The sequence below is a fragment of the Variovorax paradoxus B4 genome (assembly GCF_000463015.1).
Classification (GTDB): domain Bacteria; phylum Pseudomonadota; class Gammaproteobacteria; order Burkholderiales; family Burkholderiaceae_C; genus Variovorax; species Variovorax paradoxus_E.
This window is the reverse complement of record NC_022247.1, coordinates 3,805,508-3,861,446: the sequence shown is the minus strand read 5'-3', so window position 1 is coordinate 3,861,446 and position 55,939 is coordinate 3,805,508. Positions and strand designations below refer to the sequence as shown.

Sequence of the window (55,939 nt, the reverse complement as noted above, 5' to 3'; positions counted from 1 at the left end):
CGATCTTTCCCAGCTTGCACGGCTGCCAGCACGTGACGCTGCCCGCATCGCACTCCGCCAGCAGCATGTCGATGATCTGCTGCGAGGAGCCGTCGCAGAACAGCTGCCCCTTGTGCTTCTCGTGGAAGGCGATGCCGTGCTTGCGCACCAGCTCGACGAACTGCTGCGGCGCGTAGCGCGACAGCGCCGAGCGGCAGAAATTCGGGTTGTCGCCGATGAAGTGGCGCTGCGGGGCGCGCACGTCGAGGTCGCGGTTGGTGAAGTTGGCACGTCCGCCGCCCGAGATGCGGATTTTTTCCGCGATCTTTTCGCTGTGGTCCACCAGCAGCACCTTGAGCCCGCGCTGGCCGGCCAGCGCCGCGCAGAACAGGCCCGCGGCACCCGCGCCGACCACGACGACGTCGAAAAATTGAACCGAGGAAGAATTGCTCAAGGCGGTCAGGGGCCGTCCGCGGCAAGCAGCGGCGGCGGGTTGTATTTGAGGTGGCCCACGTAGCGCAGCGGCTGCGTGGCGGCAATCGAGGGCACGTCGCCCTCGCGCATGTGCAGCAGGTCGGCCGGGCTGACCCAGCGCGGGTCGGCGTCGGTGATCGGCAGGCCGGCCCGCCGGTAGGCCTCGAGCACGAACTGCGAGCAGAAGAACTGGTCGTCGCGGCTCGCGCCCAGCTGCACCATGGCCATGCCGCTGATGCAGTAGTGGCTGACGGCGGAGGGAACGAGCGGCAGCTCGCACAGGCGCCGGTTCAGCACGAAAGGGGCATTCAGCAGCACGCCGGTGGTGTTGTAGCGGATGCCCACCTGCGAGTTGGCCCAGGCGCGCAGTTTCTGGGCACCCGAGGCATCGAGCCCGGGCACGCGAAAGGCCACGACCATCTGTTCCTCGTCCACCACGTCGGCCAGCGGCCGCGCGCGCACGCCGCTGCCAACCGCCTCGGCGATCAGCCCGTCGCCCAGGTAGAGCACGGCGTGGCTCACGGGCGAGAAGGTGCCCAGCCGGATGCCGAAGGAATTGATCGTGGCAATGGAGGTCAGCAGGATGTCCCCGGGCTGCAGGGCATCGGCCGCGATGAGTTCGCCGCCGTTGCCGGGGGCGATGACCGAGCTTTGCACGCGCAGGCGCAGGCCCGCGTCTTTGGACGGCAGGTCGACGCGGGTGGCGCAGGCCGACAGCAGCAGCAATGCGGCAGCCGCAAGCGCCGCCGCACGGAGATGGCGCCGCATCATCCTTTCCAGACGAAGGGGAACTTCAATTGCTTGAAGAAGCCGTTGGGCACGTAGTCGCCGAGCACGCCGTACTTCTCGGGCCAGAGCCTGGTGCTCTTCACCGCGGTGCCGAAGAGATAGTCGAGAAAGGCGTAGTGCGCCGAATAGTTCTTGTCGAGCGCCTCCACGTCCTGGCTGTGGTGCCAGTGATGGAAGTTGGGCGTGACGATGATGTAGCGCAGCGGCCCGAGCCGCACGCTCACGTTGCAGTGGTTGAACACCGCCTGGAAACCCACCACCACGATGTACGCGTCGATCACTTCCTTGGAGAAGCCCAGCACGTAGATGGGCGCCAGCACCAGCGTGCGCGTGATCAGCAGTTCGAGGATGTGCTGGCGCGAGCCGGCCATCCAGTCCATGCTCTTCACGCTGTGGTGCACGGCGTGCAGGCGCCACAGCACCGGCACCTCGTGGTAGGCGCGGTGGGTCCAGTACTGCACCAGGTCGGCCACCAGGATGATCAGCAGTAACCCGGCCCAGAACGGCAGGTTGCCCACCCAGCCGCGGATGCCGTCGTTGGCGGCCCAGCCGAAGAACTTGTGCACCATCAGGTTGGTGGCCAGCAGCACGAAGCCCACGATCATGTGGTTGACCACGAAGTGGTGGAAGTCGGTCTGCCATTCCTCGCGGAACACCGGCTGGTCCTTGCGCAGCGCGAACAGCTTCTCGATGAAGATGAAGATCAGCGAGGAGCCCAGCAGGTCCAGGATGAACCAGTCCAGGCCGATGTAGGGCGTGTTGTCGGCAAAGTCGTTCACCGGCACCTTGTGCCCGCCCAGCAGCGCGGCCGCGGCCACCAGCAGGAAGGCGGCCGAGGAGAGCCAGCGCGAGCGGTTGAAGATGATGTTCACCAGCGCCAGGCCGCCCGAGACGACCATGGCCGCCAGCAGGATGAAGCGCATCACGTCGACGTTGTAGCTCTTGCGCAGCTCGGGCGTCGTGAGGTACTGCGGAAAGTGGAAGGCCAGCACGCCAAGGAAGCACAGGATGCCCAGGCTCAGGGCGATGGTTCCGGTGACGAGGCCGCGGCCGCGCTGCAGCTGGCCGTGGCTCCCCGTGAAGTCGTTCAGTTTGTCGAGCATGTCCGCCTCTCTCTCGCTTGCGCTTTTGTTGGAGCGCGATTTTAGGCGGCTGTAGGAAAACGCTCACGTCGACCAAAAGGTCTAGACGCGGCCGCCGGTCTCCGGTGTCAGCGCGGCCGCACGGCGCGCCGGCGCAGCAGCGCGGCCGTGCCCAGCGCCACGGCCATCACCAGCAGCGAAACGACGGTGGTCACCGTCCCCAGCGCATAGATGGAAGGCGTCGTGACGGTCGAGGTCAGGCCCTGCAGTTCGAGCGGCAGCGTGTTGACGTCGCCGATGGCCTGCGAGGTGCGGGCGATCTCGTCCCACGACAGGGTGAAGCCGAACATGCCGATGCCGACGATCGACGGGCCGATCAGCGGCAGCACCACGAAGCGGAAGGTCTGCCACGGCGTGGCGCCGAGGTCGCGCGCGGCTTCCTCGTAGGCCGGGTTGAAGCGGTTGAACACCGCGAACATGATGAGCAGGCCGAAGGGCAGGGTCCAGGTGAGGTGCGCGCCGAGCGCGGAACTGAACAGGCCGAGCGCGGTGCCGTAGCCTTCGAGCAGCGTGGCGGCGTCCACCGCCGCGAGCACGCTCTTGATGCCGGTGTCGAGCAGCCGGAACTGCAGGCCGATGCCGAGCGAGATGATGATCGACGGCATGATGAGGCTCGCCACGGTCACGAAGAACAGGGCGTTGCTGCCCTTGAGCTTCTTGCGGAACGCGAGCCCGGCCAGCACCGACAGCACCACGGTGAAGCCCATGACCACCGCGCCCAGCGCCAGCGAACGCCGGAAGGCCGCGCCGATGTCGACGGTGCCCAGGCCCTCGGCCAGCTTGTGGAACCAGTGCAGCGAGACGCCGCGCAAGGGGAAGGTCAGGCCGCCTTCGGGGCCCTGGAAGCTCAGGATGAAGATCGTGATCATCGGGCCGTAGAGGAACAGCACGAAGAGGGCGAACACGATCGCCAGGGGCCAGAAGCCGGGGGCGCGTTGTTCTCCGATGCGTTGGCTCATTTGTCTTCTTTCTTCAGGGCGAGTGCCGAGAACATCGGGTACTCCCCTGCGCGAATGTCCCCCGCCTTCGGCTCCTCCTGTATTTCGCTGCGGGGAGCACCCGATGCCCGGTGCACCTGAGCGCGCCCCGAACGACCAAGCACGATTCGAACGCGGAAGCTCAGATTCATTCAGAGCTCCTTGCGAATATCGACCAGCCGGGTGAGCCCCCAGATGATCATCAGCACCACCGCCAGCAGGATCACCGCGTTGGCCGCGGCCAGCGGAAACTGCAGGTACGAGGTCTGCACCTGGATGATCTTGCCGATCGATGCGATCTGCTGCCCGCCCATCACGCCGATGGTGACGAAGTCGCCCATCACGATGGTGATGACGAAGATCGAGCCGATCAAGATGCCGGTGCGCGACAGCGGCACCACCACGTTCCAGAGCGTCTGCCAGCCCGAGGCGCCCGCGTCGCTGGCGGCTTCGAGCAGCGAGCGGTCGATGCGCATCATGCTGTTGAAGATCGGTACGATCATGAACATCGTGTAGAGGTGCACGAAGGCAAGCACCACCGAGAAATTGGAGAACAGCAGCCACTCGACCGGCTGGTCGACGAGGTCGAGCCCCGTCAGCATCTGGTTGACCAGTCCGTTGCGGCCCAGCAGTGGCACCCACGAGATCATGCGGATCACGTTGGAGGTCCAGAAGGGCACGGTGCACAGCACGAACAGCGCCGTCTGCATGCCCGGCGATCGCACGTGGAACGCGAGAAAGTAGGCCACCGAAAAACCGACCAGCAGCGTGATGCCCCACACCAGCAGGCAGAACTTGAAGGTGCTCAGGTAGGTGTTGAGCGTGACGCACAGGTCGCCGTTGTCGGTGAGCTGCGAACAACCCTCGAACAGGCTCAGGTAGTTGCGCAGCGTCACCGCCGGGATCAGCTCGTACTCATTGAAGTTCCACAGGCTGACCATGGCGACCAGCGCCAGCGGAATCAAAAAGAACAACAGGAACACCAGCGCGAACGGCGCGGCCTGCCACCAGGCCTTGACGGCGTGGACGGATGGACTGGGCGCGTGCGCGCTGGCGGTGGGGGCGCTCACGGGATCAGGCTGCGACGAACTCGTTCCACTTTCTGACCATGTATTCGTTCTCGTCCATCACCGCGTTCCAGCAGGCGATGCCGCCCATGCGCTGCTCGTAGCTGCCGCCGTCGCGCACCGCGCCGGCCTTCGCCAGCAGGTCGCCGTTCGGGCTCTTGATGTCCTGCGAGGCGGGCTTGCCTTCCATCCAGTAGGCCCATTCGTAGGCTTCCATCTTGGCCTTGGCGGTGTCGAGCACGGCGCTGTAGTAGCCCTGGCGGTTCAGGTAGGCGCCGGCCCAGCCGTCGAGGAACCAGTTGATGAATTCATAGGCGCCGTCGAGCTTCTTGCCCGACAGCGTGGCCGGCAGGCCGAAGCCGGCGGCCCAGGCGCGGTAGCCTTCCTTGAGCGGCTGGAAGTTGCAGGCGATGCCCTTGGTGCGCACGGCGGTGACGGCCGGCGACCACATCGACTGGATCACCACCTCGCCCGAGGCCATCAGGTTGACCGACTCGTTGAAGTCCTTCCACAGCGCGCGGAACTGGCCGGCCTTCTTGGCTTCGATCAGAGTCTTGATCGTCAGGTCGATCTCGGCCTTGGTCATGTTGCCCTTGTCGGCGTACTTGTGGATGCCCTTGGCCTCCACCACCATCGCGGCGTCCATGATGCCGATCGACGGAATGTTCAGGATCGCGGCCTTGCCCTTGAACTCGGGGTTCAGAAGCTCGGCCCAGGAACCGATGGGACGCTTGATCAGGTCGGGACGGATGCCCAGCGTGTCGGCGTTGTAGACCGTCGGGATGAGCGACATGAACTGCGTCGGCGCGGTCGCGAACTTCTTGGACTTCTCGCCTTCGAGGTAAATCACCTTCTTGGGCGCGGTGCCCTGGTCGCCCACCGCCTTGCCGGCGACTTCGCCCTTGGTGAAGAGCGTGGTGATCTTGTCGGCGTTCTTGATCTTCCTGGTGTCGATGCCCTTCAGGTTGCCGGTGGGCACGATCTTCTTGAGCGAGAAGAACTCGGTGTCGATCAGGTCGAAGCTGTTGGGCGCGGTGACGGCGCGCTTGGTCACGTCGTCGGTGGTCACGGCCACGTACTGGATCTCGATGCCGGTGTCGGCCTTGAACTTCTCGGCAATGGCCTTGTCCTGGTTCACCGCCGTGCCCAGGTAGCGCAGCACGATCTTTTCCTGCGCGTGCACGAAGGGCGCGATGCCCGTGGCCAGGATGCCGGCGGTGCCTTGCAGCAGGGTGCGACGCTGGAGGCCGGCAGACGAGTCGATGGGGTCGGTCATGGAAGAGTCTCCGTGGAAAAAAACAAGGGAAGGGACGGGGAAAAAGACAAACGGAAATGCAGGCAATGCATGAGCGGCCGCGCGCTCACAGCGGCATGCTCGCGAGCGCGGCCAGGTCGTCGCGCGCGAGGCTGCTGCCGTTGCCGACCGGCGCCGGTGCCCGCTCGGCGGGCGGCTTGGCGCCGGGGCCGAGTACGCGCGCATCGGCCTCGGCCCAGGACAGGCGCACCGCATCGCCCGGCGCATGGGGGCTCGCAAGAAAGGCGGATTCGCCCAGCAGCACCGAGACGCTGCCACGGCCGGGTGCGGCGTCCTGCAGCGCGAGGCCGAGCAGCACGTAAGTGCCCTGGTACTCGACGTCGGTGACCGTGGCGGCAATGCCGTCGCTCGCATCGCCAAGGGCGATCTTCATGTGGTCATTGCGCACGGCGACCGGGCCGGCGGGCGTGTCGAACACGTTGTGGCCGCCCATGAAGCGCGCCACGAACTCGCTCGCCGGATGGTTGTAGACCTGGTGCGGCGAACCGACCTGCTCGATCACGCCGTGGTTCATGACCACCATGGTGTTGGCCAGCGCCATCGCTTCTTCCTGCGAGTGCGTGACGTGGACGAAGGTCAACCCCAGTTCCTTCTGCCAGCGCCGCAGTTCGGCGCGCATCTGGATGCGCAGGAACGGATCGAGCGCCGACAGCGGCTCGTCGAGCAGCAGCACGCGCGGCTCGGTGATGAGTGCCCGCGCGAGCGCCACGCGCTGCTGCTGGCCGCCGGAGAGCTCGCCGGGCTTGCGCTCGGCCAGGTGGCCCATCGCCACGCGCTCGAGCAGCTCGCGTGCGCGCTTCTGTCGCTCGGCCTTGCCGACGCCTTTCATCTTGAGGCTGAAGGCCACGTTATCGAGCGCCGAAAGGTGCGGGAACAGCGCGAAGCTCTGGAACATCATCGCGGTGCCGCGCGCGGCCGCGGGCAGGTTGGTGATGTTGCGGTTGTCCAGCAGGATGTCGCCGCTGGTGACCGACTCGTGGCCCGCGATCATGCGCAGCGTGGTGCTCTTGCCGCAGCCCGAGGGGCCCAGCAGGCAGCAGTAGCTGCCGCTCGCGATGCGCAGGTCGATCTGGTCGACGGCGGCGGGCATGCCCGCGGCGTAGCGCTTGCTGAGCGCGACGACTTCGACGGCGGCGGGCGGGGGCGCGGCGGCGGTCATCGAAGGGCCCCGGGCGCAGGAAATGATCGGAAGGCGAGCATGCTGGCGTTAAGCACGCTCCATGCCACCCTGGGTGCTAAAGCGCGGCGTTCTGGCGCGCAATCATCTTCGGCGTGATGAACACCAGCATCTCGACCTTGTTCACCACCCGCTCGCGCGAGCGGAACAGCGCGCCCAGGTAAGGCACCTCGCCGAGCACCGGCACGCGCGATTCGTCGTTGGTCTCGGTCAGTTCGAAGATGCCCCCGATCACCACCGTGCCGCCGTTCTCGACCAGCACCTCCGTCTGCACATGCTTGGTGTTGATGGCCGGGCCGGCCGAGGTGCTGACGCCGCGTGTGTCCTTGCTCACGTCGAGCGTGAGGATGATGTTGCCCTCGGGCGTGATCTGCGGCGTGACCTCGAGCTTGAGCACTGCCTTGCGGAACGAGATGGAGGTCGCCCCGCTCGACGTTGCCTGCTGGTAGGGAATTTCTTCGCCCTGTTCGATCAGCGCCTTGGTCTGGTCCGCCGTCACCACCCGCGGGCTCGACACCAGCCGGCCCTTGCCTTCGGCCTCGAGCGCGGAGATCTCCAGGTTCAGCATGCGCGTGAAGCTCGAGTTGAACAGCGACAGCGAAAACGCTCCCGCGCTGCTGCCGGTGCCGCCCGCGTCGCCGGCCGGCAGGTTCACGAAGTTGCTGCTGGTGTACGAGGTAAAGCTGTTGTCGCTGCCCGTGGGGCTGGTGCCGAAGGAGCTGTTCTTGCCGATGGCCCCGCCGCCCAGCTTGACGCCCAGCGACTTCCCGAAGGTGTCCGAAGCCTCGACGATCCGCGCCTCGATCAGCACCTGCCGCACCGGCACGTCCAGCTTGCGGATGAGTTCGCTCACCTCGGCCAGGCGTTGCGGCGTGTCCGTCACGAAAAGCTGGTTCGTGCGGACTTCCGCAATCGCGCTGCCGCGCGTGCTCAGGAGGCGCGTTGCCGAAGCGCCGCCGCTGCCGCCCGCGCTGCCGGTGCCCGTCAGGCTTTGCACCACCGTGGCGGCCTTGGCGTAGTTGAGCTGGAACGACTGGGTGCGAAGCGCCGCCAGGTTCTCCAGCGCGGCCAGCGCTTCGAGCTCGATCTTTTCCTTGGCGTTGATTTCGTCCCGCGGCGCGATCCAGAGGATGCTGCCGTTCTTTCGCAGCCCCAGGTTCTTCGCCTGCAGGATGACCTCCAGTGCCTGGTCCCAGGGCACGTCCTTGAGCCGCAGCGTCAGCACGCCGGAGACCGTGTCGGAGGTCACCACGTTGAAGCCGGTGAAGTCGGCGATCACCTGCAGCAGCGCGCGGACGTCGACGCTCTGGAAGTTGAGCGTGAGCTTCTCGCCGGTGTAGCCGGTGCCCTGGGTCAGCTTGCCCGGATCGGTTTTGCGCGAGCGCACCTCGATGACGAACTGCTCGTCCGTCTGGTAGGCGCTCTGTTCCCAGTCGCCGCGCGAATTGATCGTGAGCCGGACCCGGTCCCCGACCTGCTGCGCAACCACCGATTCGACCGCCGTGCCGAAGTCCGACACATCGAGCCGGCGGCGCAGCGCCTCGGGCAGCGAGGCCCGCATGAACTCTGCCACCAGCGTCGAGCCCTGCCGCCGCACGTCCACGCCGAGCTGGCTGCTGCCCATCGCGATGAGCACGCGGCCGGCGCCGTCGCCGCCGCGCCGGAAATCGATGTCCTGCAGCGGCGTCACCTGGCGCTCCCTGCCTTCGGCGAATCCGGCGGTGGACGATGTCCGGGGCGGCTGGCCCGTTCCGGACTGCAACGAGACCAGCAGCGAGCGGCCCTGGATCTCCGCCTGGTAGGTCGTCGCATGCTTGAGGTTCAGCACCACACGCGAGCGTTCACCGGCCTGCACGACGTTGGCGCTGCGAAGGTTGCCCAGGTTGAACTCGATGGCCGAACGCCCCACGGCATTGGCCACGCCCGGAAAGTCCAGCGCAATGCGTGCCGGCTCCTGCACGACGAAGCCGGTGGGCAGCGCGGCCAGCGGGTGGGTGAAGTCGATGCGAACCAGCTCCACGTCGGCCCTCGCCGTGCTCGTGACGGCCTCGATGGCGTTCTGCGCCTGCACCGCCATCGACAGCAGCGAGGCGAGTGCAATGCCGATCCATCGCCGCAGTCGCAAAGCGCTCGGGGAGCGCGGGCATATCTTCATGGGTTCTCTCCGTGTACGGCAGGCGCGAACGACACGCGCGCTCTTCCGATGACGGAGTGAATGGTTTCGCCCAAACTGGGAGGAATCTTGCCGAACCGCGACCGATCGCAACTTGTGTTGCACGGATGCAATGGATCGCAGGCGGCCGCGCCTCTCCGATTTCTCCGAATTTGCGAGGAACCATCGCGGTTTTCCGATTCCCGTGGAGCGTGCGAATGATGGCGAGTCGATCGATGGTTGCGATGCTTGTGGGCGCGCTGGGCATCGCCTGCGCCGGGTCCGGCATGGGCGCGAGCCATGCCGTCGCGCACGCCGCCCTGGAGCGCCGGGAGCTGCCGCCCGCGGCGTCGGCATTGCGGCCGGCGGCGCGGCCCTGGTGGTCGGCCTTCGAGAGCGAAACCTTGAACGCGTTGATTGCCGATGCCGGCCGCGAGGCACCTTCGGCGGGCGCGAGCCTGGATGCGCCGGCCGCCGAGATCGGTGTCTCGGCGGCCTATGTTGCGCTGCTCGTGCAGACGCTGCACCTGGCGTACATCGACAACGCGCGCGCGGCGGCGCGGCGGCAATCGCAGCTCATGGCCGCGAGTCCCGCGCTGCACGACGACTTCAGCAAGGAACTGAAGCGCCGCGAGGCGGGCGCCGAGGCGGCGATGAAAAAGATCGATGCACAGCGCGAAGCGAACCTCGCCTTTCTCGTCGCGCGCTGCGGCCTGCCCGCGGAGGCGCTGAAACAGACGATCGCCGACGAGGTTGCAAAGCGCAGGCTGCCGCGTTTCGCGGCCTCGCTGCCGCAGGCCGTGCCCGCCGCGCTGCTTGCCAACCGTGACGACATCCAGCTGGCGGCGTCGCTGTACGGCATCGAGGCGCGGGCCTTGCTCGCAGGCACCATCGACGCCGTGGAAGACGCTGGCGAAAGCGATGCGCAGGCCGATGCGGGTCTTCCCGGCTATCCGCTTTTCCCGCAGGCTGTGGCGCAGGGCCGCGCGGAAGTCGCCGAGGCCTTGCGAAGGCTGCAGGCCTCGAACGACGCGGCGTTCGACGCGAACCGGCGGGTGCGCGAGGCGAGGGCCGAGTTCGAGCGCGCGAAAACGCGCATGAGCCGCGGGGAGATTTCGGAAGTCCAGATGCTGGAAGACTTCCAGGGCCTGATGCTGGACCAGCAGCGGCTGGCCGCAGCCGATGGCGAACTGGCGATCGCCTGGATTGCCCTCGTGGCCAGCCTCGGAAGCCGCACGCCGGTGGTGCTGCGCGCGAGCCCTGCGCCGGAAGCCGCCGCCTTCCGCGCACGGCTCGGGCTCGTCGGGAGTTTCTGAGAAGCCTAGGTGCCGAAACGGTTCCCGTCCGCCGGCAGCACCGCTGCGGCGAGTCCGCGCAGCACGTCGCCCACCACGATCACCGCGGGGCTGGCGATGCCGGCTTCGGCAATGCCGGCCTGCAGCCTGTCGAGCGTGGTCGCGACCTGGCGCTGGTTCGGCAGGCTCGCATGCTGCACCACGGCCACGGGCGTGTCGCCGGGCAGGCCGTGCAGCAGTTCGCGTTCGATGTGGCCGGCGCCCGCCACGCCCATGTAGATCACGAGCGTGAGCCGCGCGCTGTGCGCGGTGGCGGCCAGGGCGCGCCAGTCGGTCGGGTCTTCGGCCGCGCCGGCGCCGGTCCTGGCGTGGCCGGTGACGAACACCACGCCCTGCGCATGGTCGCGGTGGGTGAGTGGCACGCCCAGCGAGGTGACGGCCGCGAGGCCGGCCGTGATGCCGTTGACCACCGTGCATTCGATGCCGGCCTCGCGCAGGTGCTCGACCTCTTCGCCGCCGCGGCCGAAGATGAAGGGGTCGCCGCCCTTGAGCCGGACCACGGTTTCGCCTTCGCGCACCGCGGTGATCATGAGCCGCTCGATGAAGGCCTGCGGCGTGCTCTTGCAGCCGCCGCGCTTGCCCACGTGCACGATGCGTGCATCGGGCCGCGCATACGACGCCAGGATGCTCTCGCTCACGAGGTCGTCCACCAGCAGCACGGTCGCGGCCTGGATCGCCTTGACGGCCTTGAGAGTCAGCAGTTCGGGGTCGCCGGGACCGGCGCCCACCAGCGTGCAGCTTCCGGCAGCGGATGAAGAAGTGGCTTTGTTCATGCGTGGGATGCCAGTTGCGTGATATGCCTCACCTGCGTTGCGATGGCCTCCGGCACGGGAAGCTCGCCATTCAGCACACGTCGCGTGTATTCGGCCGTGGTCGTGACGTCGATTTCTTTCGGCAGGCCCGGCACCTCGCTCGACGTGCCACTTTCCTGGGCCTGCAGTTCGCTGCGCACGCCGCGCACGAAGCCGTCGATCTGCGCGGTGCGGCGCGGGTCGGACACCACTTCGCCCTCGAGGCCGCGCGAGAGCAGGGCGGTCATGCCCATGAGCTCGAAGGTCTCGCCCATGGTCCGTGCGTATTCCGGATGGGTGTAGCTTGCCACGACCACGCAAGGGCCGGTGGTCGGCTGCATCAGCTTGACCACGCTGTGGCCAGGGTTGCGCAGGCCGACCACGCGGCGTACGTCGAGCAGCCGCTTGAGCGCGGGATTGAGCAGCTCGGTCGGCGCAAAGCCCACCTCGCCGCAGGGGATCTTGCGGATGGCCGACAGCGCGGGCACGTCCAGCGCCTCCAGCACGTTCGACGCCAGCACGCGCGAGGTTTCGGTGGCGCTGCCATGCACCAGCACCGGCAGGCCTTCGCGGGCCAGCAGCAGCGCCAGCAGCGGCGTGAGCACCGGCAGCCGGCGTGCGCCGTTGTAGCTCGGCAGCACGATGAGCGGCCGATCGGCGGCGGGCACATGATCGAGCCGCGCATGCGTGGCATCGAGGAAACCCGCCATCTCCTCGGGCGTTTCGCCCTTGATGCGCATGGCAAGGCAAAAGCCGCCGATCTCCAGGTCGGTGACGGTGCCGTCCAGCACCTGGCCGAACAGGTCCGTGGCCTGCTCGCGCGTGAGCGGCTTGGCGCCTCGCGCGCCGCGGCCGATTTCCTTGATGTATTGGCTGATTCCCATGGGTGCGCCGATTGTCCCGCAATGCTTATGCCGGAATGCGAGTCGGCTTATGCACCCTCCGCCACGGTTTCGGCCGGCGTGGCGCGCACCATGCGCTTGAGCTCGGGCAGGCAGGAGCCGCAGTTGGTACCGCATTTCAGCGTGCCCTGCAGGGCTGCCAGGCGCTCGTCGGGCGTGCCGGTGCAGCGGCCCAGTTCGGCCTGGATCGCCAGATCGGTCACGTTGAAGCAGGTGCAGACCGGATGTCCGCGCGACTGCACCGCCACGGGCGCGCGCGCGCCCGGCGACAGCAGCAGCCGGCCGTAGCTTTGCGCCGGAATCTCCTCGCGCAGCAGGGTGCCGATCCAGGCTTCGGCGCTGGTGTCGCCGCCCAGCAGGAAGGCTTCGAGGCCGGCGTTGCCGTCGGCGCGCCGCACCAGCCGTGCCACGCGGCTCTGGCCGCGCCGGCGGTCGGCGTAGCGCAGGGCATCGCTGCCGCGCAGGCCGAGCAGGCCTTCGATGCGATCGATGGTTTCATCGGCCGGCGCGTCGTGCGCGGCGGCGCGGAACAGGATGCCGCTGCGTTCCTCGCCCGGCGTGTTACCCGAGAACGGCACGCAGGTGGCAAACGGAAACATCGCCATCATCGGCTTGAGCGCCTGGTGCGCGGCCAGCGCGGCGTCGGGCGGCAGCCAGGCCATGGCCAGAAGCGACCACGGCAGCTCGGCCTTGAGGATCTTGACCGGCGTGTGCTTGAGTTCGGGCTGCTTCGAGCTGGGGCAGTAGGCCGAGGTGGTCAGCGCGTTGATGCCCGCCAGCGGCGTGCCGGTCGACGAGCAGCCGCTCAGGTATTCCTCGCCCCAGTGCATGGCGACGAAAGCCTGGCTCAGGCCGATCTCGGCGCTGGCCTGCGCGGGCAGCAGGATTGAGCCGCGCCTGGAGGTGAGGTGCACGAGGTCGCCGTCCTTCAGCTGGCGGCGCGCCATGTCCTGCGCGTTCATCTGCACCACCGGCTCGGCCACGTGGCCGAACAGGCGGCCGACCGTGCCGGTGCGGCTCATGCCGTGCCACTGGTCGCGCAGGCGGCCTGTGTTGAGCGAGAATGGATAGCGCGCCTCGCGCGCCTCGGCCACCGGCTTGTAGACGGTGTCGACGAAACGTGCGCGGCCGTCCGGCGTGGGGAAGATGCCGTCTTCGTAGAGGCGTGCGCGGCCGGTGGCCTCGCCTTCCTTCAGCGGCCATTGCTGCGGGCCCGCGGTGTCGAGCATCGCGTAGCTCATGCCGGTGATGTCGAGGTCGCGCCCGCGCGTGGATTCGCGGTGCTCGTTCCACACCCGTTCGGCGCTGTCGTAGGGAAACAGCGTGGAGGTGCGGCCGAGCCGCTGTTCGAGCCGCCGTGCGAAGTCGACCGCGATCGACCAGTCGTGCCGCGCCTCGCCGGGCGCCGCCACAGCGGGCCGCACGCGCGAGATGCGGCGTTCACTGTTGGTCACGGTACCTTCCTTCTCTCCCCAGGTGGTGGCGGGCAGCAGCAGGTCGGCGAAGGCGCAGGTGGCGGTGGTCGAAAAGGCTTCCTGCACCACCACGAACTCGGCGCGCTCGAGGGCGCGGCGCACCGTGGCCTGGTCGGGCATCGACTGGGCGGGGTTGGTGCAGGCGATCCACAGCGCGCGGATCTCGCCGTCGGCCGCGGCCTGGAACATCTCGACCGCAGTCTTGCCGGGTTTTTCGGGTACCGAGGGCACGTTCCACAGCGCCGCCACCTCGGCGCGGTGCGCGGGATTGGCCAGGTCGCGGTGCGCGCTCAGCAGGTTGGCCAGGCCGCCCACTTCGCGTCCGCCCATCGCATTGGGCTGGCCCGTGAGCGAGAACGGGCCGGCGCCGGGCTTGCCGATCTGGCCGGTGGCAAGGTGCAGGTTGATCAGCGCCGCATTCTTCGCGGTACCGCTGGACGACTGGTTGAGGCCCTGGCAATAGAGGCTCAGCGTGGCCGGCGAGGTCGCGAACAGGCGCGCCGCGGCGAGCAGGTCTTCCTTCGAGATGCCGCAGATCTGCGCCACCTTGTCGGGCGTGCATTCGCGCACCGTGGTCTTCAGCGCATCGAAGCCGCTGGTGTGGGCCGCGATGTAGCCGTTGTCGGTCCAGCCTTCCCACAGCATCAGGTGCAGCATGCCGTTGAACAGCATGACGTCGGTGCCAGGCTGGATCGGCAGGAACAGGTCGGCGATCTCGACCGTGTCGGTGCGGCGCGGATCGGCCACGATGATCTTCAGCCCGGGGTTCGCGGCCTTCGCATCCTCGATGCGGCGGAACAGGATCGGGTGCGCCCACGCGGCATTGCTGCCCACGATGAAAAGGCATTGCACATGCTTCAGGTCGTCGTAGCAGGCCGGTGGTGCGTCGGCACCCAGCGTCTGCTTGTAGCCGGCCACCGCGCTGCTCATGCACAGGCGCGAGTTGGTGTCGATGTTGTTGGTGCCGATCAGGCCCTTGGCGAGCTTGTTGAAGACGTAGTAGTCCTCGGTGAGCAGCTGGCCCGAGACATAGAAGCCCACGGCATCGGGGCCGTGGTCGCGGATGACCTGCTCGAACTTGCCGACCGCATCGTCGAGAGCGGTGTTCCACGCGATGGGCGCCGGCTCGGCACCGCGCTCGGCACGCCGCATCGGCTGCAGCAGCCGCGTCTGTCGCGTGACCGTGGCCGTCGCCGTGAGATGCAGCGTCGAGCCCTTGGTGCACAGACGCCCGAAGTTGGCCGGATGGTCCGGGTCGCCCCGCACGCCGGTGATCTGCGCGCCATCGGATTCGATGATCACACCGCAGCCCACGCCGCAGTAAGGGCAGGTGGAGCGAGTTTCTTCCATGGGTAGTGCCTTGGTTTCGCGTTAGCTGCCGTGCGGCGCCTGCACGTCGAAGCTTTCGTCGCCCAGCTTGTCGGCCGTTGCGGCACCGGGGCCGGCGCGAGGCGGCGCCAGGTCGAGCGCATGCGTCTTCAGTTCGACCACGTTCATCATGACCTGGCCATCTTCGACCTTCACGGCAAACCTCGGCGTGCACCCCTCATCGGGCGACTTGGCGCAGCCGTCGTCCAGCCCGATGGCCCAGTTGTGCAGCGGGCAGGCCACGCTGGTGCCGAACACGATGCCCTGGCTCAAGGGGCCGCCCTTGTGCGGACAGCGGTCCAGCAGCGCGAAGACCTGGTCCTCGGCGTTGCGGAACACGGCGACGTCCACGCCCACCGGCCGCGCCACGCGGCGTGCACCCAGCACCGGGATGTCCTCGACGCGGCAGATCACCTGCCAGTCGTTGCTGTTGCTGTTGTTGGTGTTGTTGTTCATGGCTGTTGCTCCTTTCAGGCGGCCTGCGTTGCGTTGTCATCCACCACCGCCACCGGCGTGAACTGCCGCACATCGACGGACGCCTGGCTCGACTCGAACCACGGATCGGGCTCGCCATCGAGCGCGAACTGCAGCCGCTCCCACAGCGCCTTGCGGCCGGCTTCGTCTTCGAGGATCTTCTTCTTCACGTAGTCCAGCCCCACCCGCCCGATGTAGTGCACCGTGCGCTCCAGGTACCAGCCTTCCTCGCGGTACAGCTGCAGGAAGGCGCCCGAATACTCCATCACCTCGGCGGCCGTCTTCACCTTCACCAGGAACTGCGCCACCTCGGTCTTGATGCCGCCGTTGCCGCCCACATACAGCTCCCAGCCCGAATCCACCCCGATCACCCCCACGTCCTTGATCCCCGCCTCGGCGCAGTTGCGCGGGCAGCCCGAGACCGCCAGCTTGACCTTGTGCGGCGAGTACATCGCCCACAGCGCGCGCTCCAGGTCCTTGCCCATCTGGGTGGAGTCCTGCGTGCCGAAGCGGCACCACTCGCTGCCCACGCAGGTCTTCACCGTGCGCAGGCTCTTGGCATAGGCAAAGCCCGAGGGCATGCCGATGTCCTTCCACACGCCTTCCAGGTCCTCCTTCTTCACCCCCAGCAGGTCGATGCGCTGGCCGCCCGTGACCTTCACCGTCGGGATCTTGTACTTGTCGGCCGCATCCGCGATGCGCCGCAGCTCGTCGGGCGTGGTGTGGCCGCCCCACATCCGGGGAATGACCGAGTAGGTGCCGTCCTTCTGGATGTTGGCGTGGCTGCGCTCGTTGATGAAGCGGCTCTGCGGATCGTCCTTGGCCTCCTTGGGCCAGGTGCTGATCAGGTAGTAGTTGATGGCCGGGCGGCAGGTGGCGCAGCCGTTGGGCGTGCGCCAGCCCAGGTTGCGGTAGACCGCGTCGTGCGTGAGGTAGTGTTCCTTCCTGATCGCGTCGCGCACGTCCTGGTGGTTGGCGTCGGTGCAGCCGCACACCGCCTTCTTCTTGGGCGTGGCCGAGTAGTCGCCGCCGGCGGTGAACATCAGGATCTGCTCGACCAGCCCGGTGCACGAGCCGCAGCTGGCGCTGGCCTTGGTGTGCTTCTTGACCTCGTCCAGGGTGAACAGGCCCTTGTCCTTGATGGCCTTGCAGATGGTGCCCTTGGTCACGCCGTTGCAGCCGCACACCTCGGCCTCGTCGGGCATGCTGGCGGCCTTGCTGTGGCCCTCGTGGCCGGTGTCGCCGATGTTCGATTCGCCGAACATCAGCTTGTCGCGGATGTCGCCCACGCTGCGCCCGTCGCGCAGCAGCTTGAAGTACCAGCTGCCGTCCACCGTGTCGCCGTACAGGCAGGCGCCCACCAGCTTGTCGTCCTTGATCACCAGCTTCTTGTAGACCCCGCCGAAGGGGTCGCTCATGACGATCTCCTCGGTGCCCTCGCCGCCCATGAACTCGCCGGCGGAGAAGAGGTCGATGCCGGTGACCTTGAGCTTGGTGGAGGTCAGCGAGCCCAGGTAGCGCCCGATGCCGAACTGGGCCAGGTGGTTGGCCGCGACCTTGGCCTGCTCGAAGAGGGGGGCGACCAGGCCGTAGGCGATGCCGCGGTGGGCCGCGCATTCGCCGACCGAGTAGATGCGCGCGTCGGTCACGGTCTGCATGGTGTCGGTGACGACGATGCCGCGCTGGCAGTGCAGGCGCATCCGCTCGGCCAGCTCGGTATTGGGGCGGATGCCCACGGCCATGACGACCAGGTCGGCGGCCACTTCGGTGCCGTCCTTGAAGCGGATGGCCTTGACCCGGCCATCCTTTCCCTCATTGCTGTCACCGACGAGCTCCTGGGTCTGGGCACCGATCAGGAACTTCAGGCCGCGGTCTTCCAGCGACTTCTGCAGCAGCTTGCCCGCGACGTCGTCGAGCTGGCGCTCCATCAGCCAGGGCATGACGTGCACCACGGTGACGTCCATGCCGCGCAGCATCAGGCCGTTGGCCGCTTCCAGGCCCAGCAGGCCGCCGCCGATGACGACCGCGCTCTTGTGGGTGCGCGCGGCCTCGATCATGTAGTCGGTGTCGGCGATGTCGCGGTAGGCGATGACGCCCTTGAGGTCCTTGCCGGGCACCGGGAGCATGAAGGGGTTGGAGCCGGTGCACATGAGCAGGCGGTCGTAAGGGGCTTCGGTGACGCCACCTTGCGCATCCACGGCGCGCACGATGCGTTTCACGCGGTCGACCTCGACCACCTTCTTGCCGGCGTGCAGGGTGATGTGGTTGTCGGTGTACCACTCCCAGCTGTTGAGCACGATCTCCTCCACGGTCTGCTCGCCCGCGAGCACGGGCGACAAGAGGATGCGGTTGTAGTTGGGATGCGGCTCGGCACCGAAGACGGTGATGTCGTACAGCTCCGGCGCGAGCTTCAGGAGCTCTTCGAGCGTGCGCACGCCGGCCATGCCGTTGCCGACCATCACGAGGTTGAGTTTCTTCATCATGGTTGGGGCCTTTCGGGGAATCAAGCGATGGGAAGCGCACGGCGCGCGTGGAGAATCGCGCCATGAGCTTTGAAGTGGACATCGGCTACAGCAGCCAGCGCGGACCGCGCGACGTGAATGAAGACTTTGCCGGCGCGGTGAACGCACCGCCGGGCGACGAGTCGCGCGGGCTCATCGCGGCCATTGCCGATGGCGTATCCACGGGCGGCCGTGGCCTCGAGGCGGCGCAGACCACCGTCATGGGCCTCTTGGCCGACTACTTCGCGACGCCCGACACCTGGGAGCCGACCGCCGCGCTCGACCGCCTGGTCGCCGCGCAGAACGCCTGGCTCGCCGACCACAACCGGCGGCGGCAGGGCAGCGCCACCGCGCTCACCACCCTGACGGCGCTGGTGCTGCACGGCCAGAGCTACACGCTCGCGCATGTGGGCGACACGCGAGCATGGCGCGTGCGCGCCGATGGCGAGCCGGCCGCGCCGCTGACCCAGGACCACGCCTTCGAGCATCCCGACATGCGCAGCCGTTTGACGCGCGCCATCGGTCTGGACGACCAGGTGCGTGTCGACTACGCGCAGGGCGACGTCCGCGTGGGCGACTGCTTCGTGCTCACCACCGATGGCGTGCACGGCGTGCTCAAGCCGCAGCGCCTGGCCGCGCTCGCCTTGCAGGGCGGTGCCGAGGAGGCGAGCGAGGCGCTGGTGAACGCGGCCCTCGACGCCGGCACGCGCGACAACGCGACCGCACTGGTCATTCGCGTCGTCGGCCTCGACGTGCGGCAGTTGGACGACGAACTCGGCGACGGCCGCCGCCTGGCGCCGCCGCCCTTGCTGAAGGTGGGCGACGCGCTCGACGGCTACGTCGTCACCGGGCTGGTGGCCGACACCGGCGTGCACCTGCTCTACCAGGCGCGCAATGCGGCCACGCGCGAACTCGTGGCGCTCAAGACGCTGCATCCCTCGCGCGCCAGCGATCCGCAGGAGCGAGCCATGCTCGCGCACGAAGCCTGGCTGGGCCAGCGCGTGGGCAGCGGCGGATTCGTGCGCGTGCACGAGCGCGCCGAGAACGCCAGTGCGCTCTACATCGTGTTCGACTGGCACGGCGGGCGCACGCTGGAACAGATGCGCAAATCCGGCGCGCGCGGCGCGGTGGCCGAGGTGGTTTCCGCTGCCATCGAGGTCACCAAGGCCCTGGGCCGGCTGCACCGCCACGGCGTGGTGCATCGCGACATCAAGCCCGGCAACCTGCACCTGGGCGACGATGGCCGCTGGCGCATCCTCGACCTGGGCGTGGCACTGTCGGGCCGCGAAGGCCCGGCCCAACGGGAACTGCATGCCGGCACGCCGAGCTACATCAACCCCGAGCAGTGGGAGGGCGCCGAGGCCGACACAGCGAGCGACCTGTTCGCGCTCGGCGTCACGCTGTACCAGTGGCTCGGCGGCCATCTGCCCTACGGCGAGATCGAGCCCTACCAGGTGGCGCGCTACCGGCGCGACCCGGCCGCGCTCTCGCGCCTGCGGCCCGACGTGCCCGTGTGGCTCGACCATCTGGTGCGCAAGGCCGTTGCGCGCGATCCGCGGGAGCGCTTCGAAACCGCCGAGGAAATGCTGCTTGCCCTGGAGCGCGGCGCTTCCCGCCCCGTGAGTGCGCCCGCCGCCACGCCGCTGATCCGCCGCGACCCGGCCGCGCTCTACAAGATCGCGCTGGCCGTGTCGCTGCTGTTCAACGCACTGCTCGTGGTGTGGCTGCTCTTCTTGCCACGTTGAAGGCGGGCGGAGGAAAGTCATGGCCGTGCCGTCTTCCTCGCTGGGGGCACGTACTTGGCTTCGGCAGCGTGGGGCGAGGTGCGCGCCCGGCCACCTTTCTCGGCCCAGGTGCGGGTCCAGCGGATTTGCATCACGCGCATGACGCCGAGCATCACCAGCGACAGCGCACCGAAGAACACGAAGCCCCAGACATAGCTGCCCAGGTACTGCTTCGACAGGCCCATGGCGTTGGGCACCAGGCCGCCGCCCAGCGCGCCGATCTCGCCGATCATCGAGCCGGCCACCGCGGTGCTCGTGGGCCAGCGCAGCGGCACCAGCTGGAACAGCGCGCCGTTGCCCGCGCCCAGGGCGGCAAAGCACAGGATCAGCAGCAGCGTGGTGAGCGCGAGCGACCCCGACGAGATGCCTACCAGCACGAGCCCGACGGCCACCACCAGCAGCACCACGGTCAGCGTGTTGACGCCGCCCCAGCGGTCGGAGATCCAGCCGCCCACGATGCGCACGGCGGCGCCCATGAAGGCTGCGAGCATCGTCAGCTGTCCGGCCTGCACCTTGCTCACGCCGAACTGGTCGTAGTAGTAGGAGGGCAGGAAGGTGGTGAGCCCGATGAAGCCGCCGAAGGTCACGCCGTAGATCAGGCTGAACACCCAGCCGTCTTTCTCGAACAGGCAGGCGATGTGTTCGCGGAAGCTGGCGTGGCTGTCGACGTCGGGCGGTTCCTTGGCGAACACGATCATCACGATCATCGGCACGAGGATGGCGCCGGCCGCCACACCGTACACCGCCTGCCAGCCGAGCCACTGCGCGAGCGGCGGCGCCACCAGCACCGACACTGCCGTGCCCACGTTGCCGGCACCCACCAGGCCCATCGCGAGACCCTTGTGCTGCGGCGGGAACCAGCCCGAGCCCAGCGACAGCGCCACGCCGAAGCTCGCGCCGGCAATGCCCAGCAGCACGCCCATGGCGAGCAGGTCGTTGAAGCTCTTCACGAAGAAGAAGCCGAACAGCATGGCGACCGCAATCAGGCCCATCTCGACCAACGTGGCGTTCTTGCGGCCGATGTACTGCGACAGGATGCCGAGCGGAAAGCGCATCAGCGCGCCCGCGATGATCGGCACCGACAGCATCAGGCCCTTCTGCGCGGGCGAGAGGTCGAAGGTCTCGCCGATGAAGGGCGCCATGGCGCCGTTGAGCACCCAGATGCAGCACGAGAACGAGAAGTACAGAAAGGCCGCAAACAGCGTCGGCCCGTGGCCGGAATGCAGAAAGGTCTTGAAGCTGGACATGGCGTTCAATCGTGCGAAATGCCGCGGCGCGGCTCTTCGGGAGCCGTGTCGACGGACGGGGTTGGGGCGGGATGCCGGCAGCGGACGCTGTCGGCGTGGGGGTGTTTCCCGGCATAGGCAATGCCAGGATGGATGCAGGAGCCTGCAGCCTCACCAAAGCGGTGCTTCGTTACACCGCACCCCGATAGATGCAAGAGGCGTGCCTGCGAAAACGCGCGGGCGTGGCCTATGCTTCCGCTGCCCTCCATCACCTCGCCATGATTTCTCTTCTCGCCGTTCTGCCCAATGAATTCGCCGGCTCCGCGCCCTTGCCGGACCTGCCGGAGGAGCTGCGGCTGGCGTTGGAGGGTGCGAATGCCACTGTGCTCGGACGGGCCACCTGCCACACGCTGGTGCAGCAGGTGGGGGCGCTTGCACCGCAACAGGCCTTGGTCCATCTGCCGGAGCCGGCGGGTCAGCTGCAGGCGCTCGTCGATGCATTGCAGGCGTGGGGCGGGGTGCCGCCTTGCGCGCTGAGCCTGGCCAGTGCGCCGCTGGCCGACGAACAGCACGAGGCGCTGGTCGCGCTCGGCGTGCATGCCTGGGCACCCATCGACACCCTGGACGCCCTGTCGCTCGCGGCGCTGACCGCCCGTGCTCAGGCCCGTTGGCAGCGCGAGGCCGCGCTGCGCACCGAGCTCGACGCCCTGCGCACGCGCATGGACGAGCGCAAGTGGGTCGACCGCGCCAAGGGCCTGCTGATGTCGGCGCGTGGAATCGGCGAAGACGAAGCCTTCGGCCTGCTGCGCGGCGCCGCGATGCATGCCAACCTGCGGCTGGGCGAGGTGTCGCGTTCCGTGATCGAAGCCGCGCAGTGGGCCGATGCAATCAACCGCGCCGGGCAGCTGCGCATGCTCTCGCAGCGGCTGGTGCGCGTGGCGGCGCAGCTGCTGTCGGGCATCGACGTGCAGCGCGCGCGGGTCCTGCGCACGCAGTCGACCGAGCGGGTGCAGCAGAACCTGGATCATCTGGGCACCCTCGAGCTGGGTGCGGCCGGCGTGCTTGCGCTGGGCGAAGTGCAGGCCGCCTGGAACGGGCTCGCCGCGTCGCTGGCCGCGCGTCCGGCGACGCAGGGGCTGGCCGAGATCGACGCGCGCGGCGAGGCCTTGCTATCGGCCGCCGAGGCCATGACCGAGGCGCTGGAAGCCTCGGGCGCGCGACGTGCGCTGCGCATCGTCAACATCTGCGGGCGGCAGCGCATGCGCGCGCAGCGCCTCGCGAAGGACGCACTGCTCGCATCGACCATTGCGGCAGAGGCGTCGCGCGACCGCCTGCTGCCGACCATGAACGAGTTCGAAGCCGCGCTGGTGGAGCTGGAGCGCGCGCCCCTCAGCTCACCCGAGATCCGCGCCGCGCTGGCGGCCGCGCGCGAGGAATGGCTGCGCCTGGTCGGCGGCGTGCAGGCGCAGGGCAGCCCCGAAGGCCGCGCGACGCTGGTGCGTTCGAGCGAGGCGCTCGTGGACACCTTCGAGCGGCTCACCGCCTGGTACGAGCACAGCCTGCAGGTCATCATGTCCTGAGCCTGGCTCACCCCCAGTCTGCGCGCACTTCGTGTCGCTTCGCCAACCCCCTCACCGGGGGCAACACCAGCGGCCCGGCGAAGCCGGTTCCGCGGTGTTCCACGAAGGGCTGACATCGCGTCATGCGCCTTGCGCGCCGGTCAAGCTGCGACTTTTTCTACGTGCGCCTGGCGCGTGTAGAGGAAATCGATCACCGCCTTGCGGGCGTGAACGTAGGCCGGGTCTTCGGCCAGTTCGACACGGTTGCGCGGACGCGCGATGTCGACTTTCAACACCTCGCCGATGGTGGCGGCCGGGCCGTTGGTGAGCATCACGATGCGGTCGGAGAGCAGCACCGCCTCGTCGACGTCGTGCGTGACCATGACGACGGTGCTATGCGTCTTCTGCACGATGGCGAGCAGCTCGTCCTGCAGCTTGGCGCGCGTGAGTGCGTCGAGGGCGCCGAAGGGCTCGTCCATCAGCAGCACCTTGGGCTCCATCGACAGCGCGCGCGCAATGCCCACGCGCTGCTTCATACCGCCGGAGATTTCGCCGGGGCGCTTCTGCGCGGCGGCCGAGAGGCCGACCATCGCAAGCGCCGCATCGGTGCGAGCGCGCAGCTGCGCCTTGCCTTCGGTGGCGGCAAAGACGCGCTCGACGGCCAGGTACACGTTCTCGAAGCAGGTGAGCCAGGGCAGCAGCGAGTGGTTCTGGAACACCACCGCGCGTTCCGGGCCCGGGCCCTTGATTTCCCTGTTCGCGCACAGCAGCACGCCCTGCGTTGGCGTGGTCAGGCCGGCGATGAGGTTCAGGAGCGTCGACTTGCCGCAGCCGGAATGGCCGATCAACGTGACGAACTCTCCCTTGGCCACGTTCAGGTTGACGCCCTGCAGCGCAAGGAAGCTGCCCTTGGCCGTCTTGAAGCGCTGCTCGACGTTATGGATCTCGATGTATTTCATGTCATCGTTCATGACTTCACCTCTTCGAACGTGAATGCAGTTGCAAGCTTGATGAGCGCGAACTCCAGCACCAGGCCGACGATGCCGATCACGAAGATCGCGATGATGATGTTGGCGACGTTGAGGTTGTTCCACTCGTCCCACACCCAGAAGCCGATGCCGACGCCGCCGGTGAGCATTTCGGCCGCGACGATCACCAGCCAGGCGGTGCCCACGGCCAGGCGCACGCCCGTCAGCATGTAGGGCAGCACGGCCGGGAACAGGATCCGGGTGAAGATCTTCCACTCGGACAGGTTCAGCACCTTGGCCACGTTCATGTAGTCGCTCGGAACCCGCTGCACGCCGACGGCGGTGTTGATCACCATCGGCCAGATCGAGCAGATGAAGATGGTCCAGATGGCCGCCGGGTTGGCGCCCTTGAACACCAGGAGGCCGATGGGCAGCCAGGCCAGCGGCGACACCGGGCGCAACAGGCTGATCAGCGGATTGAACATGCGCGAAAGGAATTCGAAGCGCCCGATTGCAAAACCGGCCGGAATACCGACCGCCGCGGCCAGCCCGAAACCCAGCGCCACGCGCTGCAGCGACGAGAGCACGTTCCAGCCCACGCCCTGGTCGTTCGGGCCCTTGCTGTAGAACGGGTCGCTGAACACCGTGAGCGCCTGCTGCCAGGTGGCCAGCGGCGACGGAAAGCCGGTGGTGCTCTTCATGGCCACCAGTTCCCAGACCAGCACCAGCAGGCCGAAGCCCGCGAGCGGCGGCAGCACGCGCATCCAGAAGGCGCGGAAGTCACGCTTTTTCAGCATGCGAGGCTCGCTTGCCACCGCGGGCGCCGAAGCGGCCGCGGCAACCGGTGCCGAGGCCCTTGCCGGCTGCGGCGCTGTGGTGGGCACGGCACCGGACGTATCGAGAGGAGAGTGGAAGACAGCGCTGACCATGGCATGCTCCTCAGGCGTGGACCTTGAACGAATCGGCGTATTTCCGGGGGTCCTTGCCGTCCCACACCGTGCCGTCCATCAGCTTGCTGGTTCGCATGGCGTCCTTGGGCACGCTGACCTTCATGGCGCCGGCGACGTCCTTGTACATGTCGATCTGATTGATCTGCTTGGCCACCGCCAGGTAGTCGGGGTGCTCCTTCAGGATGCCCCAGCGCTTGTGCTGCGTGAGGAACCACATGCCATCGGACAGGTACGGAAAGTTGACCGCGCCGTCATCGAAGAACTTCATGTGGTTGGGATCGTCCCAGCTCTTGCCCATGCCGTTCTCGTAGCGGCCCAGGATGCGCTGGTTGATGGCGTCCGAGCTGGTGTTGATGTACGACTTCTCGGCGACGACCTCGGCCATCTTGGCCTTGTTCTGGAGGTTGGCGTCGATCCACTTGCTGGCCTCCATCACGGCCATCATCACGGCACGGCAGGTGTTCGGATTGGCCTTGACGAACTCGGCCCGCGTGCCGAGCACCTTCTCGGGGTGATCCTTCCAGATGTCCTGCGTGGTGATGGCGGTGACGCCGATCTTGTCGATGATGGCGCGCTGGCCCCAGGGTTCGCCCACGCAGAAGCCGTCCATGTTGCCCACGCGCATGTTGGCCACCATCTGCGGAGGCGGCACCACGATCACCTTGGCATCGGCCACGGGGCTGATGCCGGCCGAAGCCAGCCAATAGTTCAGCCACATCGTGTGGGTGCTCGTCGGAAAGGTGCCGGCAAAGGTGTATTCGCGCTTTTCCTTGGCCATGAGCTTGGCGAGCGAAGGTGCGTCCACTGCGCCCTTGTCCGCCAGCGCCTTCGAAAGCGTGATCGCCTGGCCGTTGCGGTTCAGGCCCATGAGTACGGCCATGTCCTTCTTGGGGCCCCCGACGCCGACATGCACACCGTAGACCAGGCCGTAGAGCACATGCGCCATGTCGAGCTCGCCGTTGACCAGCTTGTCGCGCACGCCCGCCCAACTGGCTTCCTTGCTGGGCACGATCTTCACGCCGTACTTCTTGTCGAAGCCCAGCACCGAAGCCATCACCACGCTGGCGCAGTCGGTCAGCGGGATGAAGCCGATCTTGACTTCCGCTTTTTCCGGCTTGTCGGAGCCTTGGGCCCAGACGGCGGCGCGCAGCGCGGGATTGACTCCCACGGCGCCAATGGCGGCGGCTTGCAGTACGCGGCGGCGGCTGAGGCTGGTTTTCAGCGGGTCGGTCATGGGCGGGCTCCGGTTGAAGAACGAACAAAGGAAAGAAGCAAAAACAAAAAGGCGTCCGCACCGCGCAGGGGCTGCTCGAAAACGAGCCCTTGCGGGATGGGGACGCCTTTGTCCGGTTTCGGTGGACAACACCCGCCGTTGGGTGCTGCCTGCCTGGGACCCGTAGGTCCATGTACTACTTCAGCAAACTATGTGCCAGCTTTCCTGGCTGCCGATTGCTATCAAATTGGTAGCAGAAGAGCGGTTGCCGGCATATGTGAAAGGGCCTCGGGGCGGAAATTCGAATTCATGCACGGTTGTTGTGCGCTGCACCAATTCGAACGCTTTGGGGTGGCCCTCAGCGCCGGGGCGCTGCATCGAGCGGCAGGTAGTCGGCCATGGCGAGCATCGACTCGGCCACGTCGACGAGGCGGCGCTTCTGGTTCATGGCCGTCTGGAGCAGCATCTTGTGCGCTTCGTTCTCGCTCATGCGGCGGTGCGCCATCAAAAGGCCCTTGGCGCGCTCGACCAGCTTGCGCTCGTTGAGGGAGGCGCGCACGGTTTCAAGCTCGTCGCCCATGGCCTGTAGCCGGCGCGACTGTTCCTGGACCATGTCGAGCACCGAGCGCTCGAGGTGCCGGCCGTACTGGGCGGGCTCCGTGGCCTGGGTGTCGGCGTCGTCGAAGAACACTGCGCCCTCGGGCTGCGGCGCAAGGGTGCCGAGCACCTGCTGGTATCGCTGCAGTTCGCTGCGTGCCTGCGCGGTCTTGCGGGCACAGAGTTCGCGCAGGTCGGCGGCCAGCCGGTCTTCGACGGTTTTCATGGCGTCGATGCGGCGCGTGCACCAGTCGAACCAGGCCTGGCTCAGCCGGGGATCGGGAACGGACGCCGAGGCCGCCTGGGCAGAGGTCACGCTCAAGCGGCGCTGGCGCTCGATCTCGGCCATGGCAGCGTCGGACTGGCCTTGATGCCAGAGCGCCAGCACGCCGCTGCTCGAAAAATCGGTAAAGACCTGGAAGCAGCGCTCCTGCAGTTCGATGAGGTGCAGCCATTGCTGGCGCTGCGCCTCGTCGCTGCGCCCCAGCGCCAGCGACGCGGCGCCGAAGGCGCGCTCCTGGCCGGCAAATTCCTTGCCCTGCATGAAGTTGAACATCGCCACCAGCAGGCGCGAGATTTCAGGGTCGGTGGCGCCATCGGCCGCCTCGAACACCACCGCCAGCAGGCCGGCAACGAGCTTCGCGAACGCGGCGGTGGCCTGCGCTGGCGTCAGCTCGAGCGCGCCGATGCGGCGGCGCAGGGCAGGCAGGCCGTCCAGCCCGGGAAGCACCCAGGCAATGCGGCTGAAGAGGCGGGCGCTGTTGCCTGCCGTGGCGCCGGGGCGCGCTTCGGTCTCGAGCTGGTCGAATCCGGCGCGCACCACCTGCTCGAGCGCCAGGCATTCGGCGATCTGCGGATCGCGCTGGTCGGCGAAGCGGCCGCCGCGCGAGGCGAGAAACACGTTGGACATGCCGCGCTCCCGCTGCAGCGCATGGACGAGCCGCGCGATCAGGCCGACCAGGTCGCTGGTGCGCGCGAGCTGGTCCAGCTCGTCGATTTCGCACTTTCTGGCGGCGATCAGAAAACTCAGTCCGGATTTCATGGTGGAAAGGGGAAGCAAAGGGCTTGCTGCAACATCCGTGCCGCACGGACATTCTTCGCCGCCTACACTCCCGGGCATGCTTCTCCTGGGAATCGAATCATCCTGCGACGAAACCGGCGTGGCGCTGGTGGAAACGCATGGCGACGCACTGCCGCAGCTGCGCTCGCACGCGCTGCACAGCCAGATCGCCATGCACCAGGCCTATGGCGGCGTGGTGCCCGAACTGGCCAGCCGCGACCACATCCGCCGCGTGCTGCCCCTGACCGAAGCCGTGATGGCCGAAGCGGGCCGCTCGCTGGCCGAGATCGACGTGGTCGCCTACACGCGCGGGCCGGGCCTGGCTGGGGCCTTGCTGGTGGGCGCCGGCGTGGCCTGCGCGCTGGGCGCCGCGCTGGGCAAGCCGGTGCTCGGGGTGCATCACCTCGAAGGGCATTTGCTGTCGCCTTTCCTGAGTGCCGATCCGCCGGAATTTCCCTTCGTGGCGCTGCTCGTGTCAGGGGGGCATACGCAATTGATGCGGGTCGACGGCGTGGGCCGCTACGAACTCCTGGGCGAAACCATCGACGATGCGGCCGGCGAGGCCTTCGACAAGAGCGCCAAGCTCATGGGCCTGCCTTATCCGGGCGGTCCCTGGCTGGCCAAGCTGGCGGAAGCGGGCAATCCCGCGGCGTTCAAGCTGCCGCGGCCGCTCCTGCACAGCGGCGATCTGGATTTTTCGTTCGCCGGCCTGAAGACGGCGGTGCTGACGCAGGCGAAGAAGCTCGGCGCCGAACTCGAGGCGAACAAGGCCGACCTGGCCGCGTCCACGCAAGCTGCGATCGTCGAGGTGCTGCTGAAGAAATCGCTGGCCGCGCTCGAGCAGACGGGCCTCAGGCGGCTCGTCGTGGCCGGCGGGGTGGGCGCGAATCGAAGCCTGCGGGAGCAGTTGAACGCCGCCTGCGCCAGGCGCGGCGTGCGGGTGCACTATCCGGAACTGCACCTGTGCACCGACAACGGCGCCATGATTGCCATGGCGGCCGCCATGCGGCTGCAGTCGGGCCTGGCGCAGGCCAGCGAACGCTATGCCTTCGACGTCAAGCCGCGATGGCCCATGGCTTCGCTGATGGCGTCATCCGAGGCGCCGCGGCCGGTGCCCGCGTAGCCGTCGGGCGCGAGCGGCCGAGCGACGGAAGCGGCAGCACGTCCAGCACATTGCGCCAGAGTTGGCGCCACTGCGGCCAGTCGTGGCCGCCCTCGGTCGTGAAGACGCGGCCTTCGGGCAGGGCGTCCGCCAGCAACTTGTGATTGCTGGCAAAGCGGTCGCTGAGGCCGAAACCGAGATACAGCTGGGGCAGGCTTTGGGATTTCTGCGGCTCCAGGTATTGCTGGAACCAGGGCCATAGCTTGCGGTCGACTTCCTCGTCGGGCAAGGGGCCGGCCGGCGCCTGCCAGGTGCGCAGGCCGCCGGCCTTGAGGATCTCGGCACCAAGGACGCGCCGCCCCAGGTAGGGCGCCAGCGCGACGATGCCGTCGACCGAACCCGGCCGCGACAGTTCATGGATCAGCGCTCCGAAGCCGCCAATGGAGATTCCAACCAGCCAGATCGACTTGTAGCCCTTGGCGCGCTGCGGTTCGATGACGTCCGCATGCAGGCGCTCGCTGAGCGTCTGGTCGTAATAGTAGGAAACGTCGGCGTCCACCAGCAGCGAGTCGGCTGCCAGGTGGCGCTCGCGCACGGCGCTGATGAAGCCTTCGCGCTCGAACTCGTCGGGTTTCAGATAGGCGCCCGGCAGGAAGACCAGGAGCGTATCGGACCGTTCATCGTCGTTGGCTGACTTGAGGTGCGTGATCATGGCGTGCCTTGAAGGGCACCCGAATCCGCACCGTCATGGATTCGGTGCGTCTCTCGAAACGCCCACGAAGAAAGGAAAATGTGAAAACGTCACATGATGTGACGTTATTCGCTGTCGTATTGTGATTAGGGAGCGTCTTCAAAGTCAAAAACAATAGATAACGACACTTTCCTCTTGTGGGCTTTGCGCCTCAGTTGATCGCCAGTTGCGAAACCTGGCTGACCGGCACCTGCTTGCCCAGCTTCAGCGTGAGCACGCCGTTCTCGAGCTTGGCCTCGCTGGCGCTCACGTCGATGTCCTGGGGCAGTTCGTAGGCCGCCTTGAACTGGCGCCTGGCTTCTGCCTTGCTGTCGATGCGGACCACGGCGCCCTCGATGCCGATGGCAAGGTCTTCGCGCGAGAGGCCCGGCACGTCGATGGAGAGCGTCCAGCTCTTGTCGTCCTGCTCGACGAGCGGCGAGGGGCGGGTTCCGGCGAAGGCTTCGTTGACGAAGCGCTCGAAGGCGCGGTCGTACGAACGGGGTGCAAAGCGGGCGGTGCGAAGGGTCGGTGCGAAAAACATGTGAGAACTCCTGAATGAACACAATGGGGACAAGGAATGTGTGTCCCTTACACTGCGCGGCCATTCAATCCTGAGTGCCGCTTGACACCTCATCTAGGCACAGCTGCACCCGTTTCAAGACAATGAACCCCCCCTTTATTTGGCGTCGCAAGGCCTTGAAATTTGCGGCGCTGGCGCTATGCGCGGCCCCCTTCGCAGCGCAGGCGCAGACACCGCCCGCGCCCATCCGTCTCGCGTTGATCGAAAGCATGAGCGGGCCGTTCGCCAATACCGGCGAGGCGGTGTTTCGCAATCTGCTGTGGGCCGTGGAGCGCGTGAATGCGCGCGGCGGCGTCAAGCTGCCCGGCGGGGCGCGGCCGCTGCAGCTCGACCGCTACGACAGCAAGGGGCAGAACGAAGAAGCGCTGTCGGCGCTGCGTGCGGCCATGGACGACGGCGCGCGCATCGTGCTGCAGGGCAATTCGTCGGCCACCGCCGCGGCGCTGGTCGATGCCATCGAGAAGAACAACGAGCGCGATCCCGCGCGGCGCGTGATCTTCCTCAACTACGCGGCGGTTGATCCGGCGCTGACCAACGACCGCTGCAGCTTCTGGCACTTTCGCTTCGACGCCCATGCCGACATGCGCGTGGCCGCGCTGATGGAAGTGGTGAAGGACGATGCGGCCATCAAGCGCGCCTACCTGATCGGGCAGGACTACAGCTTCGGCCAGGCGGTGCTGCGCGAATCGAAGCGGCAACTCGGCGTGCAGCGGCCCGACGTGGAGATCGTCGCGGAAGAGCTCCATCCGATGGGCAAGGTGAAGGACTTCGCGCCCTACGCCAGCAAGATCATCGCGAGCGGCGCGCAGGCCGTGTTCACCGGCAACTGGGGCAACGACCTCACGCTGCTCGTGAAGGCCGCGCGCGAGGCCGGCTTCAACGGCACCTTCTATACCTTCTATGGCAACGCGCTCGGCGCGCCGGCGGCCATCGGCGACGCAGGCATCGGCCGCGTGATCGCGGTGGCCGACTGGCTGCCCAACGTGCAGACCGCGCAGTCCGAGGCCTTTTATCGCGCCTTCCGCACGCGCTTTCCGAAACCCGCCGACGACTACGTGCACATGCGCATGCAATTGCTAGTGGAGTCGCTTGCGCAATCGATAGCGCGTGCGGGCAGCGTCGACGCGGTGGCCGTGGCGCGCGCGCTCGAGCAGGCCGACGTGAGCCTCTACGGCCAGCGCGGCCGCATGCGCGCGGCGGACCATCAGTTCCAGCAGCAGCTGGTGGTCGGCGTGATGGACAAGCAGGGCAGGCCGGGCGTGCAGTTCGATGTCGAGGGTTCGGGCTACGGCTTTCGCGTGGTCAAGACCATCGCTCCCGAACGCGCCGAACTGCCGACCACCTGCAAAATGAAAAGAATCTAGGAAACGAAGACATGCGTGAAGCCATCCACAACCTCGAAGCCTCCAAGATCCGCGAGGTTGCCAATGCCGGACTCGGCCGCGACGACGTGCTCGCGTTCTGGTTCGGCGAGAGCGACGAGGTCACGCCCGAGGTGATCCGCCAGGCGGCGATCGACTCGTTGCAGCGCGGCGAAACCTTCTATGCGCACAACCTCGGCCTGCCCGAGCTGCGCGAAGCCATTGCGCGCTATACCAGCGCGCTTCATCCCGTGGTCGATGCATCGCGCATTGCCGTCACGTCCGGCGGCGTCAGCGCGCTGATGCTTGCGGTGCAGGCGCTGGTCGATGCGGGCGACGAGGTGGTCGCGGTCACGCCCGTGTGGCCCAACCTCACGGCGCAGCCCGCCATCCTCGGCGCCCACGTGCGCACGGTGTCGCTGGTGCCTGCTGATGGCCAATGGACGCTCGACCTGGCGGCGCTGCGCAAGGCGGTCACGCCAAGGACCAGGCTGCTGATCGTCAACGCGCCCAACAACCCCACCGGCTGGACCATGACGCGCGAAGAGCAGCAGGCCGTGCTCGACCACTGCCGCGAAACCGGCACCTGGATCCTGGCCGACGAGGTGTACGAGCGGCTGTACTTCGAGCCCACCCCGAACGGCTGCGCGCCGAGCTTCCTTGATATCTCCAGGCCCGACGACCGGCTGGTGGTGACGCACAGCTTCTCGAAGAGCTTCCTCATGACCGGCTGGCGCCTCGGCTGGCTCGTGCTGCCGCCCGCGCTGGTCGACGGCATCGGCAAGCTGATCGAGTTCAACACCTCCTGCGCCAGCGTCTTCACCCAGCGCGCCGCTGTCGCGGCCATCGAGCACACCGCTGAGATCACGCCCCGCGTGGTGGCCCACCTGAAGCAGTGCCGCGACACCCTGGTGCCGCTCCTGGCCGCGCTGCCCGGCGTGCAGGTGGCCCCCGCCAAGGGCGGCATGTACGCCTTCTTCCGCCTCGAAGGCTTCGGCGACTCCCTCGAGCTGGCCAAGCGCCTGGTTGTCGAGGCCGGCCTCGGCCTGGCCCCAGGCAATGCCTTCGCCCCGGAAGCCCAGGGCTGGTTGCGCTGGTGCTTCGCCTCCAAGGACCCGCAGCGGCTTGTTCAAGGCGTGGAGCGCCTCAAAGCCTGGCTCGCTGCCCAGAAATAGGCGCCCGCCAAAATCGCGCCCGGCGAAGCCAGGGCCGTTCGGGAAACACCGCGGAACCGGCTTTGCCGGGCCGCCGGTGTTGCCCCCTCGAGGGGGAACGAGCTACACGAAGTGAGCGAGAACGGGGGAGGGTTATAATCCCATGGCTTTGCATGCCGCAAGGCGCACGGTGAGGGCAGTTCCAGCGCTCACCGCAAGTCAAACATCCCGGAACAAGGAAACTCAACATGATCGCAGCCTCCATCAAGGCCGAAGTCGTCAAGGACAACGCCCGCGCCGCCAACGACACCGGCAGCCCCGAAGTGCAAGTTGCACTGCTGACCGCCCGTATCAACGAGCTCACCCCCCACTTCAAGACGCACGCCAAGGACCACCATGGTCGTCGCGGCCTGCTGCGCATGGTGAGCCGCCGCCGCAAGCTCCTGGACTACCTCAAGTCCAAGGATGCCGACCGCTACACCGCGCTGATCGCCAAGCTGGGTCTGCGCAAGTAAACCGAATCGCATGAAAAAACGCCTGGGTTAGTCCGCTAGCTCAGGCGTTTTTTACTTCGCGATCCACTTTCGGAGTGCCAAAACAGAGCGAAGCTGTGTCATTCCAATGAAGTTCCCGCCGAGCTTCGCTGGAATGGCATCGTGTTCTGAGAAGCCTCCGTCCCTGCGGAACCTGTGCCCAATGCAGGTCACCCGCTCTCAAAACAGGAGCAAAACATGAGCCTCTTCAACAAAGTCACCAAGTCCTTCCAATGGGGCGACAAGACCGTCGTCATGGAAACGGGTGAAATCGCCCGCCAGGCCAGCGGCGCCGTGGTTGTCGACATCGACGGCACCGTGATCCTCGCGACCGTGGTCGCCTCCAAGACCGCCAAGCCGGGCCAGGACTTCTTCCCGCTGACCGTCGACTACATCGAGAAGACCTACGCCGCGGGCAAGATCCCCGGCAGCTTCTTCAAGCGCGAAGCCAAGCCCAGCGAACACGAAACCCTGACCAGCCGCCTGATCGACCGTCCGATCCGCCCGCTGTTCCCCGAGGGCTTCCTGAACGAAGTGCACGTGGTCATCCACACGCTGTCGCTCAACCCCGAAGTCGACGCCGACATCGCCGCCATGATCGGCGTGAGCGCCGCCCTGTCGATCTCCGGCATTCCGTTCAGCGGCCCGATCGGTGCTGCCCGCGTGGGCTACATCAACGGCCAGTACGTGCTGAATCCGGGCCAGACCGCCCGCAAGGATTCGCAGATGGACCTCGTGGTGGCCGGCACCGAAGCCGCCGTGCTGATGGTCGAATCCGAAGCCCTGCAGCTCAGCGAAGAAATCATGCTGGGCGGCGTGGTGTTCGGCCACGAGCAGGCCAACATCGCGATCAACGCGATCCATGAACTCGTGCGCGACGCCGGCAAGCCGGTGTGGGACTGGCAAGCGCCGGCCGAAGACGAAGCCTTCGTGGCCAAGGTCAAGAGCCTGGCCGAGGAAAAGTTGCGCGCCGTCTACCAGATCCGCAGCAAGCAGGCCCGCACGCAAGCCCTGCGCGAAGCCAACGCCAGCGTGATGAATGCGCTGAAGGAAGGCGGCGAGCCCTTCGACGCCGGCAAGGTCAACGACCTGCTGTTCTCGATCGAAGCCAAGATCGTCCGCAGCCAGATCCTCTCGGGCGAACCCCGCATCGACGGCCGTGACACGCGCACCGTGCGCCCCATCGAGATCCGCAACTCCGTGCTGCCCCGCACCCATGGTTCGGCACTGTTCACGCGCGGCGAGACGCAAGGCCTGGTCATCACCACGCTCGGCACCGAGCGCGACGCGCAGCGCATCGACGCGCTGGCCGGCGAGTACGAAGACCGCTTCCTGTTCCACTACAACATGCCTCCCTTTGCCACCGGCGAAGTGGGCCGCATGGGCTCGACCAAGCGCCGCGAAATCGGCCACGGACGCCTGGCCAAGCGCGCGCTCGTCGCCGTGCTGCCGACCAAGGAAGAATTCCCGTACACCATTCGCGTGGTGTCGGAAATCACCGAATCCAACGGCTCCTCGTCGATGGCCTCGGTGTGCGGCGGCTGCCTCTCGATGATGGACGCCGGCGTGCCGATGAAGGCCCACGTGGCCGGCATCGCCATGGGCCTGATCAAGGAAGACAACCGCTTCGCGGTGCTGACCGACATCCTGGGCGACGAAGATCACCTGGGCGACATGGACTTCAAGGTGGCCGGCACGACCAACGGCATCACCGCGCTGCAGATGGACATCAAGATCCAGGGCATCACCAAGGAAATCATGCAGGTCGCACTGGCCCAGGCCAAGGAAGCGCGCATGCACATCCTCGGCAAGATGCAGGAAGCCATGGGCGAGGCCAAGACCGAGGTGTCGCAGTTCGCACCGCGCCTGACCACGCTGAAGATCAATCCCGAGAAGATCCGCGACGTGATCGGCAAGGGCGGCGCGGTCATCCGCGGCCTGCAGGAAGAAACCGGCACGACGATCAACATCGACGAAGACGGCACGATCACCATCGCCTCGACCGACCCTGAAAAGGCCGAGCTCGCCAAGAAGCGCATCGAGCAGATCACGGCCGAAGTCGAAATCGGCAAGGTCTACGAAGGCCCGGTCACCAAGATCCTGGACTTCGGCGCGCTCATCAACCTCCTGCCCGGCAAGGACGGCCTGCTGCACATCAGCCAGATCGCGCACGAGCGCGTCGAGAAGGTGACCGACTACCTGAGCGAAGGCCAGATCGTCAAGGTCAAGGTGCTCGAGACCGACGAAAAGGGCCGCGTCAAGCTGTCCATGAAGGCCCTGACCGAGCGTCCGGCCGGCATGGAATACAGCGAGCGCCCGCCGCGCGAAGACCGTGGCGACCGCGGTGACCGTGGCGGCGAGCGCCGCGAGCGCTCGGACCGCGGCGACCGTGGTGGCGATCGCGGCGAACGCGCTCCGCGTTTCAACAACGAGCAGCAACAGCAGCCGCGCAACGAGCAGCAGCCGGCGCCCGTCGGCGAGCAGCCGTACGCACCGCGCGAACCGCAAGAGTAAGAAAGAGGGGCGCAGCGGCAGCCATGCCGCGGCCGTCCCACTTTCCAGTATTCGCTAACCACGCCCGGAAACGGGCGTTGCAGGCCAAAGACCATGAAAGCCATTGAAATCACTTCGTACGGCGCCCCCGAGGTGCTGCGCGCCGTGGAGCGCCCCGATCCGGTGGCCGGCGTGGGCGAACTGCTGATCCGCGTCGCGGCCAGCGGCGTGAACCGTCCGGACGTGCTGCAGCGCAAGGGGCACTACCCGGTTCCGCCCGGCGCCTCCGACCTGCCGGGCCTCGAAGTGGCCGGCGAGATCGTGTCGGGCGATGCCGCTGCCCTGGCCGAGGCGGGTTTCAAGATCGGCGACCGCGTCTGCGCGCTGATCGCGGGCGGCGGCTATGCCCAGCTGTGCGTGGCGCCCGTGGCGCAATGCCTGCCGGTGCCCAAGGGCTGGAGCGACACCGAGGCAGCCTCGCTGCCCGAGACCTTCTTCACCGTCTGGAGCAACGTGTTCGAGCGGGGCCGCCTGCAAAAGGGCGAAACCCTGCTGATCCAGGGCGGATCCAGCGGCATCGGCGTCACGGCCATCCAGATTGCCAAGGCGCTGGGCGCCACCGTCATCGCCACGGCGGGCAGCGACGACAAGTGCGAGGCCTGCAGGAAGCTGGGCGCCGACCACGCCATCAACTACCGCACGAGCGACTTCGCCGAAGAGGCGAAGAAGCTCACCGGCGGCAAGGGTGTGGACGTGGTTCTGGACATGGTCGCGGGCGACTACGTGGCGCGCGAGATTGAATGCATGGCCGAGGACGGCCGGCTCGTGATCATTGCGGTGCAGGGCGGCGTCAAGAGCGACTTCAATGCGGGCCTGGTGCTGCGCAAGCGGCTGGTGATCACCGGCTCCACGCTGCGTCCGCGGCCGGTGGCATTCAAGGGTGCCATCGCCAAGGCGCTGCGCGAAAAGGTCTGGCCGCTGCTCGAAAGCGGCGCGGTCAAGCCGGTGATCCACAGCACCTTCGCGGCGGACGGCGAACCCAGCGGCGCGGCGCAGGCGCATGCGCTGATGGAATCCAACCAGCACATCGGCAAGATCGTGCTGACATGGTGACGGACAACAACACGATGACCACGAAAAAGAAGCTGATCGCGGGCAACTGGAAGATGAACGGCAGCCTGGCTGCCAACGAGGCGCTGGTGAAGGCCCTGCAGCAGGGCCTGGCTGCGGCGCCGGCCAGTTGCGACATCGCGCTTTGCGCGCCGGCCCCGTATTTCGCGCAGCTGCAATCGCTGCTGGCGGGCTCCGGCGCCATGGCGCTGGGCGCCCAGGACATTTCGGCGCACCCGCAAGGCGCGTTCACGGGCGAGCATTCGGCGGCCATGCTGAAGGATTTCGGCGTGCGCTATGCCATCGTCGGCCATTCGGAGCGCCGCCAGTACCACGGCGAAACCGACGACGCGGTGGCGGCCAAGACGGCGGCTGCGCTTGCGAACGGCATCACGCCGATCGTCTGCGTGGGCGAAACGCTGGCCGAGCGCGAAGCAGGGCGCACCGAAGAGGTCGTCAAGCGCCAGTTGGCGGCGGTGATCCACGTCAATGGCCATTGCATCAGCGAGATCGTCGTGGCCTACGAGCCGGTCTGGGCCATCGGCACCGGCAAGACGGCCACACCGGAACAGGCGCAGGCGGTGCATGCCGTGCTGCGCGCACAGCTGCACCATGCCGCGAGCGAGCACGCCGCCGGCATCTGCATTCTTTACGGCGGCAGCATGAATGCGGCCAATGCCGCGCAGCTGCTGGCGCAGCCCGACATCGACGGCGGCCTGATCGGCGGCGCTTCGCTCAAGGCCCCCGACTTTTTGCAGATCATTTCCGCTGCTGCCCGCTGAACGCGCGCAGTGGGCGACATCAATTAGGAGTAAGAACGAATGAATGTGGTCCTCAATCTTCTGGTCGGCGTGCAGATGCTGTCGGCCCTTGCAATGATCGGGCTGATCCTGATCCAGCACGGCAAGGGCGCCGACATGGGCGCGGCCTTCGGCAGCGGCAGCGCGGGCAGCCTGTTCGGTGCAAGCGGCAGCGCGAATTTCCTTTCGCGCACCACGGCTGTGCTGGCGGCGGTGTTCTTTGCATGCACCTTGCTGCTGGCCTACTTCAGCCACGCACGGCCTGCGGGCGGCGGCAGCCTGCTCGAGCGCGCAGCCATCGGCACGCCGGCAACGCCCGCCTCCGGCGCGGCGGGGCAGATTCCTGGCGGTACGTCGGGCGCAACGCCTGCCGGCGCACCTGCTTCGGCGCCTGCCGCACCCGTTTCGGGCGCGGGCCAGATTCCGAACAAATAATCAAGTTGTTTTCATGAAGCTGTCAGTGAGAAACTGCTTCATTTCAGGGTAAACTCTAAAGCTGTTCGGAAAGCCAAACACCTTTCCAGGTACCTCATGCCATCCGAACAAAAAACCGCGGTCGTGGTGAAATTGGTAGACACGCTATCTTGAGGGGGTAGTGGCGAAAGCTGTGCGAGTTCGAGTCTCGCCGACCGCACCAAATCTCACCGGCAGAAAGCCTCATCCAGAGTGTTTTCCTGCCGGTGGCAAGCGGTGAAAAATCTCCCGATGAACCTCGATTCCTATCTCCCCGTCCTCTTGTTCATTTTGGTCGGTGTCGGTGTAGGTGTCGCACCGCAAGTCATCGGCTACATCCTGGGTCCCAATCGGCCCGACGCAGCGAAGAACGCTCCCTACGAGTGCGGCTTCGAGGCCTTCGAGGATGCGCGCATGAAATTCGACGTGCGCTATTACCTCGTCGCCATTCTCTTCATCCTGTTCGATCTCGAGATTGCCTTTCTCTTTCCATGGGCGATTGCGCTCAAGGAAATCGGCGCCGTCGGCTTCTGGGCCATGATGATCTTTCTCGCCATCCTCGTCGTGGGCTTTGCCTACGAGTGGAAAAAAGGCGCGCTCGACTGGGAATGACAAGGAATCGACAAAATGGCCATTGAAGGCGTCATGAAGGAAGGCTTCGTCACCACCACCTATGACTCGGTGGTGAACTGGGCGAAGACCGGATCACTTTGGCCGATGACTTTCGGTCTGGCTTGCTGTGCCGTCGAAATGATGCACGCAGGCGCGGCCCGCTACGACATCGACCGTTTCGGCATGCTGTTCAGGCCCAGCCCGCGCCAGTCCGATCTGATGATCGTGGCCGGCACGCTGTGCAACAAGATGGCGCCGGCATTGCGCAAGGTCTACGACCAGATGCCGGAGCCGCGCTGGGTTCTTTCCATGGGCTCGTGCGCCAACGGCGGCGGCTACTACCACTACAGCTATTCGGTCGTGCGTGGCTGCGACCGCATCGTGCCGGTGGATGTCTATGTGCCGGGTTGCCCGCCCACCGCCGAAGCGCTGCTCTACGGCATCATCCAGTTGCAGCAGAAGATTCGCCGCACCAACACCATTGCCCGCGCCTGAGGGATTGCCGACGATGACTGATTTTGCAATTTCGCCGGAGGTGCTGCGCGCCACCATCGCCGAGGCGCTCGGCGCCAGGGCCAGGAGCGTCACGCTCGCGCTGGGCGAGGTGACCGTGGTGGTGGGTGCTGCCGACTACATCGAGGCGGCCACGCTGCTGCGCGATGCGCCCGGCTGCCGTTTCGAGCAGCTGGTCGACCTCTGTGGCATGGACTACTCCGACTACCGCGAAGGCGAGTGGCAGGGCGAGCGCTATGGCGTCGTCACGCACCTGCTGTCGGTGAGCCTCAACCAGCGCGTGCGCCTCAAGGTGTTTGCGCCGAACGAAGACCTGCCCGTGGTCGATTCGCTCCAGCCCGTGTGGAACGCCGCGACCTGGTTCGAGCGCGAAGCCTTCGACCTCTACGGCATCGTGTTCGAAGGCCACGACGACCTGCGCCGCATCCTGACCGACTACGGCTTCATCGGACACCCGTTCCGCAAGGACTTCCCGGTGTCGGGGCACGTCGAAATGCGCTACGACGAAGAGCAGAAGCGCGTGGTCTACCAGCCGGTATCGATCGAGCCGCGGGAAATCACGCCGCGCGTGATTCGCGAAGACAACTACGGCAGCGGTCTGCACTGACACATATGGCCGAAATCAAGAACTACACACTCAACTTCGGTCCCCAGCATCCGGCAGCGCACGGTGTGCTGCGCCTGGTGCTCGAGCTCGACGGCGAAGTGATCCAGCGCGCCGATCCGCACATCGGCCTCTTGCACCGCGCGACCGAGAAGCTCGCCGAATCGCGCACCTTCATCCAGTCGCTGCCGTACATGGACCGTCTCGACTACGTGTCGATGATGAGCAACGAGCACGCCTACTGCCTCGCCATCGAGCGGATGATGGGCCTGGACGTGCCGATCCGCGCGCAGTACATCCGCGTGATGTTCGCCGAGATCACCCGGCTGCTGAACCACCTGCTGTGGCTCGGCGCGCACGGTCTCGATTGCGGCGCGATGAACATGCTCATCTACTGCTTCCGCGAACGTGAAGACCTGTTCGACATGTACGAAGCGGTGTCGGGCGCGCGCATGCATGCGGCGTACTTCCGTCCGGGCGGCGTCTACCGCGACCTGCCGGATGCCATGCCGCAGTACAAGGTCAGCAAGATCAAGAACGCGAAGGCGATCGAGAAGCTCAACGAGAACCGCCAGGGCTCGCTGCTCGACTTCATCGACGACTTCTGCAGGCGCTTCCCCGGGATGGTCGACGAGTACGAAACGCTGCTCACCGACAACCGCATCTGGAAGCAGCGCACCGTGGGCATCGGCGTGGTGACGCCGGAGCGCGCGCTGAACCTCGGCTTCACCGGCCCCATGCTGCGCGGCTCGGGCGTCGAATGGGACCTGCGCAAGAAGCAGCCCTACGACGTCTACGACCAGATGCAGTTCGACGTGCCGGTCGGCAAGACGGGCGACTGCTACGACCGCTACCTCGTGCGCGTGGAAGAAATGCGCCAGGCCAACAAGATCATCCAGCAGTGCTCGGCCTGGTTGCGTGCCAACCCCGGCCCGGTCATCACCGACAACCACAAGGTCGCTGCGCCCGCGCGCGAATCGATGAAGGCGAACATGGAGGAGCTGATCCACCATTTCAAGCTCTTCACCGAAGGCTTCCACGTGCCCGAAGGCGAGGCTTATGCCGCCGTCGAGCATCCGAAGGGCGAGTTCGGCATCTATCTGGTGAGCGACGGCGCCAACAAGCCGTATCGCCTGAAGATCCGCGCTCCCGGTTTCCCGCACCTCGCCGCCCTCGACGAAATGTCGCGCGGTCACATGATCGCCGACGCTGTCGCGGTGATCGGCACGATGGACATCGTGTTCGGCGAAATCGACAGGTGAGAAAGAGCGAATGACGACTTCCTCGACCCACCATGACACGGCGCCCTCGGCGCCTTCTGCTCCTCTGAAGCCTGCGATTCTCGAGCGCTTTGCGCGCGAAGTCGCCAAATACCCCGAAGCGGGCAAGCAGTCGGCCGTGATGGCCTGCCTGGCCATCGTCCAGCAGGACGAAGGCTTCATCAGCATGCAGCGCGAGCGCGAGATCGCCGAGTACCTTGGCATGGCGCCGATCGCCGTGCATGAGGTCACGACCTTCTACAACATGTACAACCAGCACCCGGTGGGCAAGTTCAAGCTCAACGTGTGCACCAACCTGCCGTGCCAGCTGCGCGACGGCGTCACTGCGCTGGTTCACCTAGAGAAGAAGCTCGGCATCAAGATGGGCGAGACCACGGCCGACGGCATGTTCACGCTGCAGCAGAGCGAATGCCTGGGCGCCTGCGCCGATTCGCCCGTGATGCTGGTCAACGACCGCACGATGTGCAGCTTCATGAGCAACGAGAAGCTCGACCAGCTCATCGACGGGCTGCGCGGCTCCGCCAAAGGGGAGGCTGCCTGATGTCACCCGAACAAGTGCTCCAGCAATTCCAGGCCACGGGCGTCCAGACCTGTTTCCATGGCCGCCACATCGAGCCGCAGATCTATGCGGGCCTCGACGGCACCAACTGGCGCCTGGCCGACTACGAAGCGCGCGGCGGCTACAAGGCGCTGCGCAAGATCCTCACCGAGGGCCTCACGCCCGACCAGGTGATCGCCGAAGTCAAGGCCTCGGGCCTTCGCGGCCGCGGCGGCGCGGGCTTCCCGACGGGCCTGAAGTGGAGCTTCATGCCCCGCCAGTTCCCGGGCCAGAAGTACCTCGTCTGCAATTCGGACGAAGGCGAGCCGGGCACGTGCAAGGACCGCGACATCCTGCAATTCAACCCGCACATCGTGATCGAAGGCATGGCCATCGCCGCGTATGCGATGGGCATCAGCGTGGGCTACAACTACATCCACGGCGAGATCTTCCAGAGCTACGACCGCTTCGAGGAAGCCCTCGAAGAAGCGCGCGCCGCCGGCTACCTCGGCGACAAGATCATGGGCAGCACGTACAACTTCCAGTTGCACGCCGCCCACGGCTTCGGCGCCTACATCTGCGGCGAGGAAACCGCGCTGCTCGAATCGCTCGAAGGCAAGAAGGGCCAGCCGCGCTTCAAGCCGCCGTTCCCGGCGAGCTTCGGCCTCTACGGCAAGCCCACCACCATCAACAACACCGAGACCTTCGCGGCGGTGCCCTGGATCATCAACAACGGCGGTCCGGCGTATCTCGAATGCGGCAAGCCGAACAACGGCGGCACCAAGATCTATTCGGTGAGCGGCGACGTCGAGCTGCCGGGCAACTACGAAGTGCCCATGGGCACGCCGTTCTCCAAGCTGCTCGAGCTGTGCGGCGGCGTTCGCAAGGGTCGCACGCTCAAGGCCGTGATCCCTGGCGGATCATCGTCTCCGGTGCTGCCCGCTTCCATCATGATGGAATGCACGATGGACTACGACTCCATCGCCAAGGCCGGCTCCATGCTGGGCTCGGGCGCGGTGATCGTCATGGACGACAGCCGCTCGATGGTCGAGTCGCTGCGGCGCCTCTCGTACTTCTACATGCACGAGTCCTGCGGCCAGTGCACGCCGTGCCGCGAAGGCACGGGCTGGCTGTACCGCGTGGTGGACCGCATCCACAACGGGCAGGGCAGGGCGTCGGACATGGACCTGCTCAACTCCGTGGCAGACAACATCCAGGGCCGCACGATCTGCGCCCTCGGCGACGCGGCGGCCATGCCGGTGCGCGCCATGATCAAGCACTTCCGTCACGAGTTCGAGGCCCTGATCCCGGGCTACGTCCCGAAGGCACCGGTCCAAGCCTGAGCGCGAGAAGAAACATACTCATGATCGAAATCGAACTCGACGGCAAGAAGGTCGAAGTGACCGAAGGCAGCATGGTGATGCATGCGGCCGACAAGGCGGGCACCTACATCCCGCACTTCTGCTATCACAAGAAGCTCAGCATCGCGGCCAACTGCCGCATGTGCCTGGTCGACGTGGAAAAGGCGCCCAAGCCGATGCCGGCCTGCGCCACGCCCGTCACGCAGGGCATGATCGTTCGCACCAAGAGCGAAAAGGCCATCAAGGCCCAGCAGTCCGTCATGGAGTTCCTGCTGATCAACCACCCGCTGGACTGCCCGATCTGCGACCAGGGCGGCGAGTGCCAGCTGCAGGACCTGGCCGTGGGCTACGGCGGTTCTTCTTCGCGCTACGAAGAAGAAAAGCGCGTCGTCTTCCACAAGGACGTCGGTCCGCTGATCAGCATGGAAGAAATGAGCCGCTGCATCCATTGCACGCGCTGCGTCCGCTTCGGCCAGGAAGTGGCCGGCGTGATGGAGCTCGGCATGACCCAGCGCGGCGAGCACTCCGAAATCGAAACCTTCCTCGGCGATTCGGTCGATTCCGAACTGTCGGGCAACATGATCGACATCTGCCCGGTCGGCGCGCTCACGAGCAAGCCGTTCCGCTACAGCGCCCGCACCTGGGAGCTGTCGCGCCGCAAGTCGGTGAGCCCGCACGACTCCACCGGTTCCAACCTGATCGTCCAGGTCAAGAACAACCGCGTGATGCGCGTGGTGCCGCTCGAGAACGAAGAAGTCAACGAGTGCTGGATCGCCGACCGCGACCGCTTCTCGTACGAAGCCCTCAACGGCCCCGAGCGCCTCACGCAGCCCATGCTCAAGCAGGGCGGCCAATGGCATCAGGTCGACTGGCAGACCGCGCTCGAATACGTGGCCAACGGCCTGAAGCAGATCAAGGCCGACCACGGTGCGCAAAGCATCGGCACGCTGGTGAGCCCGCACAGCACGCTCGAAGAGCTGCAGCTGGCCGCCATGCTCACGCGTGAACTCGGCAGCGACAACATCGACTACCGCCTGCGCAACGCCGAATTCACGGCGTTCGAAGGCGTGCGCTGGCTCGGCACCTCGATCGCATCGCTCACGCAGTTGCAGCGTGCGCTGGTCGTCGGTTCGAACCTGCGCAAGGACCACCCGCTGTTCGCGCAGCGCATCCGCCAGGCCGTGCGCAAGGGCGCCGCGCTGTCGGTGATCACCTCGGCCGGCCTGATGGCCGACCGCGACGCGTGGGCCATCACCGTGGCGCAATCGACCATCGTCGAAGCCGACCAGTGGGTCGAGGCACTCGCTGCCGTCGCTGCCGCCATCGGTAAGACCAACGGCGCGACCGCGCCGCTGGCACCGCAGAACGAGCCCGACGCCGCCGCGCTAGCCATCGCAACCTCGCTGCTGAACGGGGAGCGCAAGGCCATCCTGCTTGGCAATGCCGCCGCCCATCACGCGCAAGCCAGCTGCCTGCTGGCCCTTGCAAACTGGATCGGCGCACAGACCGGCGCCACCGTCGGCTACCTGACCGAAGCCGCCAACACCGTGGGCGCGCAGCTCGTCGGCGCGTTCCCGAAGAACGGCGGCCTCGATGCCGGCCGCATGCTGGCCGCGGGCTCGGGCCTCAAGGCCGTGCTGCTGCTCAATACCGAGCCGGTGTTCGACTCGGCCGCGGGCGCCGCAGCCGCCGACGTCATCGGCAATGCGCAGATGGTCGTCACGCTGAGCCCCTTCAAGGCCAACCTCGAGTTCAGCGACGTGCTGCTGCCCATCGCGCCATTCACCGAAACGCCGGGCACCTTCGTCAATGCCGAAGGCCGCGTGCAAGGTTTCCATGCCGTCGTGAAGCCGCAAGGCGAGGCGCGTCCGGCCTGGAAGGTGTTGCGCGTGCTGGCCAACCTGCTCGGCCTGCCGGGCTTTGCATTCGAATCGACCGCTGACGTGCTGCGCACCATCGGCGACAACGGCAGCGTGCCGGCCCATGCGCTGAACAACGCCACCGCCGCCAATGCCGTTGCTTCCAGCGGCGCCGTGGCCGCGCCTGTGGTCGCGAGCGTCTATCAACTCGACTCGATCGTGCGCCGCGCACCGTCGCTGCAACTCACCGCCGATGCACGCAACGCATCGGCTGCTCCGGCCCGTGCCGAGGAGGCATTGGCATGATCGACGCAGTGCATTCGTTTGGCCAGGGACTGGTCCACGCGGGCTGGTGGACGGCCATCGCTTGGCCGGTGATCTGGACGCTGATCAAGATCATCGTGGTCGTGCTTCCGCTGATGGGAGCCGTGGCCTACCTCACGCTGTGGGAGCGCAAGGCCATCGGCTTCACGCAGATCCGCATCGGCCCGAACCGCATCGGCCCGCTGGGCCTGCTGCAGCCCATTGCAGACGCGCTCAAGCTGATGACCAAGGAAATCATTCTTCCGACGGTCGCCAACAAGGGCCTGTTCCTGCTCGGCCCGATCATGACCATCATGCCGGCGCTCGTCGCATGGGTCGTGATTCCCTTCGGGCCCGACGTGGCGCTGGCCAACATCAACGCCGGCCTGCTGTTCGTGATGGCCATCACCTCGCTCGAGGTCTATGGCGTGATCATCGCGGGCTGGGCTTCCAATTCGAAATACGCCTTCCTGGGCGCACTGCGCGCCTCGGCGCAGATGGTGAGCTACGAGATCGCGATGGGCTTCTGCTTCGTCGTGGTGCTGATGGTCTCGGCCAGCCTGAACATGACCGACATCGTGACAGGGCAGGGCAAGGGCACCTTCGCATCGATGGGCATCGGGTTCCTGTCCTGGAACTGGCTGTCGCTGCTGCCGATCTTCGTCGTCTACTTCATCTCGGGCCTGGCTGAAACCAACCGCCACCCCTTCGACGTGGTCGAAGGCGAGTCCGAAATCGTTGCGGGCCACATGATCGAGTACTCGGGCATGAGCTTCGCGATGTTCTTCCTGGCCGAGTACGCCAACATGTGGCTGGTCTCGATCCTGTGCACCGTGCTGTTCCTCGGCGGATGGCTGCCGCCGTTCGAGTTCCTGAGCTTCATTCCGGGCTGGATCTGGCTCGGCGCCAAGACCTTCTGCGTGGTCACCATGTTCCTGTGGGTCCGATCCACCTTCCCGCGCTTCCGCTATGACCAGATCATGCGGCTCGGCTGGAAGATCTTCATTCCGGTCACGCTCGTGTGGCTGGTCGTGGTCGGTGCCTGGATGCAGACCCCGTTCAACATCTGGAAATAACTGGAAGCGCCAACATCATGACTGCTGCGCATACCGCCGGCGCGCTCGCGCGCCCTTCCAAGCTCGCGTCCGCGCCGTTCTCGCTCAAGGACTTCCTGGGCAGCTTCATGCTGTTCGAGTTGTTCAAGGGCCTGGCCATCACCGGCAAGTACGCCTTCGCCCGCAAGATCACGGTGCAGTTTCCCGAAGAGAAGACGCCGCTGTCGCCGCGCTTTCGCGGCCTGCACGCGCTGCGCCGCTATGAGAACGGTGAAGAGCGCTGCATTGCCTGCAAGCTCTGCGAAGCCGTGTGCCCGGCGCTGGCCATCACCATCGAATCCGATGTGCGCGACGACGGCTCGCGCCGCACCACGCGCTACGACATCGACTTGACCAAGTGCATCTTCTGCGGCTTCTGCGAAGAGAGCTGCCCGGTCGATTCGATCGTCGAGACCCACATCTTCGAATACCACGGCGAAAAGCGCGGCGACCTGTACTTCACCAAGGACATGCTCCTGGCCGTGGGCGATCGCTACGAAAAAGAAATTGCAGCGAACAAGGCGGCCGACGCCAAGTACCGCTGATCACGCTCAGTCCGAACCCCGTACCAATTCGAATTCCAATGGACGTCAAGACCGGTCTGTTCTATCTCTTTGCCGCGGTGCTGCTGTTCGCAGCCTTCCGCGTCATCACCGCCCGCAATCCCGTGTACGCCGCGCTGTACCTGGTGCTGGCCTTCTTCCAGGCTTCGGCGATCTGGCTTTTGCTGCGCGCCGAATTCCTGGCGATCGCGCTCGTGCTCGTCTACGTCGGGGCGGTGATGGTGCTGTTCCTGTTCGTCGTGATGATGCTGGACATCAACGTCGACGGCCTGCGGCAGGGCTTCTGGAAGCACTTCCCGCTGGCAGCTGGCGTGGGGGCGCTCATTGCGCTCGAAATGGCTGCCGTGCTGATGGGCGGCTTCCGCCTGGCGGAGGCACCGCGCGCCGCGGCCGCCATGGCAGCCAACAGCTCGAACACGCTCGAGCTCGGCAAGCTGCTGTATTCCGAGTACCTGTATCCGCTCGAAATCGCGGCCGTCATCCTGCTCGTGGCCATCGTGGCCGCCATTGCGCTGACGCTGCGCACCCGCAAGGACAGCAAGTACGTCAACCCGTCCGACCAGGTGCGCGTGAAGGCGCGAGACCGCGTGCGCATCGTGCAGATGCCGGTCACGCGCGCCGCCGAGCCCGTGGTGGAAGCACCCGCAGACGCAGCGGCGGCAAAGGAAAACAAGGCATGACGCTCACGCTCGGACACTTTCTATCACTCGGCGCCATGCTCTTTGCGCTCTCGGTGATCGGCATTTTCCTGAACCGCAAGAACCTCATCGTGCTGCTGATGGCCATCGAGTTGATGCTGCTCGCGGTGAACATGAATTTCGTGGCGTTCTCGTACTACCTGGGCGACATGCACGGCCAGATCTTCGTGTTCTTCATCCTGACGGTGGCTGCGGCCGAGTCGGCCATCGGCCTCGCGCTGCTGGTCCTGCTGTTCCGCAACAAGTCGAACATCAACGTGGACGAACTCAACTCGCTCAAGGGTTGAAAGCAACATGAGCGCAACCCTTTCCGCATCCACCCTGCTGGCCGTACCGCTGGCGCCCCTGGTCGGCGCTGTCGTCGCCGGCCTGTTCGGCACCAAGTTCGGCGGCAACCACATCGGCCGCAAGGTCACGCATTCGCTGACCATCCTCGGTGTGTTCGTCGCCTTCGTCATCTCGGCAATGACGCTCAAGAGCGTGGTGGCCGACGGCGCCCGCTTCAACGCCACCCTCTACGAATGGATGGTGGTGGGCGGCCTGAAGATGGAAGTCGGCTTCCTGGTCGACGGCCTCACGGCCATGATGATGTGCGTGGTGAGCTTCGTCTCGCTGATGGTGCACATCTACACCATCGGCTACATGGAAGAAGACGAGGGCTACAACCGCTTCTTCGCGTACATATCGCTGTTCACCTTCTCGATGCTGATGCTCGTCATGAGCAACAACATGCTCCAGCTGTTCTTCGGCTGGGAAGCGGTGGGCCTGGTGTCGTACCTGCTGATCGGCTTCTGGTTCAACAAGCCGACCGCCATCTTCGCGAACATGAAGGCCTTCATCGTCAACCGCGTGGGCGACTTCGGCTTCATCCTCGGCATCGGCCTGATCGCCGCCTACGCCGGCACGCTGAACTACGGCGAAGCCTTCGCCAAGGCCAACACGCTGGCCGGCATCACCTTCCCCGGCACCGAGTGGATGCTGGTGACCGTGATCTGCATCTGCCTGTTCATCGGTGCCATGGGCAAGAGCGCGCAGTTCCCGCTGCACGTGTGGCTGCCCGACTCGATGGAAGGCCCGACGCCCATCTCCGCGCTGATCCATGCCGCGACCATGGTCACGGCCGGCATCTTCATGGTGGCGCGCATGTCGCCGCTGTTCGAGCTCAGCGACACGGCCCTGAGCTTCGTGCTGGTGATCGGTGCCATCACGGCGCTGTTCATGGGCTTCCTGGGCATCATCCAGAACGACATCAAGCGCGTGGTTGCGTACTCGACGCTCTCGCAGCTCGGCTACATGACGGTGGCGCTGGGTGCCTCGGCCTACTCGGTCGCGGTGTTCCACCTGATGACGCACGCGTTCTTCAAGGCCCTGCTGTTCCTTGGCGCGGGTTCGGTGATCATCGGCATGCACCACAACCAGGACATCCGCTGGATGGGCGGCGTGCGCAAGTACATGCCGATCACCTGGATCACCTCGCTGCTGGGTTCGCTCGCGCTGATCGGCACGCCGTTCTTCGCGGGCTTCTACTCGAAGGACAGCATCATCGAGGCGGTGCACGAAAGCCACCTGTGGGGCGCGCAGTTCGCCTACTACGCGGTGCTGGCCGGTGTGTTCGTCACGGCGTTCTATTCGTTCCGCATGTACTTCCTGGTGTTCCACGGCAAGGAGCGCTACGACCTGAATCCCGACAAGCACCACCATGCGTCGGACGAGGAGCCCGACCACGGCCATCACGCCAACCACTCCACGCCGCACGAGTCGCCTTGGGTGGTCTGGGTGCCGCTGGTGCTGCTGGCCATTCCCTCGGTCGTGATCGGCTACCTGACCATCGATCCCATGCTCTACGGCGAATTCTTCAAGGACGCGATCTTCGTCGACGCCGGCAAGCACCACGCGATGAAGGAAATGGCCGAGGCCTTCCACGGCCCGATGGCCATGGCCCTGCACGGCCTGACCGCCGCGCCGTTCTGGCTGGCGCTGGCGGGCGTGGTGCTGTCGTACTACATGTACATGGTGAACCCGGCGCTGCCGGCTGCGATCAAGCGCGCCTTCGGCCCGGTCTATCGCCTGCTCGACAACAAGTACTACCTCGACTGGATCAACGAGAACATCGTTGCCCGCGGTGCGCGTGCCTTCGGCACCGGCCTGTGGAAGGGCGGCGACCAGGCGCTGATCGACGGCGCCGTGGTCAACGGCTCGTGGAAGCTCGTGGGCCGCATCTCGGGTGCGGTGCGCTGGCTGCAGTCGGGCTACATCTATCACTACGCCTTCGCGATGCTGCTCGGCATCTTCATCCTGATGACGTACTTCGTCTGGTTCAAGCGCTGAGCCAAGCGCTGGAGAAAAACAAAAATGGGTTTGTTGAGCCTTGCCATCTGGGTGCCGATCGCATTCGGTGTCGCGTTGCTGGCGTTCGGCCGTGACGAGCATGCCAGGGGCGTGCGCTGGGTCGCGCTGGTCGGCGCGATCGTGAGTTTCCTGGTGACCGTACCGCTTTACACGGGCTTCCAGAACGGCACCGCCGCGATGCAGTTCGTTGAGAAGGCCGGCTGGATCGCGCGTTTCAATGTCAACTATCACCTGGGCATTGACGGTCTGTCGCTCTGGCTGGTGCTGTTGACTTCGTTCACTACCGTGGTGGTCGTGATCTCGGCCTGGGAAGTGATCACCGAGCGCGTCAACCAGTACATGGCCGCGTTCCTGATTCTCTCGGGCTTCATGATCGGCGTGTTCGCCGCGCTCGACGGCATCCTGTTCTACGTGTTCTTCGAAGCCACGCTGATTCCGATGTATCTCATCATCGGCATCTGGGGCGGCCCGAACAAGATCTACGCGGCGTTCAAGTTCTTCATCTACACCCTGCTCGGCTCGCTGCTGATGCTGGTGGCGCTGATCTACCTGTACAACAAGTCGGGCGGCAGCTTCGACATCCTGAGCTGGCACAAGCTGCCGCTGGGCTCGACGGCGCAGACCTTCCTGTTCTTCGCGTTCTTTGCCGCCTTTGCCGTCAAGGTGCCGATGTGGCCGGTCCACACCTGGCTGCCGGACGTGCACGTGGAGGCGCCGACCGGCGGTTCGGCCGTGCTGGCGGCCATCATGCTGAAGCTCGGGGCCTACGGCTTCCTGCGCTTCTCGATGCCGATCGCGCCCGACGCCTCGCACGAATGGGCCTGGCTCATGATCGCGCTGTCGCTGATTGCGGTGATCTACGTCGGCCTGGTGGCGCTGGTGCAGGAAGACATGAAGAAGCTCGTGGCTTACTCGTCGGTCGCCCACATGGGCTTCGTGACGCTCGGCTTCTTCATCTTCAACGAGCTGGGCGTGTCCGGCGGCATCGTGCAGATGATTGCCCACGGATTCGTGTCGGGCGCCATGTTCCTTGGCATCGGCGTGCTCTACGACCGCGTGCATTCGCGCCAGATCGCCGACTACGGCGGCGTGGTCAACACCATGCCCAAGTTCGCCGCGTTCGCGCTGCTGTTCGCTATGGCCAATTGCGGCCTGCCGGGCACTGCCGGTTTCGTGGGCGAGTGGATGGTCATCCTGGGTGCGGTCAAGTTCAACTTCTGGATCGGCCTGGGGGCGGCCACGGCGCTGATCTTCGGCGCCGCCTACACCCTCTGGATGTACAAGCGCGTGTACCTGGGCCCGGTCGGCAACGACCACGTCAAGGAACTCTCCGACATCAATGCCCGCGAGTTCCTGATGCTGTCGCTGCTGGCCATTGCCGTGCTGTGGATGGGCATCTATCCGAAGCCGTTCACCGATGTGATGGATGTTTCCGTGACGGAGCTCCTGCGCCATGTGGCAACGTCGAAACTGCCCTGATTCCACGCTGAAGAAGAGAACGAGATGATTGACAAACTCAGCTGGGTCGCGATCTACCCCGAAATCGTGCTGCTGGTCATGGCCTGCATCATTGCGCTGGTCGACCTGTCGACCACCGACGCCCGCCGCACGCGCACCTACGTCCTGACGCTGCTCACGCTGGCCGTGGTGGCCGTGCTGACCGGCCTTGCCGCCAACGAGGGCAAGACGGCCTACGGCTTCGGCGGCATGGTCGTGAGCGATCCCATGGGCAACTGGCTCAAGTGCTTTGCCACCGTGGCCCTGATGGTCACGCTGGTCTACGGCCGGCCCTATGCGGCGGACCGCGACATGCTGCGCGGCGGCGAAATGTTCACCATCGGCATGTTCGCGCTGCTGGGCATGTTCGTGATGATCTCGGGCAGCAACTTCCTGCTGATCTACCTGGGGCTCGAGCTGCTCACGCTGTCGAGCTACGCGCTGGTGGCGCTGCGCCGCGACAATGCGGTGGCCAGCGAAGCGGCCATGAAGTACTTCGTGCTCGGCGCCATGGCCAGCGGCTTCCTGCTCTACGGCCTGTCGATGCTGTACGGCGCGACCGGTTCGCTCGACGTCAACGAAGTTTTCAAGATCATCGCCAGCGGCAAGGTGAATCACCAGGTGCTGGTGTTCGGCCTCGTGTTCATCGTTGCGGGCCTGGCCTTCAAGGTAGGCGCGGCGCCTTTCCACATGTGGGTGCCCGACGTGTACCAGGGCGCTCCGACGGCAGTCACGCTGCTGATCGGCGCGGCGCCCGAGCTGGCCGCCTTTGCCATCATCATCCGCCTGCTGGTGGAAGGGCTGCTGCCGCTGGCCATCGACTGGCAGCAGATGCTGGCGTTGCTGGCCATTGCCTCGCTGCTGGTGGGCAACCTGGCCGCCATCGCGCAGACCAACCTGAAGCGCATGCTGGCCTATTCGACCATTGCGCAGATGGGCTTCATGCTGCTCGGCCTGGTGGCGGGCGTGGTCAACGGCAACACCTACAACGCACAGTTCGCCTACAGCGCCTCGATGTTCTACATCGTGACTTATGTGCTGACCACGCTGGCGAGCTTCGGCATCATCCTGCTGCTGGCGCGCGAGGGTTTCGAAAGCGAAGAGATCACGGACCTGGCCGGCCTGAACCAGCGCAGCCCGCTGTACGCCGGCGTGATGGCCATCGCCATGTTCTCGCTCGCGGGCCTGCCGCCGCTGGTCGGGTTCTACGCCAAGCTGGCGGTCCTGCAGGCGCTGATCGCCTCGGGCCAGGCGCTCTACATCGGGCTGGCCGTGTTCGCGGTGATCACGTCGCTGATCGGCGCCTTCTACTACCTGCGCGTGGTCAAGGTCATGTACTTCGACGCTCCGGTCACGGCCAGCACCGTGTCGGCGCCGCGCGACGTGCGCACCGTGCTGTCGATCAACGGCCTGCTGATTCTCGTGCTGGGCATCGTTCCCGGCGGCCTCATGACGCTGTGCGCCAAGGCCATCGTGGCCACGCTGGCGAACTGACCCGGCCTGCCCACGGTGTCGCAAACCGCATCGGTCTGGGTCGTTCTCCTGGTGGCGCTGGTGGCGGCCAACCTGCCGTTCTTCAACGACCGGCTGTTTGGCGTCGTTCCCCTGGCCACGCACCCCAAGCCGCTGGCGGTGCGGCTTGCCGAACTGGTGGCGCTGTATTTCGCCGCGGGCGGCGTGGGTTTGCTGTTCGAAAGCCGGGCAGGGCAGATTGCCCCGCAGGGCTGGGAGTTCTATGCGGTGACCGGTGCGCTTTTCATCGTGCTGGCCTTTCCAGGGTTTACCTGGCGCTACCTCATGAAGCACAGGCACGGATGACCGACATGACTTCTCCCATCGCCGATTCGCACCTGAAGGAAGAACGCACGGCCAGCGAGCTCCTGGTCAAGGGCAATTTCCTCCAGGTCTGCCGCGACACCGTGCGCCTGCCCGACGGCCACACCGCCACGCGCGAGTACGTGATCCACCCGGGCGCGGTGGTGGTGATTCCGCTGCTCGACGACGGCCGCGTGGTGCTGGAGCGGCAGTACCGCTATCCGGTCGGGCATGTGATGGTCGAGTTTCCGGCCGGCAAGCTCGATGCGGGGGAAGATCCACTCGTCTGCGGCCAGCGCGAGCTGCTCGAGGAAACCGGCTACACCGCGGGCGAGTGGGCGTATGCCGGCGCCATGCACCTGGCCGTGGCGTATTCCACCGAGATCATCCACATCTACTTTGCGCGCGGCCTTTCGCTCGGCAAGCGGCAGCTCGACCACGGCGAGTTTCTCGACGTGTTCACGGCCACGCCGGCAGAAGTTGCGCTCTGGTGCCGCGACGGCACGCTCACCGATGCCAAGTCGCTGACCTGCACGCTCTGGCTGCAGAACGTCCTTTCGGGCGCATGGGCACTCGATTGGCAAGCCACCGCTTCGCAAGGCGGCGCGGGATAATCCGCGCATGAAGGTTCTCGATCTCCGCTGTTCGCATGGCCACGGCTTCGAAGGCTGGTTCGCGTCCAATGAAGCCTTCGAAACTCAGCTTGCTGCCGGACTGGTCGAATGTCCGGTGTGTGCCGACACGCGCATCGTCAAGCTGTTGAGCGCGCCGCGCCTGAACCTGGGCAACGCGAAGGCGCCGGCGGAGGCCGCCGCAGCGGCATCGTCATCGGCATCTCCGGCGCCCGCCAAGGCCCAGGCACCGGCCGAACTGTCTCCGGAGGCCCGCTGGATGCGCGCCGTGCGCGAGGTTCTCGCAAAGACCGAGGACGTGGGCGACCGTTTTGCCGACGAGGCGCGCAGGATGCACTACGGCGAAGCCGAAGAACGCGGGATCCGCGGTCAGGCGACCCGCGAGCAGACCGAGGCACTGCTCGAAGAGGGCATTCCGGTGCTGCCGCTGGCCATCCCCGCGGCGCTCAAGGAAACGCTGCAGTGACAGCCTGCCGCGGGTTCAGGCAGTGAACTGGAGGGCGGCCAGGCGAGCATAGACCCCGCCTTGCGCCACCAGCGTGGCATGCGTTCCCTGTTCGACGATGCCGCCATGGTCCAGCACCACGATGCGGTCGGCTTTCTGAACGGTGGCCAGGCGGTGCGCAATCACGAGCGTGGTCCGGCCTTCCATGGCCGATTCGAGCGCCGCCTGCACCATGCGCTCGCTCTCCGCGTCGAGCGCGCTGGTGGCCTCGTCGAGCAGCAGGAGCGGCGGGTTCTTGAGAATGGCGCGCGCAATCGCGATGCGCTGGCGCTGTCCGCCCGACAGGCGCACCCCCCGTTCGCCGAGGAAAGTGTCGTAGCCCTCGGGCAGCGCCTGCAGGAAATCGTGCGCAAAGGCGGCGCGGGCGGCGGCATGCACCTCGTCGGCACTCGCGTCGGGGCGGCCGTAGCGGATGTTCTCGAGAGCGCTGGCCGAGAAGATCACGGCGTCCTGCGGCACCAGGCCGATGCGGGTGCGCAGGTCGGGCAGCGCGAGCGAGGCCAGCGGGGTGCCGTCGAGCAGCAGCCGGCCCGACTGCGGATCGTAATAGCGCAGCAGCAGCAGGAACACCGTGCTCTTGCCGGCGCCGCTCGACCCCACCAGGGCCACCGTTTCGCCGGGGGCGATGTCGAGGCTGAAGTTCTTCAGCGCCGGTGTGCCGGGCCGCGAGGGGTAGTGGAAAGTCACCGCCTCGAGCTTGACGGCGCTGCCCGCCACGGGGACGCGTGCAGCCGCCGGATTCGGCGGTGAAACGATCGCCGCCGGGGCATGCAGCAGCTCCATCAGGCGCTCGGTCGCGCCGGCAGCGCGCAGCAGGTCGCCATACACCTCGCCAAGCACGGCGGTCGCACTCGCAAGAATGGCCACGTAGACCACGGTCTGGCCCAGGTGGCCGGCCGTGATGTCGCCGCGCAGCACGGCCTGCGTGCCCTGGTAGAGGCCCCAGAGCAGCGCCGCCGAGGTGGCGATGATGATGAAGGCCACCAGCACCGAACGCGCCTTGGTGCGGCGCACAGCGGTTCGAAAGGCATTTTCGGTCGAGGCATTGAAGCGGCCGGCCTCGCGCGATTCGGCCGTGTAGCTCTGCACGACCGGGATCGCGTTGAGCACCTCGGCCGCGATGGCACTGGAATCGGCCACCCGGTCCTGGCTCGCACGCGAGAGCTTGCGCACGCGCCGTCCGAACCACATGCTCGGCAGCACCACCAGCACCAGGATGCCCAGCACCTGGACCATCACATAAGGATTGGTCCAGATCAGCACCGCCAGCGCGCCCACGCCCATGACGGCATTGCGCAGGCCCATGCTCAGGGACGAGCCGACCACGGTCTGCACCAGCGTGGTGTCGGCCGTGAGGCGCGACAGCACTTCGCCGGTCTGCGTGGTTTCGAAGAACGCCGGGCTCTGGCGCAGCACGTGGCCGTAGACGGCGTTGCGCAGATCGGCCGTGACGCGTTCGCCGAGCCAGCTCACCGTATAGAAGCGCGCGGCCGAAAAGAGGCCGAGCGCCACGGCCACGGCAAAGAGGGCGCCGAAGTGCTCGCGCAGCGCCATGGTCTGCGCGCCCTTGTCGGCACTCACCAGTCCACCGTCGATCAGGCTGCGCAGCGCCAGCGGAAACACGAGCGTGGTGACGGCGGCCATCACCAGAAAAATGCCCGCCAGCACGATCTGGACGCGGTAGGGCCGAAGAAAAGGGCTCAGGCCCGACAGCGATCGGGGCGAGCCCTTGGCCGGTGAAGACGGAGGGGAAGAAGCCATGGCGCGGATTCTACCGACCCTTGCCGCCGCAAAGGCAGTCTTGACAATAATTGCCGAGGCAATTAATATTTCGTCCATGAGCGATGCAGACAGTCCGAAAGTCCCGCCGGCCCCCGGCGACACCGAGCGTCGGCCGGCCGATTTCTACCGCGCCGAAACCTACAAGGCCGAGGAAAGCATCGGGTATTTGATGCGCCGCATCCTGAGTGCGGTGGCCCAGGCGGTAGAAACCCGCATGTGCGAGCCCGGCGGCCCCACCTTTCCTCAATGGCTGCCGCTGTACAAGCTGCACGTCGGCGCAGCCACCACGGTGGCCGAACTTGCCCGGGCCTGCGAGCTCG

51 protein-coding genes and 1 tRNA gene (2 of these 52 cut by a window edge) are annotated in these 55,939 nt (G+C 66.3%); 30 read left to right on the top strand and 22 right to left on the bottom strand.

Annotated features, from left to right (window positions below):
- The 9 genes from VAPA_RS18005 to pilQ form a co-directional block, all read right to left on the bottom strand.
- Window positions 1–433, bottom strand: the 5' end (the start) of a protein-coding gene (locus tag VAPA_RS18005) for a BaiN/RdsA family NAD(P)/FAD-dependent oxidoreductase (protein WP_021008193.1). 809 nt of this gene lie to the left of the window's left edge; the window shows 433 of its 1,242 coding nt (coding positions 1–433); it begins with the start codon at window positions 431–433; its stop codon lies off the left edge, out of view.
- 5 nt (window positions 434–438) lie between these two features.
- Window positions 439–1,224, bottom strand: a complete 786-nt coding sequence (locus tag VAPA_RS18000) for a YaeF family permuted papain-like enzyme (RefSeq protein WP_021008192.1) — start codon at window positions 1,222–1,224, stop codon at window positions 439–441.
- Window positions 1,221–2,345, bottom strand: coding sequence for a sterol desaturase family protein (locus tag VAPA_RS17995; protein ID WP_021008191.1), 1,125 nt, complete (start codon window positions 2,343–2,345; stop codon window positions 1,221–1,223). Before VAPA_RS17995 ends, VAPA_RS18000 begins: the two co-directional genes overlap by 4 nt.
- Before the next feature lie 107 nt (window positions 2,346–2,452).
- The gene (locus VAPA_RS17990) at window positions 2,453–3,343 is read right to left on the bottom strand and encodes an ABC transporter permease (protein ID WP_021008190.1); all 891 of its coding nucleotides are present in this window, start codon (window positions 3,341–3,343) and stop codon (window positions 2,453–2,455) included.
- A complete protein-coding gene (locus VAPA_RS34515; protein WP_155248081.1) occupies window positions 3,340–3,513 on the bottom strand; it encodes a hypothetical protein in 174 nt (57 codons plus the stop codon). Before VAPA_RS34515 ends, VAPA_RS17990 begins: the two co-directional genes overlap by 4 nt.
- Window positions 3,514–4,431 carry an ABC transporter permease gene (locus VAPA_RS17985; protein ID WP_021008189.1) on the bottom strand — a complete coding sequence of 306 codons (918 nt, stop codon included), beginning with the start codon at window positions 4,429–4,431 and terminating at the stop codon, window positions 3,514–3,516.
- 4 nt (window positions 4,432–4,435) lie between these two features.
- The gene (locus tag VAPA_RS17980) at window positions 4,436–5,704 is read right to left on the bottom strand and encodes an ABC transporter substrate-binding protein (RefSeq protein ID WP_021008188.1); all 1,269 of its coding nucleotides are present in this window, start codon (window positions 5,702–5,704) and stop codon (window positions 4,436–4,438) included.
- A gap of 85 nt (window positions 5,705–5,789) precedes the next feature.
- Window positions 5,790–6,902 carry an ABC transporter ATP-binding protein gene (locus VAPA_RS17975; protein WP_021008187.1) on the bottom strand — a complete coding sequence of 371 codons (1,113 nt, stop codon included), beginning with the start codon at window positions 6,900–6,902 and terminating at the stop codon, window positions 5,790–5,792.
- Between the two features lie 76 nt (window positions 6,903–6,978).
- Window positions 6,979–9,075 (bottom strand): type IV pilus secretin family protein, encoded by a 2,097-nt coding sequence (gene pilQ, locus VAPA_RS17970; RefSeq protein ID WP_021008186.1) that lies wholly within the window; start codon window positions 9,073–9,075, stop codon window positions 6,979–6,981.
- A gap of 233 nt (window positions 9,076–9,308) precedes the next feature.
- On the opposite strand from pilQ, the gene VAPA_RS17965 reads away from it, so the two are divergent.
- Entirely contained in the window at window positions 9,309–10,388 is a 1,080-nt protein-coding gene (locus VAPA_RS17965; protein WP_041946153.1) for a hypothetical protein, read from the top strand.
- Window positions 10,389–10,393: 5 nt separating this feature from the next.
- On the opposite strand, the gene cobA is transcribed toward VAPA_RS17965, so the two are convergent.
- Genes cobA through nirB form a run of 5 tightly spaced genes read right to left on the bottom strand, consistent with a single transcriptional unit; the run spans window position 10,394 to window position 17,917 of the window.
- The gene (cobA, locus tag VAPA_RS17960; protein WP_021008184.1) at window positions 10,394–11,200 is read right to left on the bottom strand and encodes a uroporphyrinogen-III C-methyltransferase; all 807 of its coding nucleotides are present in this window, start codon (window positions 11,198–11,200) and stop codon (window positions 10,394–10,396) included.
- Window positions 11,197–12,102 (bottom strand): DNA-binding protein YbiB, encoded by a 906-nt coding sequence (gene ybiB, locus VAPA_RS17955; protein WP_021008183.1) that lies wholly within the window; start codon window positions 12,100–12,102, stop codon window positions 11,197–11,199. The genes cobA and ybiB overlap by 4 nt, the downstream gene beginning before the upstream one ends.
- A gap of 47 nt (window positions 12,103–12,149) precedes the next feature.
- The gene (locus VAPA_RS17950; RefSeq protein ID WP_021008182.1) at window positions 12,150–14,945 is read right to left on the bottom strand and encodes a nitrate reductase; all 2,796 of its coding nucleotides are present in this window, start codon (window positions 14,943–14,945) and stop codon (window positions 12,150–12,152) included.
- A gap of 21 nt (window positions 14,946–14,966) precedes the next feature.
- Window positions 14,967–15,419, bottom strand: coding sequence for a nitrite reductase small subunit NirD (nirD, locus tag VAPA_RS17945; RefSeq protein ID WP_021008181.1), 453 nt, complete (start codon window positions 15,417–15,419; stop codon window positions 14,967–14,969).
- A gap of 14 nt (window positions 15,420–15,433) precedes the next feature.
- Entirely contained in the window at window positions 15,434–17,917 is a 2,484-nt protein-coding gene (gene nirB, locus VAPA_RS17940; protein WP_041946505.1) for a nitrite reductase large subunit NirB, read from the bottom strand.
- 65 nt (window positions 17,918–17,982) lie between these two features.
- Between nirB and VAPA_RS17935 the strand changes: the two genes are divergently transcribed.
- Complete coding sequence (locus tag VAPA_RS17935) at window positions 17,983–19,683, top strand: bifunctional protein-serine/threonine kinase/phosphatase (protein WP_021008179.1); 1,701 nt, start codon at window positions 17,983–17,985, stop codon at window positions 19,681–19,683.
- Between the two features lie 17 nt (window positions 19,684–19,700).
- On the opposite strand, the gene VAPA_RS17930 is transcribed toward VAPA_RS17935, so the two are convergent.
- Window positions 19,701–20,969 (bottom strand): MFS transporter, encoded by a 1,269-nt coding sequence (locus VAPA_RS17930; RefSeq protein ID WP_021008178.1) that lies wholly within the window; start codon window positions 20,967–20,969, stop codon window positions 19,701–19,703.
- Window positions 20,970–21,226: 257 nt separating this feature from the next.
- On the opposite strand from VAPA_RS17930, the gene VAPA_RS17925 reads away from it, so the two are divergent.
- Window positions 21,227–22,528, top strand: coding sequence for an ANTAR domain-containing protein (locus tag VAPA_RS17925; protein ID WP_021008177.1), 1,302 nt, complete (start codon window positions 21,227–21,229; stop codon window positions 22,526–22,528).
- Between the two features lie 140 nt (window positions 22,529–22,668).
- Here VAPA_RS17925 and VAPA_RS17920 read toward each other — a convergent pair whose 3' ends face one another.
- The 4 genes from VAPA_RS17920 to VAPA_RS17905 all read right to left on the bottom strand — a co-directional run bounded on the left by VAPA_RS17920 (window position 22,669) and on the right by VAPA_RS17905 (window position 27,277).
- A complete protein-coding gene (locus VAPA_RS17920; RefSeq protein ID WP_021008176.1) occupies window positions 22,669–23,478 on the bottom strand; it encodes an ABC transporter ATP-binding protein in 810 nt (269 codons plus the stop codon).
- Entirely contained in the window at window positions 23,475–24,404 is a 930-nt protein-coding gene (gene ntrB / locus VAPA_RS17915; RefSeq protein WP_021008175.1) for a nitrate ABC transporter permease, read from the bottom strand. Before ntrB ends, VAPA_RS17920 begins: the two co-directional genes overlap by 4 nt.
- A 10-nt stretch (window positions 24,405–24,414) precedes the next feature.
- Entirely contained in the window at window positions 24,415–25,659 is a 1,245-nt protein-coding gene (locus VAPA_RS17910) for a CmpA/NrtA family ABC transporter substrate-binding protein (protein ID WP_021008174.1), read from the bottom strand.
- A gap of 337 nt (window positions 25,660–25,996) precedes the next feature.
- Window positions 25,997–27,277: a nitrate regulatory protein gene (locus VAPA_RS17905; protein WP_021008173.1), complete on the bottom strand. Its 1,281-nt coding sequence runs from the start codon at window positions 27,275–27,277 to the stop codon at window positions 25,997–25,999.
- 76 nt (window positions 27,278–27,353) lie between these two features.
- Between VAPA_RS17905 and tsaD the strand changes: the two genes are divergently transcribed.
- Window positions 27,354–28,418 (top strand): tRNA (adenosine(37)-N6)-threonylcarbamoyltransferase complex transferase subunit TsaD, encoded by a 1,065-nt coding sequence (gene tsaD / locus VAPA_RS17900; protein ID WP_021008172.1) that lies wholly within the window; start codon window positions 27,354–27,356, stop codon window positions 28,416–28,418.
- Here tsaD and VAPA_RS17895 read toward each other — a convergent pair.
- Window positions 28,351–29,109, bottom strand: coding sequence for an alpha/beta hydrolase-fold protein (locus tag VAPA_RS17895; protein ID WP_021008171.1), 759 nt, complete (start codon window positions 29,107–29,109; stop codon window positions 28,351–28,353). The genes tsaD and VAPA_RS17895 overlap by 68 nt on opposite strands.
- A gap of 190 nt (window positions 29,110–29,299) precedes the next feature.
- Window positions 29,300–29,671: an Hsp20/alpha crystallin family protein gene (locus VAPA_RS17890; RefSeq protein WP_021008170.1), complete on the bottom strand. Its 372-nt coding sequence runs from the start codon at window positions 29,669–29,671 to the stop codon at window positions 29,300–29,302.
- Between the two features lie 122 nt (window positions 29,672–29,793).
- Between VAPA_RS17890 and VAPA_RS17885 the strand changes: the two genes are divergently transcribed.
- From VAPA_RS17885 to VAPA_RS17765, 25 genes are all read left to right on the top strand, one after another.
- A complete protein-coding gene (locus VAPA_RS17885) occupies window positions 29,794–31,074 on the top strand; it encodes a branched-chain amino acid ABC transporter substrate-binding protein (RefSeq protein ID WP_021008169.1) in 1,281 nt (426 codons plus the stop codon).
- An 11-nt stretch (window positions 31,075–31,085) separates the two neighbouring features.
- Window positions 31,086–32,246: a pyridoxal phosphate-dependent aminotransferase gene (locus VAPA_RS17880; RefSeq protein WP_021008168.1), complete on the top strand. Its 1,161-nt coding sequence runs from the start codon at window positions 31,086–31,088 to the stop codon at window positions 32,244–32,246.
- A gap of 227 nt (window positions 32,247–32,473) precedes the next feature.
- Entirely contained in the window at window positions 32,474–32,740 is a 267-nt protein-coding gene (rpsO, locus tag VAPA_RS17875; RefSeq protein ID WP_007837783.1) for a 30S ribosomal protein S15, read from the top strand.
- A 216-nt stretch (window positions 32,741–32,956) separates the two neighbouring features.
- Window positions 32,957–35,272: a polyribonucleotide nucleotidyltransferase gene (pnp, locus tag VAPA_RS17870; protein WP_021008167.1), complete on the top strand. Its 2,316-nt coding sequence runs from the start codon at window positions 32,957–32,959 to the stop codon at window positions 35,270–35,272.
- 93 nt (window positions 35,273–35,365) lie between these two features.
- Window positions 35,366–36,364, top strand: coding sequence for an NAD(P)H-quinone oxidoreductase (locus VAPA_RS17865; RefSeq protein ID WP_021008166.1), 999 nt, complete (start codon window positions 35,366–35,368; stop codon window positions 36,362–36,364).
- Entirely contained in the window at window positions 36,358–37,143 is a 786-nt protein-coding gene (gene tpiA / locus VAPA_RS17860) for a triose-phosphate isomerase (protein ID WP_021008165.1), read from the top strand. The genes VAPA_RS17865 and tpiA overlap by 7 nt, the downstream gene beginning before the upstream one ends.
- A gap of 39 nt (window positions 37,144–37,182) precedes the next feature.
- Window positions 37,183–37,596, top strand: a complete 414-nt coding sequence (gene secG / locus VAPA_RS17855) for a preprotein translocase subunit SecG (RefSeq protein ID WP_021008164.1) — start codon at window positions 37,183–37,185, stop codon at window positions 37,594–37,596.
- Between the two features lie 117 nt (window positions 37,597–37,713).
- A tRNA-Leu gene (locus VAPA_RS17850) sits at window positions 37,714–37,798 on the top strand.
- A gap of 68 nt (window positions 37,799–37,866) precedes the next feature.
- Window positions 37,867–38,226, top strand: a complete 360-nt coding sequence (locus tag VAPA_RS17845; protein WP_012748607.1) for an NADH-quinone oxidoreductase subunit A — start codon at window positions 37,867–37,869, stop codon at window positions 38,224–38,226.
- A gap of 15 nt (window positions 38,227–38,241) precedes the next feature.
- Complete coding sequence (locus tag VAPA_RS17840) at window positions 38,242–38,721, top strand: NuoB/complex I 20 kDa subunit family protein (RefSeq protein ID WP_021008163.1); 480 nt, start codon at window positions 38,242–38,244, stop codon at window positions 38,719–38,721.
- A gap of 13 nt (window positions 38,722–38,734) precedes the next feature.
- Window positions 38,735–39,346 (top strand): NADH-quinone oxidoreductase subunit C, encoded by a 612-nt coding sequence (locus VAPA_RS17835; protein ID WP_021008162.1) that lies wholly within the window; start codon window positions 38,735–38,737, stop codon window positions 39,344–39,346.
- A 5-nt stretch (window positions 39,347–39,351) separates the two neighbouring features.
- Window positions 39,352–40,605 carry an NADH-quinone oxidoreductase subunit D gene (locus VAPA_RS17830; RefSeq protein ID WP_021008161.1) on the top strand — a complete coding sequence of 418 codons (1,254 nt, stop codon included), beginning with the start codon at window positions 39,352–39,354 and terminating at the stop codon, window positions 40,603–40,605.
- Between the two features lie 10 nt (window positions 40,606–40,615).
- Complete coding sequence (locus VAPA_RS17825) at window positions 40,616–41,164, top strand: NADH-quinone oxidoreductase subunit NuoE family protein (protein ID WP_021008160.1); 549 nt, start codon at window positions 40,616–40,618, stop codon at window positions 41,162–41,164.
- Entirely contained in the window at window positions 41,164–42,504 is a 1,341-nt protein-coding gene (gene nuoF, locus VAPA_RS17820) for an NADH-quinone oxidoreductase subunit NuoF (RefSeq protein WP_021008159.1), read from the top strand. Before VAPA_RS17825 ends, nuoF begins: the two co-directional genes overlap by 1 nt.
- A gap of 20 nt (window positions 42,505–42,524) precedes the next feature.
- Entirely contained in the window at window positions 42,525–44,687 is a 2,163-nt protein-coding gene (gene nuoG, locus VAPA_RS17815) for an NADH-quinone oxidoreductase subunit NuoG (RefSeq protein WP_021008158.1), read from the top strand.
- Window positions 44,684–45,760, top strand: a complete 1,077-nt coding sequence (gene nuoH, locus VAPA_RS17810) for an NADH-quinone oxidoreductase subunit NuoH (protein ID WP_021008157.1) — start codon at window positions 44,684–44,686, stop codon at window positions 45,758–45,760. The genes nuoG and nuoH overlap by 4 nt, the downstream gene beginning before the upstream one ends.
- 17 nt (window positions 45,761–45,777) lie before the next feature.
- Entirely contained in the window at window positions 45,778–46,323 is a 546-nt protein-coding gene (gene nuoI / locus VAPA_RS17805; protein WP_012748599.1) for an NADH-quinone oxidoreductase subunit NuoI, read from the top strand.
- A 38-nt stretch (window positions 46,324–46,361) separates the two neighbouring features.
- Complete coding sequence (locus VAPA_RS17800; RefSeq protein ID WP_021008156.1) at window positions 46,362–47,021, top strand: NADH-quinone oxidoreductase subunit J; 660 nt, start codon at window positions 46,362–46,364, stop codon at window positions 47,019–47,021.
- The gene (nuoK, locus tag VAPA_RS17795; protein WP_012748597.1) at window positions 47,018–47,326 is read left to right on the top strand and encodes an NADH-quinone oxidoreductase subunit NuoK; all 309 of its coding nucleotides are present in this window, start codon (window positions 47,018–47,020) and stop codon (window positions 47,324–47,326) included. Before VAPA_RS17800 ends, nuoK begins: the two co-directional genes overlap by 4 nt.
- A 7-nt stretch (window positions 47,327–47,333) precedes the next feature.
- Window positions 47,334–49,367 (top strand): NADH-quinone oxidoreductase subunit L, encoded by a 2,034-nt coding sequence (gene nuoL, locus VAPA_RS17790; protein ID WP_021008155.1) that lies wholly within the window; start codon window positions 47,334–47,336, stop codon window positions 49,365–49,367.
- Between the two features lie 24 nt (window positions 49,368–49,391).
- Window positions 49,392–50,867 (top strand): NADH-quinone oxidoreductase subunit M, encoded by a 1,476-nt coding sequence (locus VAPA_RS17785; RefSeq protein WP_021008154.1) that lies wholly within the window; start codon window positions 49,392–49,394, stop codon window positions 50,865–50,867.
- 24 nt (window positions 50,868–50,891) lie between these two features.
- Complete coding sequence (nuoN, locus tag VAPA_RS17780) at window positions 50,892–52,379, top strand: NADH-quinone oxidoreductase subunit NuoN (RefSeq protein WP_021008153.1); 1,488 nt, start codon at window positions 50,892–50,894, stop codon at window positions 52,377–52,379.
- Window positions 52,380–52,394: 15 nt separating this feature from the next.
- Window positions 52,395–52,703 (top strand): DUF2818 family protein, encoded by a 309-nt coding sequence (locus VAPA_RS17775; protein ID WP_041946152.1) that lies wholly within the window; start codon window positions 52,395–52,397, stop codon window positions 52,701–52,703.
- Window positions 52,704–52,708: 5 nt separating this feature from the next.
- Complete coding sequence (locus tag VAPA_RS17770; RefSeq protein WP_413470471.1) at window positions 52,709–53,314, top strand: NUDIX domain-containing protein; 606 nt, start codon at window positions 52,709–52,711, stop codon at window positions 53,312–53,314.
- Window positions 53,315–53,321: 7 nt separating this feature from the next.
- Window positions 53,322–53,798, top strand: a complete 477-nt coding sequence (locus tag VAPA_RS17765; RefSeq protein WP_021008150.1) for a DUF1178 family protein — start codon at window positions 53,322–53,324, stop codon at window positions 53,796–53,798.
- Window positions 53,799–53,813: 15 nt separating this feature from the next.
- Here the strand turns inward: VAPA_RS17765 and VAPA_RS17760 are convergent, their stop codons facing one another.
- The gene (locus VAPA_RS17760) at window positions 53,814–55,598 is read right to left on the bottom strand and encodes an ABC transporter transmembrane domain-containing protein (RefSeq protein WP_021008149.1); all 1,785 of its coding nucleotides are present in this window, start codon (window positions 55,596–55,598) and stop codon (window positions 53,814–53,816) included.
- 76 nt (window positions 55,599–55,674) lie between these two features.
- On the opposite strand from VAPA_RS17760, the gene VAPA_RS17755 reads away from it, so the two are divergent.
- Window positions 55,675–55,939, top strand: the 5' end (the start) of a protein-coding gene (locus VAPA_RS17755) for a MarR family winged helix-turn-helix transcriptional regulator (RefSeq protein WP_021008148.1). It continues 272 nt past the right edge of the window; 265 of the gene's 537 nt are visible here — the first part of the coding sequence; its start codon is at window positions 55,675–55,677; its stop codon lies off the right edge, out of view.

Excerpts from the sequence above, each read along its gene's own strand:
- VAPA_RS18000 (WP_021008192.1), bottom strand. The coding sequence starts at position 1,224 with ATGATGCGGCGCCATCTCCGTGCGGCGGCGCTTGCGGCTGCCGCATTG.
- VAPA_RS17995 (WP_021008191.1), bottom strand. The coding sequence starts at position 2,345 with ATGCTCGACAAACTGAACGACTTCACGGGGAGCCACGGCCAGCTGCAG.
- VAPA_RS17990 (WP_021008190.1), bottom strand. The coding sequence starts at position 3,343 with ATGAGCCAACGCATCGGAGAACAACGCGCCCCCGGCTTCTGGCCCCTG.
- VAPA_RS34515 (WP_155248081.1), bottom strand. The coding sequence starts at position 3,513 with ATGAATCTGAGCTTCCGCGTTCGAATCGTGCTTGGTCGTTCGGGGCGC.
- VAPA_RS17980 (WP_021008188.1), bottom strand. The coding sequence starts at position 5,704 with ATGACCGACCCCATCGACTCGTCTGCCGGCCTCCAGCGTCGCACCCTG.
- VAPA_RS17975 (WP_021008187.1), bottom strand. The coding sequence starts at position 6,902 with ATGACCGCCGCCGCGCCCCCGCCCGCCGCCGTCGAAGTCGTCGCGCTC.
- pilQ (WP_021008186.1), bottom strand. The coding sequence starts at position 9,075 with ATGAAGATATGCCCGCGCTCCCCGAGCGCTTTGCGACTGCGGCGATGG.
- VAPA_RS17965 (WP_041946153.1), top strand. The coding sequence starts at position 9,309 with ATGGTTGCGATGCTTGTGGGCGCGCTGGGCATCGCCTGCGCCGGGTCC.
- cobA (WP_021008184.1), bottom strand. The coding sequence starts at position 11,200 with ATGAACAAAGCCACTTCTTCATCCGCTGCCGGAAGCTGCACGCTGGTG.
- ybiB (WP_021008183.1), bottom strand. The coding sequence starts at position 12,102 with ATGGGAATCAGCCAATACATCAAGGAAATCGGCCGCGGCGCGCGAGGC.
- VAPA_RS17950 (WP_021008182.1), bottom strand. The coding sequence starts at position 14,945 with ATGGAAGAAACTCGCTCCACCTGCCCTTACTGCGGCGTGGGCTGCGGT.
- nirD (WP_021008181.1), bottom strand. The coding sequence starts at position 15,419 with ATGAACAACAACACCAACAACAGCAACAGCAACGACTGGCAGGTGATC.
- nirB (WP_041946505.1), bottom strand. The coding sequence starts at position 17,917 with ATGAAGAAACTCAACCTCGTGATGGTCGGCAACGGCATGGCCGGCGTG.
- VAPA_RS17935 (WP_021008179.1), top strand. The coding sequence starts at position 17,983 with ATGAGCTTTGAAGTGGACATCGGCTACAGCAGCCAGCGCGGACCGCGC.
- VAPA_RS17930 (WP_021008178.1), bottom strand. The coding sequence starts at position 20,969 with ATGTCCAGCTTCAAGACCTTTCTGCATTCCGGCCACGGGCCGACGCTG.
- VAPA_RS17925 (WP_021008177.1), top strand. The coding sequence starts at position 21,227 with ATGATTTCTCTTCTCGCCGTTCTGCCCAATGAATTCGCCGGCTCCGCG.
- VAPA_RS17920 (WP_021008176.1), bottom strand. The coding sequence starts at position 23,478 with ATGAACGATGACATGAAATACATCGAGATCCATAACGTCGAGCAGCGC.
- ntrB (WP_021008175.1), bottom strand. The coding sequence starts at position 24,404 with ATGGTCAGCGCTGTCTTCCACTCTCCTCTCGATACGTCCGGTGCCGTG.
- VAPA_RS17910 (WP_021008174.1), bottom strand. The coding sequence starts at position 25,659 with ATGACCGACCCGCTGAAAACCAGCCTCAGCCGCCGCCGCGTACTGCAA.
- VAPA_RS17905 (WP_021008173.1), bottom strand. The coding sequence starts at position 27,277 with ATGAAATCCGGACTGAGTTTTCTGATCGCCGCCAGAAAGTGCGAAATC.
- tsaD (WP_021008172.1), top strand. The coding sequence starts at position 27,354 with ATGCTTCTCCTGGGAATCGAATCATCCTGCGACGAAACCGGCGTGGCG.
- VAPA_RS17895 (WP_021008171.1), bottom strand. The coding sequence starts at position 29,109 with ATGATCACGCACCTCAAGTCAGCCAACGACGATGAACGGTCCGATACG.
- VAPA_RS17890 (WP_021008170.1), bottom strand. The coding sequence starts at position 29,671 with ATGTTTTTCGCACCGACCCTTCGCACCGCCCGCTTTGCACCCCGTTCG.
- VAPA_RS17885 (WP_021008169.1), top strand. The coding sequence starts at position 29,794 with ATGAACCCCCCCTTTATTTGGCGTCGCAAGGCCTTGAAATTTGCGGCG.
- VAPA_RS17880 (WP_021008168.1), top strand. The coding sequence starts at position 31,086 with ATGCGTGAAGCCATCCACAACCTCGAAGCCTCCAAGATCCGCGAGGTT.
- rpsO (WP_007837783.1), top strand. The coding sequence starts at position 32,474 with ATGATCGCAGCCTCCATCAAGGCCGAAGTCGTCAAGGACAACGCCCGC.
- pnp (WP_021008167.1), top strand. The coding sequence starts at position 32,957 with ATGAGCCTCTTCAACAAAGTCACCAAGTCCTTCCAATGGGGCGACAAG.
- VAPA_RS17865 (WP_021008166.1), top strand. The coding sequence starts at position 35,366 with ATGAAAGCCATTGAAATCACTTCGTACGGCGCCCCCGAGGTGCTGCGC.
- tpiA (WP_021008165.1), top strand. The coding sequence starts at position 36,358 with ATGGTGACGGACAACAACACGATGACCACGAAAAAGAAGCTGATCGCG.
- secG (WP_021008164.1), top strand. The coding sequence starts at position 37,183 with ATGAATGTGGTCCTCAATCTTCTGGTCGGCGTGCAGATGCTGTCGGCC.
- VAPA_RS17845 (WP_012748607.1), top strand. The coding sequence starts at position 37,867 with ATGAACCTCGATTCCTATCTCCCCGTCCTCTTGTTCATTTTGGTCGGT.
- VAPA_RS17840 (WP_021008163.1), top strand. The coding sequence starts at position 38,242 with ATGGCCATTGAAGGCGTCATGAAGGAAGGCTTCGTCACCACCACCTAT.
- VAPA_RS17835 (WP_021008162.1), top strand. The coding sequence starts at position 38,735 with ATGACTGATTTTGCAATTTCGCCGGAGGTGCTGCGCGCCACCATCGCC.
- VAPA_RS17830 (WP_021008161.1), top strand. The coding sequence starts at position 39,352 with ATGGCCGAAATCAAGAACTACACACTCAACTTCGGTCCCCAGCATCCG.
- VAPA_RS17825 (WP_021008160.1), top strand. The coding sequence starts at position 40,616 with ATGACGACTTCCTCGACCCACCATGACACGGCGCCCTCGGCGCCTTCT.
- nuoF (WP_021008159.1), top strand. The coding sequence starts at position 41,164 with ATGTCACCCGAACAAGTGCTCCAGCAATTCCAGGCCACGGGCGTCCAG.
- nuoG (WP_021008158.1), top strand. The coding sequence starts at position 42,525 with ATGATCGAAATCGAACTCGACGGCAAGAAGGTCGAAGTGACCGAAGGC.
- nuoH (WP_021008157.1), top strand. The coding sequence starts at position 44,684 with ATGATCGACGCAGTGCATTCGTTTGGCCAGGGACTGGTCCACGCGGGC.
- nuoI (WP_012748599.1), top strand. The coding sequence starts at position 45,778 with ATGACTGCTGCGCATACCGCCGGCGCGCTCGCGCGCCCTTCCAAGCTC.
- VAPA_RS17800 (WP_021008156.1), top strand. The coding sequence starts at position 46,362 with ATGGACGTCAAGACCGGTCTGTTCTATCTCTTTGCCGCGGTGCTGCTG.
- nuoK (WP_012748597.1), top strand. The coding sequence starts at position 47,018 with ATGACGCTCACGCTCGGACACTTTCTATCACTCGGCGCCATGCTCTTT.
- nuoL (WP_021008155.1), top strand. The coding sequence starts at position 47,334 with ATGAGCGCAACCCTTTCCGCATCCACCCTGCTGGCCGTACCGCTGGCG.
- VAPA_RS17785 (WP_021008154.1), top strand. The coding sequence starts at position 49,392 with ATGGGTTTGTTGAGCCTTGCCATCTGGGTGCCGATCGCATTCGGTGTC.
- nuoN (WP_021008153.1), top strand. The coding sequence starts at position 50,892 with ATGATTGACAAACTCAGCTGGGTCGCGATCTACCCCGAAATCGTGCTG.
- VAPA_RS17770 (WP_413470471.1), top strand. The coding sequence starts at position 52,709 with ATGACTTCTCCCATCGCCGATTCGCACCTGAAGGAAGAACGCACGGCC.
- VAPA_RS17765 (WP_021008150.1), top strand. The coding sequence starts at position 53,322 with ATGAAGGTTCTCGATCTCCGCTGTTCGCATGGCCACGGCTTCGAAGGC.
- VAPA_RS17760 (WP_021008149.1), bottom strand. The coding sequence starts at position 55,598 with ATGGCTTCTTCCCCTCCGTCTTCACCGGCCAAGGGCTCGCCCCGATCG.